We start from the raw sequence: 52,346 nt of genomic DNA, 5'->3' as shown, positions 1-52,346 counted from the left end.
CCCTCACCATTCCCACGGCTCTGGGGCCGGACTACGCCAGCGCCTTGATCGGCAAGTGGCACCTCGGCCATGTCGCCCCCCACTGGCCGCCAATGGTCTACGGGTTCGAGCGCTTTTACGGCCTGCCCTACAGCCACGACATGAAGCCCCTGGCGCTCTACGACAACGCCACCGCGCCGATGACCGAGAGCAAGGCGGACTTCACCAAGCTCACCCAGTGGTTCTTCGAGCAGACCGCCGCCTTCGCCGAGCAGAACCGCGAGCGGCCGTTCTTCGTCCTGCTGGCGTTGACTGCGCCGCACATTCCGCTGAAGCCGAATCCCGACGACCTGACCGGATCGCCCGGCGGCGACTACGGCGAGGTGGTCGAGGAGATCGACCTCAATGTCGGGCGGCTGCTGGAGAAGCTGAAGGCGCTCGGCCTGGACGAGGACACCATGGTCGTCTTCACCTCGGACAACGGGCCCTGGTTCGAGGGCTCGTCCGGCCCGTTCCGCGACCGCAAGGGCGGCTCGGCCTGGGACGGTGGTTTCCGCGTACCGTTCATCGCCCGCCAGCCGGGAACCCTGCCGGCCGGGACGGAAAGCTCGGAACTGGCCAGCAATCTCGACCTGCTGCCGACCCTGCGCGCCATGGCCGGCCTGCCGCCCGTCGAGGACCGCGAGCTGGACGGGCGCGACATCTCAGGCGTGCTGAAGGACGGCGCAGCCTCGCCGCACGAGGAGATCGTGCTGTTCAACAACAACCAGGTCGCGGCGATCCGCACGCGGCGCTGGAAGTACGTCGCGCGGTCCTATTACCGGGTCTACGACATCCCGCTGGACCGCTATCCGTTGCTGTTCGACATGCAGGTGGACCCGGGCGAGAACTACAGCATGGCGCGCAACTTCCCGGGCGACGCGGCGGACATGCGCACGCGCCTGGAGCGGGCCAGGGCCAGGTACGAACCGATGGCGGACGCGTTCCCGCCGCACGTGGCGCCGGCCTCGGCGGCCGACCACCCGGACTAGCGGAAGGGTCCTATTTCCGACGCTGCTTGCGCGCGGCGTAGCGGGCGTCCCGCGCGGCCTTCTGGGCGGCGCGGAGCTCCAGCTCGGCGGTCTCGGCGTTGAACGCTTCGATCTCGCGCCGTACGGCGTCGGCCTCGGCCTGGATGCGGCGGCGTTCAGCCCGTTCGGCTTCACGCTTGGCGCGCAGTTCGGCCAGTTCGGCGGCTTTGATGGCGGCGCGGTCGGGTCCTTCGGGGGCCGTGACGGTGGGCTTCACCTTCATCTTGGCCAGAAGGGCCTTTTTGGCTTCGAGGGACGCGGACGCGCGGTCTTGGAAGGAGTTATGCTTCAAATAGCTCATGCGGGCGTCCCCATGTCCTATCCTGCGGAAAATTGCAATCGGGGGATGCTGCGTTTGTTCGCCGCGCATGATCCGTCGCGGGTGCGCGGCCGTACATCGGGGAGGAGGGAAGCATGCATTCTCTGTCCCGCAGATGCATCCTGGCCGGAGCGGCCGTGCTGCTTCCGGCGCCTGAGGCCTCGGCGCAGGCGCCCGCGGCGCAGAAGCTGACCTTCGAGGTCTACCGAAACGGCGCGAAGATCGGTCGGCACGCCATGACGTTCTCGGGCGCGCCGGGCGAGGAGACCGTGCGTACGGATGTCGAAATGCTGGTGCGGCTGGGGCCGGTCCCCGTCTATCGCTACCGTCATTCCGCCGAGGAGCGCTGGTCCCGGGGCCGCTTCGCCAGTCTCCAGACCACCACGAACGGCAACGGAAGGATCATCAAGGTGATGGCGCGCCGCACGGCGGGCGGCGTCATGATCGACGGTCCGGCGGGCAGGGTCTCCGCGCCGCCCCAGGCGGCGCCTCTGACCCACTGGAACCGGGCCGTCCTGCCGGGACCGCTGTTCAATCCTCAGGAGGGCAAGCTGCTGTCGCTGATTGCACGCCGCGGCGCCGTCGAGGCCGTCGTGTTGGCCGACGGCCGAACGATATCGGCTCAGCGCTGGAGCCTGCGCGGAGAGCATCAGATCGACAACTGGTACGACGAGGGCGGCGCCTGGGCCGCCCTCAAGGGCCGCCTCGAGGACGGCTCCCAGATCGAATATCGGCGGCTCTAGAGCGCGGCCAGCACCGCATCGCCCATCTGGACGGTGGTCAGCGTCCCGCCCAGGTCTCGGGTGCGCGCGCCGTCCTCCAGCGCCTTGATTACGCCGGCGTAGAGCTTGTCGGCCGCTTCCGGCCGTCCGAGCGACCAGCGCAGGGCCATCTCCAGCGACAGGATCGCCGCCAGCGGGTTGGCGAGGTTCTGGCCGGCGATGTCCGGGGCCGAGCCGTGGATCGGTTCGTAGAGCCCGGGCTTGCCCGGCGCGCCCAGGGCCGCGGACGGCAGCATGCCGAGCGAGCCGGTCAGCTGGGCCGCGGCGTCGGAGAGGATGTCGCCGAACAGGTTGTCGGTGACCATCACGTCGAACTGCTTGGGGTTCTTGACGATCTGCATGGCCGCGTTGTCAGCCAGGATATGCTCGAGCTCGACATCGGCGAACTCACGCTTGTGCAGGTCGCTGACGACCTCGCGCCACAGAAGACCAGAGTCCATCACGTTCGACTTCTCGGCCGAATGGACCTTGTTGCGACGGCCGCGGGCCAGCTCGAAGGCGACGCGGGCGACGCGCTCGATCTCGGCGGTCGTATAGACCTGGGTGTCGACGGCGCGCTTGCCGCCTTCCGGCAGGTCCTCGATGAAGCGCGGCGAACCGAAATAGATCCCGCCGGTCAACTCGCGGACGATCATGAAGTCCAGCCCCTGGACCAGCTCGCGCTTGAGGCTGGAGGCGTCGGCCAGGGCGTTGAAGCAGAGGGCCGGGCGCAGGTTGGCGAACACCTCCATGCCGGCGCGCAGGTTCAGCAGACCCGCTTCCGGGCGCTTGTCGCGCGGAGCGTCGACCCACTTCGGGCCGCCGACCGCGCCCATCAGCACCGCCGTGGCGGCCTTGGCGGCGGCCAGGGTCTCGTCGGTCAGCGGCAGGCCGTGGGCGTCGTAGCTCGCGCCGCCGAACAGGCGTTCCTCGATGACCAGATCCGGGGTGAGCGCCTCGGCGACGCGTCGGACCTGCGCCGTCACTTCCGGGCCGATGCCGTCGCCGGGCAGGAGCAGCAGGTCAGTCATGTCGAAACCCCCGTTGAGATCACGCGCCTAGAGTTGGCGTTCGGAGGCGACCTCGTAGGCGAATAGGCGGCGATCGGAAACCCCGAACCGCGGCCAATGGCTGCGCCATGTCGCCATATGTTCGGTTTTGAAATGCGCATCGAGCGCGGCCTGGTCGCGCCAAGCTTCGAACACCCGGATCAGGCCGGCGTCCAGCACGTCCTCGGCATAGGAATATTCCAGGCAGCCATCCTCGGCGCGGCTGGCGTCCAGCATGGCCGCCATGTGCGGACGGAAGGCCGCCAGGTTTTCCGGCGGCACCCGCACCGTCCCGGCGATGATCAGGGTCACGCCCGCTCCAGCCAGGGCTGGCTGATCGCCCGCTTGGCTTCGAAGACGTCGATGGACGGGGCGGCCTGCAGGGTCTCGCCGATGGCGTCCAGGCCCTTGAGCATCTTGTCCTTGCGGGACGGATCGATCTGGAAGGCGAAGGTCTTGCCCGAAGGCGAGACCACGGTCTGGGCTTCGAGGTCGACGGTCACCATGTGGTTGCCGCCCTTGGCCTCGTCCATAAGATCCTGAACTTCCTCGGGTTTCAGAACTACTGGCAGCAAGCCGTTCTGGAAGCAGTTGTTGTAGAAAATGTCCGCGAAGCTCGTGGAGATCACGCAGCTGATGCCAAAGTCCATCAGCGCCCAGGGCGCGTGCTCGCGCGAGGAGCCGCAGCCGAAATTGTCGCCGGCGACCAGCACGCCGGCGCCCTTGTACTCAGGCCGGTTCAGGACGAAATCGTTCTTTTCCTTGCCGTTTTCATCGAAGCGGAAGTCGTAGAACAGGCCGCGGCCCAGGCCCTCGCGCTCCACCGTCTTGAGGAACTGCTTGGGGATGATCTGGTCGGTGTCGATGTTCGCCAGCGGCAGCGGGGCGATCTTGGCGTCGAGGCGGGTAAAGGCTTGCATGCTTGGTCTTTAGCAGAGGATCGGTTCAGGTCGAGGGCCGCTCGCCCTGCGCGATGATGAGGGCCGGGGCGGAGACCACGCCGGCGCGAACGGTGAAGACGCGGGTGCCCGGCTTTCGGCCGGTTTTCACGTCGGAAACGTCGAAACCTGCCGAAGCGATGCGGGCGTGGGCGGCCTCGATGTCGGCCACTTGCCAGGCAAGGCCTCCGAACCGGTCCGGGGCGTCGGAAACCTGCCGATCGAGGCTGGCGCCGAACTCCACGACGCTATCGGCGCAGCGGAAGAAAAGTTGCCGGACCTTCCAATCGGGGTTCGAACGGTCGAGCCGCAGGTCGAGCCCGAGCTTGGCGCCGTAGACGGCGAGCGCGCGGTCGGGGTTCGGTGTGTGGACCACCACATGGTCGAGACGGGTCACCTCGCCGGGGCCCGTCACAGGCGATTGCGGCCAGGCGACGCCGTCGCGCGGCGGCGCGGCGAGCAGCAGATTGAGGCCCCCGGTCGTCGCCGGGTCGAGCGTGGCGCTGGTCCAGTAGCGCTTGCGCCGGTCGTCATGGGTCGAGCGCACGGAGCGCGGCGGGGCGCCGGCGATCCCCCGGCGCGCGAGCAGGGCGTGGGTCGCTTCGATGTCGGCGGCGGTGAAGGACATGGCCCAGATCCCCTCGCCGTGGCCGTCGAGATGGGCGCGGATGGTGTCGCCGAATGCGCCTTCGCCATGAGGAGCGATGATGTCGAGCGCCATGTTGGGCAGCTGGAACCAGGCGTGCCGCGCGCCGCCGTCTCCGCCGACCCAGTTCGGTTCGCGGCCGAGCAGGCGGACATAGGCGTCGACCGCCGCGTCGAGGTCGCGGACCGCCAGGGCGATATGGTCGAGGGCCGTGATCATCGGCCGCGCCAGGCCTCGCCCTCGTCCGCCTCGCCGGCGAACAGCAGGCGCATGGAGGAGCCGGCGAAGGCGAGCGTGTAGAGGACGAGAAGAAGCAGGATCGCCCCGCCGAACATCAGTCGCCAGATGCGCTGGCTGTTCGGATCGACCAGCACCTTGCCGTCGGCCTTCAGTCCCAGCACCTCGCCCTTGAGGATCTGCATTTCGACCCGCGCGCCGGGCTGCAGGCGCAGCAGCGGAGTGGGGCTGCCGCAGTTGCGCCGGATGCGGCACTCCAGGATCAGCGGCTTGCCGGTCCGGTCGAGGTCGATTCCGTAGCTGCGACCGAAGGCGCCGACCTGATCGATGCTGCTGAGCTTGCCGGTGATCGTGCGGCTGGGGCCGAAGTCGGCGAAGAAGCCGGAGGCGGCCACCCAGAGGCCGAGGGCCAGGATCGGCGCGCAGAGGGCGACGATGGCCGCCTCTACCGGCTTGTCGAACCGGTTGCGGTCACCGAGGGCGACCTGATTCTGGCGGATGCGCAGGATGATGGCGAGCAGGCCGACGGCGGCGAAATAGCCCACGGCGAGCATGATCGGGCCGATCTGCCCCGGGCCAGACCCGAAGATCCCGCCCTGGCCCGCGAAGGCGGCGGCGCCGGCCCCGAGTCCGGCGCAAAGGATGGGCAGCCCCCACCAGACGAGAAAGCTGGTGCGGGCGCTCATCATCACATGAAATCCCTGACGTCGGCGATATGCCCGGCTATGGCGGCGGCGGCGGCCATGGCCGGGCTGACCAGATGGGTCCGCCCGCCGCGGCCCTGCCGGCCTTCGAAATTGCGGTTCGAGGTCGAGGCGCAACGCTCGCCGGGGGCCAGGCGGTCCGGGTTCATGCCCAGGCACATCGAGCAGCCAGGCTCGCGCCAGTCGAAGCCGGAAGCCTTGAAGATGGCGTCCAGGCCTTCCTCTTCGGCCTGGGCCTTCACCAGGCCCGAGCCCGGCACGACCATGGCCCGCACGTGCGGCGCGACCAGCTTGCCGTTGACGAAGGCGTGCTGGACGACCTTGGCCGCCTCGCGCAGGTCTTCGATGCGGCTGTTGGTGCACGAGCCGATGAAGACCACGTCGATCTTCGCCTCGGTGATCGGCTGGCCGGCGGCCAGACCCATATAGTCGAGGGCGCGTTCGGCCGAGGCCCGCTTGTCCGGCGTGGAGAAGCTCTCAGGCGCCGGCACCCTGTCGGTGACGGCGATGACGTCCTCAGGCGACGTACCCCAGGTGACCAGGGGGGCGATCTTGGCGGCGTCGAGCACGATCTCGCGGTCGAAGACGGCGTCCTCGTCCGAGTAGAGCGTCGTCCAGTAGTTCTTCGCCATCTCCCAGGCGCCGCCCTTCGGCGCGGCCGGACGGCCGGCCATGTAGTCGTAGGTGGTCTGGTCTGGCGCGACGAGGCCCGCGCGGGCGCCGCCCTCGATGGTCAGGTTGCACAGGGTCATGCGGCCTTCCATCGACAGGCCGCGGATCGCCTCGCCGGCGTATTCGATGACGTATCCGGTGCCGCCGGCGGTCCCGATCTCGCCGATGATGGCCAGCGCGATGTCCTTGGCGCCGACGCCCGGCGCCAGGGTCCCGTCGACGGTGACGCGCATGTTCTTCGCCTTTTTCTGGCGAAGGGTCTGGGTGGCCAGCACGTGTTCGACTTCGGACGTGCCGATGCCGTGGGCCAGGGCCCCGAAGGCGCCGTGGGTCGAGGTATGGCTGTCGCCGCAGACGATGGTCATGCCCGGCTGGGTGCGGCCCTGTTCGGGGCCGACCACGTGGACGATCCCGTTGCGGATGTCGCCCATCGGGAAGAACTCGATGCCGTTGTCCTTGACGTTGCGCTCGAGCGTCTGAAGCTGCAGACGCGCCTCGTCGTCGGCCACCGCGGCCACGCCCTTGGCCTGGCCCTCGGTGGGAATGTTGTGGTCGGCGACCGCAAGCGTGCGGTCGGGCCGGCGCACCGGCCGGTGATTGGCGCGAAGGCCGGCGAAGGCCTGCGGCGTCGTCACCTCGTGGATGAGGTGCAGGTCGATATAGATAATGCTCTCGCCGTCCTGTTCGTCGACGACGTGGGCGTCCCAGATCTTGTCGTAAAGCGTCTTGCCAACCATGGCCGGCATCTAGGTCTTGACGGGGTGCAAAGTCCAGCGCCTGCCCGTAATTGCCGAATTTTGCAGATCAGCTATTCATAGGTGCATGGCGAACGCCGACTGGGATCTGTTCCAAAGCCTGCACGCCGTGCTCCAGGCCGGCAGCCTTTCGGCGGCGGCCAAGTCGCGCGGCCTGACCCAGCCGACCCTGGGGCGCCACATCGAGGCGCTGGAGCAGAAGCTGGGGGCGCCGCTCTTCCTGCGCTCGCCGCGCGGGCTGACCCCCACCGACCTGGCCCGCCAGCTCGAGCCGCACCTGGCCGAGATGTACGCCGCCGCCGCGGCGGCCATGCGCGACGCCTCGGGCGCGGCCGACTCGCTGCAGGGCGCGATCCGCATCACCGCCAGCCAGATCATCGGGACCGAGGTGCTGCCGGCGATCCTGGGCTCCTTCCGCAAGGAGCACCCTGAGATCGACCTGGAGCTGGTGCTGTCGAACAAGGCCGAGGACCTGTCGCGGCGCGACGCCGACATCGCCGTGCGCATGGTGCGCCCGACGCAAGGAGCCCTGGTGGCGCGCAAGGTGGGCGCCATAGGCGTCGGCTTCTATGCGGCGCCGGACTATCTCGACCGCCACGGCGCGCCCGAGAGCCTGGAAGCCCTGACCGATCACTGCGTGGTCGGCTTCGACCGCGAGGCGCCCAGCATCGAGGCCCTGGCCGACCTCAACCTGCCGATCGAGGTGACGCGCGAGCTGTTCGCCTTCCGCTCGGACAACGATCTGGCCCAGATCGCCGCCATTCGCGCCGGGCTCGGGGTCGGCGCCTGCCAGCACCAGATCGCGCGGCGTTACGGCTTGGCGCCGGTCCTGCCCAACGCCTTCGGGTTCGAGCTGGAGGTCTGGATCGCCATGCACGAGAACCTCAAGGGCCACCGGCGCATGCGGCTGATGTTCGACCACCTGGTCGCCGGTTTCCAAGCCTTCATCGCCGAGGGACGGTGGGGGTGATGCGCATCCACGTCGTCGGCGCCTCGTCCTCGGGGACGACCACCCTGGGCGCGGCCCTCGCGCAAAGGCTGGCCGTGCCGCACCTCGATACGGACAGCTTCTTCTGGGAGGCGACCGACCCGCCGTTCACCACCAAGCGGCCGGAGGCGCAGCGCGTGGCGATGATGGAGGCCGCGATGGCCGGCCAGCCGGGCTGGACGCTCTCCGGGTCGATGATGGGCTGGGGCGAGGTGTTCATCCCCCGCCTCGACCTGGCGGTCTTCCTGCATGTGCCGCCGGACGTGCGGCTGGCGCGGCTGCTGGCGCGCGAGCAGGCGCGCTACGGCTCGGCCATCGAGCCGGGCGGAGCGATGCACGCCGCGCACCTGGAGTTCATCGAATGGGCGCGCGGCTACGACACGCCGGGCTTTCCGGGCCGCAGTCTGGAGCGGCACCGCGCCTGGCTCGCCGCCCTCCCCTGCCCGGTGATCGAGATCGCGGGAACGCCGGACGTGGAGGAGAGCCTGGCGCGGGTGATGGCTTTCGAGCAGCGATAGTTCGGTGTCGTCCCGGAAAGCACGCAGCGCTTGTCCGGGCCCTATTCGAGCTTTGGCCGAGGAATGAGGCCCAGCCCCATACTGCTCCATCAGGTGTTCATGGGTCCCGGCCGTCGGCTGCGTCGAAACCGGGACGACACTGTTGGTCACGCCCGCGCCACATGCAGCATGTTCGAGCCGCCGCTGGCCAGCAGGCGGCCGTCGGCGGTCCAGATGCGGGCCTGACCGTGGACGAGGCCGGCGCCGGCGGTGTCGGCGTGGGCGTCGACCAGCAGCCAGTCGGCGCCCGCGCCCGAGCCGTGGAACCACACCGTGACGTCGAGGCTGGGCGCCACATAATTCGGGCGCTCGACCAGGCCGCGGTGGTGGGTCGGCCAGAGCAGGGTGTCGATCAGCAGCAGCGGGCGGCAGGCGTCCAGGAAGGCGTCGCCATCCTCGTAGCCGACGAAGCGGAACCATTCGCGCAACCGCGCGGGGCCGGGCTGACGCGGACCGTCCCACGGAATCCAGACCAGCGGCTTGACGTCGAGGTTGAGCCAGAAGCCGGTGATCTCGCCCGCCTTGGGCCCGAGGTGTTCGGCCACGGTCTTCAGCTCCTCGGGGGGAGCGACCTGCGGCATGGCCGCCTCGGCGGTCGCCGGGCCATCCTGCTTGTTGGTGGTCCAGACCTGAGCCTGAAGGAAGGTCTTGCCGTCCTGGACCAGGGCGACATTGAGCAGCCAGGCGTTGCGGCCGGTCTTCACCGGCGTGACCTGGCACTCGACCGGCGCGAACCTGGCGACAGACAGGTACTGGACCGAGATGGTCGCCGGGCGGTGGCCTTCCGGCGCGACCGCGCCCGCGGCGCGCAGGGCGATGGAGGCGACATAGCCGCCATTGGGCCCCCAGATGTTCCAGGCCGGGTCGAGCAGGGCGGTCAGCCGCTCGCCGTCGCGCGTGATGGCCGTGTCCTGTTGCAGAGCGCCCATGATCCGTCCCCCTTTCCCACGTCGGGCGCGAATTTGGCCGCGTCGCTCGATTTGCGGTAGTGCCTGAAGAGCACATCTCCCGTGCGAACGCGACGCGCGCTATCTCAAGGGCCAGGAGGTGGCCTCATGTGCACCGGTGGATGTCTCTGCGGCGCGGTCCGCTACGAAGCCAAGGGCGATCCGATCAATGTGCGGGTGTGCCATTGCCGGCTCTGCCAGCGGGCCATCGGGGCGGCGTTCAACGCCCGTGCGCTTTACGAGATCGACATGGTGGTGCTGACCGGGCCGGTGGCGAGCGTGAACTCCTCCCCAGGCCTGAAGCGCGGCTTCTGCCCGCAGTGCGGCACGACGATCTTCTCGATGCGCGAGGCGTTGGGGGTGATGGGCCTGACCAGCGGCAGCATGGACGATCCCGAGCGTTTCAAGCCGACCGAGCACATCTGGATCTCCAGCAAGCAGCCTTGGCTGGTGCTGGACGACGGCCTGCCGCAATACCCGGAAGGGCCGACGGAATAGCGTCGCCGGGGCCTAGCTCAGCGCGTTGCGGCAGGCGGCGGCCATCGCCACGGGGCCGAGCGCGACCGCCGCCGCCGCATAGGCCGCCAGCAGGGCGAAACCCGCCCGCCAGGGCAGGCCCGAGCCGAAGGCGTCCAGCGCCCCGCCGCCGAAGATCACCGGCGGCACGAACAGCGGCAGCACGATCACCGCGGTCAGCAGCCCGCCGCGGCGGGCGCCGAGGCTGAGGGCCGCGCCGATCCCCCCCATGAACGAGAACGCCAGCCCGCCCATCAGCGAGCAGGCGAAGACCAGCGGCGCCAGCTGCGGCTTGGCGCCCAGGGCGATGGCCGCCAGCGGCGCGGCGAGCGCCAGGGGCGCGCCGGTCGCCAGCCACTGGCCCAGGCACTTGACCGCGCAGGCGATCTCCAGCGGCAGGGGCGAGAGGGTCAGCAGGTCCAGCGCCCCGTCCTCGAAGTCGCGCTCGAACAGCCGGTCGAGCGAGAGCAGGGCGGCCAGCGCCAGCGCCACCCAGGCCGCGCCCGGCGCGATCGCCGCCAGCCGCGCGGGCTCTGGTCCCGTCGCCAGCGGCAGCAGGGTCGCGACGCCGGCGTAGAAGCCCAGCGAGACCAGCGGGCCGCCGCCCCGGCCCCAGGCCAGGGCCGCCTCGCGCGAGAGAAGAGCGATCACCCGGCTCACGGCGCGATCTCCACCGCTTGGGCGGGGATGGGCAGCGGGTCGTGCACGGCCGCCACGATCAGCCCGCCGCCGGCCATGTGCTCGGCCATGATCGCCCCGAATCGCTCGCGCCAGTCGGCGTCCAGCGGGCTCAGCGGTTCGTCCAGCAGCCACAGGGCGCGCGGCGCGGCCAGCAGCCGCGCCAGCGACAACCGCCGCCGCTGCCCGGCCGACAGCCGCCGCACCTCCAGCTCGAGCAGCCGGGTCAGGTCCAGCCGCTCGGCGGCACGGCGCGCGGCGTCGTAAGAGGCGCCGTTCCAGCGGGCCCAGAAGCTGAGCTCTTCCCAGGCGGTGCGGGCCGGCTTCTGCCCGTCCTGGTGCCCGGCCAGATGGATGTGCTCGGCGCGCGCGTCCTCGGCCGCTAGCGCACCAAAGGTGATCGCCCCGGCCTCCAGGCTCGCCAGGCCCGCAATGGCCCGCAGCAGGCTGGTCTTGCCCGCGCCGTTGCGGCCGATCAGGGCCGCGGCGCTCCCGGCCTCGACGGCGAAGGACAGGCCCTCGAACAGCAGTCGCCCACCCCGGCGCAGGGCCAGGTTTTCGATCCCAAGGCGCCCGATCAAAGGGCCGCTCCTTGCGGGTGATTCTCAAGTGGCCAGGAAATACCGCAGCGCACATGGACGGTTAGGACAGTATGGCCTATGACGCCCGCGGCCGTCGCCACCTTGGGGGGCGTACGCGGCGCTGGGACGAACGCTGTGTGTCCGCCCCGAAAAGCGCGCGATCCCCGATGTGGTCCAAGAGCGGCCGAGAACAGAGGAAGGATCCCTGATATGGCGTCTAACGACAGCCTGAAAACCCGCCGCGAACTCGTCGTCGGCGACAAGACCTACGTCTACTACAGCCTTCGCGCCGCAGAGGAAGCCGGTCTTTCGAACGTCGCCCGCCTGCCGGTCTCGATGAAGGTGCTGCTCGAGAACCTGCTGCGCAACGAAGACGGCTCGACCGTCGGCCCCGACGACCTGAAGGCCCTGGCCGCCTGGCTCGACAACAAGGGCGCGGTCGAACACGAGATCAGCTTCCGCCCGGCCCGCGTGCTGATGCAGGACTTCACCGGCGTCCCGGCCGTGGTCGACCTGGCCGCCATGCGCGACGCCATGACCGCCCTGGGCGCCAACCCGGAAAAGATCAACCCGCTGAACCCGGTCGACCTCGTGATCGACCACTCGGTGATGGTCGACTACTTCGGCACCGCCAAGGCCTTCGGCGAGAACGTGGAGCGCGAGTACGAGCGTAACATCGAGCGCTATCGCTTCCTGCGCTGGGGCTCGTCGGCCTTCAACAACTTCCGCGTGGTGCCGCCCGGCACCGGCATCTGCCACCAGGTGAACCTGGAATACCTGGCCCAGACCGTGTGGCTGAACGAAGAGGGCGGCGAGGCCGTCGCCTATCCCGACACCGTGGTCGGCACCGACAGCCACACCACCATGATCAACGGCCTGGCCGTGCTGGGCTGGGGCGTCGGCGGCATCGAGGCCGAGGCGGCCATGCTGGGCCAGCCGATCCCGATGCTGATCCCGGAAGTCATCGGCTTCAAGCTGACCGGCTCGCTGCCGGACGGCGCGACCGCCACCGACCTGGTGCTGACCGTCACCCAGATGCTCCGCAAGAAGGGCGTGGTCGGCAAGTTCGTCGAGTTCTTCGGCCCGGGCCTCGCCGGCCTGACGCTGGAAGACCAGGCGACCATCGCCAACATGGCCCCGGAATACGGCGCGACCTGCGGCTTCTTCCCGGTCACCAAGGCGACCATCGACTACCTGCGCGCCACCGGCCGTGACGCCGCCCGCGCCGACCTGGTCGAGGCCTACGCCAAGGAACAGGGCATGTGGGTCGAGGCCGGCGATCCGGACCCCGTCTTCACCGACACCCTGGAACTCGACCTCGGCGCCGTCCTGCCGTCGCTGGCCGGCCCGAAGCGCCCGCAGGACCGCGTGCTGCTGTCGGACGCCGCCTCGGAATTCAAGGCCGCCCTGGCCAAGGACTTCGGCAAGACCGGCGAAGAGCCCCGCGTGCCGGTGGCCGGCGAGAAGTTCGACGTCGGCAACGGCGATGTCGTGATCGCCGCCATCACCTCCTGCACCAACACCTCCAACCCCTCGGTGCTGATCGCCGCCGGCCTGGTCGCCAAGAAGGCGGTCGAGAAGGGCCTGAAGGTCAAGCCGTGGGTGAAGACCTCGCTGGCCCCCGGTTCGCAGGTGGTGACCGACTACCTGAAGGCCGCCGGCCTGACCAAGTCGCTCGACGCGCTGGGTTTCAACCTGGTCGGCTACGGCTGCACCACCTGCATCGGCAACTCCGGCCCGCTGCCGGAAGCGATTTCGGAAGCGGTCAACGCCAACGACCTGGTCGCCTGCTCGGTGCTCTCGGGCAACCGTAACTTCGAAGGCCGCGTGAACCAGGACGTCCGCGCCAACTACCTGGCCAGCCCGCCGCTGGTGGTCGCCTACGCCCTGGCCGGCTCGATGAACATCGACCTGGCCACCGAGTCGCTCGGCGAAGGCAAGGATGGAAAGCCGGTGTTCCTGAAGGACATCTGGCCGACCTCGGAAGAGATCGCCACGCTCCAGCGCAAGCACGTCACCCAGAAGATGTTCGCGACCCGCTACGCCGACGTCTTCAAGGGCGACAAGAACTGGCAGGGCATCAAGGTGTCCGGCGGCCAGACCTACGGCTGGGACATGGGTTCGACCTATGTGCAGAACCCGCCGTACTTCCAGGACATGAAGATGGAGCCGGCGCCGGTCACCGACATCGTCGAGGCCCGCATCCTCGGCGTGTTCGGCGACTCGATCACCACCGACCACATCAGCCCGGCCGGCTCGATCAAGGCGACCTCGCCGGCCGGCGTCTACCTGCGTGAGCGTCAGGTGCCCGCCACCGAGTTCAACTCGTACGGCGCGCGTCGCGGCAACCACGAGATCATGATGCGCGGCACCTTCGCCAACATCCGGATCCGCAACAAGATCACGCCGGAAATCGAAGGCGGCGTGACCAAGCACTTCCCGTCGGGCGACGTCATGTCGATCTACGACGCGGCGATGCGCTACCAGGGCGAAGGTCGCCCGGCGGTAGTGTTTGCGGGCAAGGAATACGGCACCGGCTCGTCGCGCGACTGGGCCGCCAAGGGCACCAAGCTGCTGGGCGTCCGCGCGGTCATCGCCGAGAGCTTCGAGCGTATCCATCGCTCGAACCTGGTCGGCATGGGCGTGCTGCCGCTGCAGTTCACCCAGGACGGCTGGCAGAAGCTGAACCTGACGGGCGAGGAGATCGTCACGATCCGTGGCCTCACCGAGCTTGCCCCGCGCAAGCAGCTGACCGTCGAGATGTACCGTCCGTCGGACGGCCGCATCGCCCGCTTCCCGGTCCGCTGCCGCATCGACACGCCGACCGAGCTTGAATACTTCAAGAACGGCGGCGTCCTGAACTACGTGCTGCGCAATCTCGCGCGGGCCTCTTAGACAAAGACGGGCTTGCCTCTCCCTCGCGGAGAGGTAGACCATCGATACGGAGGGGGTCTGCCGCCCGTGCAGGCCCCCTCTTCGATTCCGCGAGCCTCGAAAGCCGGTCACGCCTTGTTGAAATCCAAAGCTCAGGGAAGTCCGCTTAAGTGCGCTGCGATGCGTAAGGCCGCGCTGCTCAGCCTCATTCTCTGCGCGACGCCCGTAGCGGCGTCCGCCAAGCCGCCGGTCGTGGTCGAGCTGTTCACCGCCCAGGGCTGCGCCTCCTGCGGCGAAGCCAACGCCTACCTGGCCAAGCTGGCTCAGCGCGAGGGCGTGCTCGCCCTGACCTTCCCAGTCGACTACTGGGATTATCTGGGCTGGTCGGACACCTTCGCCAAGCCCGAGTTCACCGCCCGCCAGAAGGCTTATGTCGCACGGCTCGAGCTGCGCGAGCCCTATACGCCCCAGGTGGTGGTCGACGGCCACGCCCAGGCCGGCGGCCTGCAGGCCGAGAAGGTCGATCGGCTGATGGCCCAGGCCGCCCGCGCCCCGGCCGATCCGCCGGACATGGCCTTCATCGGCCAGCGCCGCGTCGACGTCGGCTCGGGCAAGGTCCCGCGCGGCGGCGCCGAGGTGTGGATGGTGCGCTACGACCCGCGCGAACAGGACGTGGTGGTCAAGAAGGGCGACAACCGCGGCCAGACGGTCCAGCACCGCAACGTGGTGCGCGAGATCAAGCGCCTAGGCCCCTGGAAGGGCCGCCCCACCGCCTATCGCCTGCCTCAGGCGGGCGAGGAAGATCTGCAGACCGCTGTCATCGTCCAGGGCGCCGACGGCGGCCGGATCATCGCCGCTGCGCTCCGCGACTGATCGGGCGCCTCCTCAGCGCATCGCGCTGATGCCCTTGAAGGTCTGGGCGGCTTCGATCGGGGGCATGGCCAGCATGATGTCGAACATGGCGATGCTGAACTCGCAGAAGGCGGTTTGTTCGAGCGGCGAGGTCGCCTTCTTGGGATCGCCTTCGATTGCGCGGAGCGCGACCCGCAGTTCGTCACTTGGCAGGCGATCATAAGCCTGCATGGCGATGGCCTCGAGCTTCTTCTGCGCCAGCTTCTCGGGCGGCGCCGGCTCCGGATTCAGGGCGGTCTGCTCCAGCAGCTTCACCATCAAGGCCATTTCACGCTTGGTGAGCTCTTCGGGTAAGGCGTTGATCGCGGCCATATCGTGGGCCCGGACGCCCAGCACCGACAGGCAATAGCCAGGGTCGCGGGCCAGGGCCGATTTGGCCTGATCGCGCGTCAGGGAGAGCATTCCCACGGTGTTCTCGACATTCGCCTTCGCGCCCTGCTCGGCCACCAGCGTGGCGACCATTTGATTCGTTTCGGCGACCATCTCGCTGTAGCGGCGGCCGCTGTTGGCGCCCTGGACCAGGCCGTCGACGACCTGCGCGTAGGTGGCCGGATAGTGCTTGGCCAGCACGGGATACAGCGGAACGCTGTTCAGCTGGGCGATCGCCGCTTCGCGGGTGAGGGTCTCGGCGGTCGCCGGGTGCGCCAGGAACAGGCCGGCGGCCAAGGCCGCGGCCATGGGCCAGCGGCCCGCACGACTTCCGATCTTAGACATGGATTGTTCCCCCACCAGGAGCTCGACCATATCGCGGCCCTGGCCGACGGCAAGGCAGGGTTGTGCGCCCGGCCCCGGAGAAAACGAAGCCCGCGTGGCTGGGGGGGACCACGCGGGTTCGCTTTGGGGGGTATTCTATGAAGAAGCGTCGGTTGGCCGAAGGCCGATCCAGGGGGGCTGGGGGGGCTGTTCAGGATCCGGGACCAGCAGTTCCGACCAACCGACAATGTGACTATCGAGGGCGGATCGGGCGCGCTAACGACCGAAATAAGGTCTTTCCATGGCGGCACATTACGGCTGTTTTAGAATTGGCGGAGGTCGTGGCGCCTGCGCAACTCAGCTGCGCCGTGAACAGAATATTTGTCGAGCGCGGCGATTTGGGGCACGCTTACCTTCGATGGCGCTTGATCCGCAACAGCAGCCTGCCCGGACCGTTCAGGTCTTTTTCGAGCGCCGCGAGCTCGACCGTCTTCTTGCTCTCTACGGGCGCATGGTCGCCGCTGGCGAATGGCGCGACTACGGCATCGGCGCCCTGGCCGACGCCTGCGTCTTCTCGGTCTTCCGCCGCGCCTCCGAGGCGCCGCTTTATCGCATTGAGAAGCGCCCGGCCCTGGCCCGTCGGCAGGGCGCCTGGGCCGTTATCGGCCAGGGCGGCATGATCCTGCGCCGCGGCCACGAGCTCGAGCAGGTGCTCCGCTTCTTCGACAAGGGCCGTTTCAAGGTCGTGGAGTAACTCCCCCACTGTGGGGATCTCAAAACAAAAACCCCGGCGGTTTCCCGCCGGGGCTCTGCGAAACTCGGTTCCTCTGGATCCTAGCGGCGATCGCCGAAGATGCTCAGCAGGAATTGGAACAGGTTGATGAAGTTCAGATACAGGTTCAGCGCGCCGTAGTTGGTCGCCACGCCGAGCGCGGTCTGGTCGCCGCCCATCTCATAGTAGCTCATCTTCAGGCGCTGGGTGTCGTAGGCGATCAGGCCCGCGAAGATGAACACGCCCAGCACGCTGATGATGAAGCCCATCATGCCGTTGTGCAGGAACATGTTGACCAGGCTGGCGATGATCAGGCCGAACAGGCCGATGATCAGGAAGCTGCCGAAGCCGGTCAGGTCCTTCTTGGTGGTGTAGCCGAACAGCGACAGGCCGCCGAACGCCGCCGCGGTGATCAGGAAGGTCGAGAAGATCGACGCGCCTGTATAGACGAAGGTCAGCACGCCGAGGCCAGCGCCGATCAGCGCGACGATCGTCCAGTAATAGATGCCGGACGAGCGCGGCGTGACGTTCTTCATCGCGAAGGCGCCGAACAGGATCACGACCAGCGGCGCGAAGGCCACGATCATGCCCAGCAGGGTGTAGCCGACCTTGCCGGTGGGCGAGACGCTGAACATCAGGTCGCGCACGGGCGGGAAGACGCCGGTCAGGAAGGCGAGAGCGGCCGAAAGGACGAGACCAAGCGCTACCTTGTTGTAGACGCCGAGCATGAAGCTACGAAGTCCCGCGTCCACCGACATGTCGGCGCGATCTGCGGGGACCGTGCGCGCGTAGCCGCGGTTGAAGTCGCTCATCAGAGAATGGGCCCTTTGCTGGCGCCCCGAGTGGGCGCAGCCCCAAATATCGTGACGGTTCTGCATCCTTGCAAGGCTTGGGCGATTACGATTGCGTCAGAACCTCAGCACCTTAGGTAGTCTCGCCATGATCCGCTTGTTCGCCGCCATCGCCGTTCCCGAGGAGATCGGAGCCGACCTGCTGCCGCGCCAGGATCGCCTGCCCGGCGCGCGCTGGCGGCCGCAGGAGGCCTTCCACATCACCCTGCGCTTCGTCGGCAACGTGCCCGAGAACCGGGCGGCCGACCTCGACGCCGAATTGACCACCGTTGGTGGCGGGCCGCTGGAGCTGTCCCTGGCCGGGGTCGGGGCTTTCGGCGAGGGCGCCGACATCCATGCCGTCTGGGCCGGGGTCGAGGAGAACGAGCGCCTGCGCCATCTGGCGCGGTCGTGCGAGATCGCCGCCCGTCGCGCCGGGCTGAAGCCGGACACCCGCGCCTACAAGCCCCATGTCACGCTCGCCTATCTGCGCCGGCCCAACCCGGCCGAGGTCGCCGCCTGGATCCAGGAGAACAACCTCCTGCGCACCGAGCCCTTCCGCGTCACCAGCTTCGGCCTCTATTCCAGCTGGCAGTCCGACCAGGGCTCCTGGTACCGGATGGAGCGGGAATATCCGCTGTATTGAGGCCGGAACGACGAACGGCGAATAGCGCCGGCCCGATCGGGATCACGCCTCGACCGCGTAGTCCTTCAGCACCCCCAGCGGCACGATCGCCAGCGTCTCCTCGTGGGTGCTGGCCAGCACCACCTGCGGGGCGGCGCCGGCGTCCAGCGCCTCCTTCCAGCGCGGGGCGCACAGGCACCAGCGGTCGCCCGGCTTCAGGCCGGGAAAGCCGTACTCCGGTACGGGCGTCGACAGGTCGTTGCCGACCATCTTGGAAAAGGCCAGGAACTCGGCGGTCATCACCGCGCAGACGGTGTGCAAGCCCACATCGTGCGGGCCGGTCTCGCAGCAGCCGTTGCGGAAGAATCCGGTGACCGGATCGAGCGAGCAGGGGATCAGCTCGCCCCCCAGCACATTCTTCGCGTCGGCGTCGTAGCGGGTGGTCATGGCGCCATCCTAACCCCTATGAGTGGCGCTTCGCCATCCTGACCGGAGAGCTGGACCGTGATCGCCGACCGGCCGCGCCGCAGCGCCCTCTACATGCCCGCCGCCAACGTCCGCGCCATCGAAAAGGCGCGCGAGCTGCCCTGCGACGTGGTGATCCTCGATCTGGAGGACGCCGTCGCGCCTGAGGCCAAGGCCCTCGCCCGCGACCAGGCCCTCGCCCGCGACCAGGCCGTCGCCGCCGTGCGCCAGGGCGGCTTTGGCCGCCGCGAAGTGGTGATCCGGGTCAACGGCCTCGACACCCCCTGGGGAACCGAGGACCTGGCCGCCGCCATCGACGCCGCGCCGGACGCCATCCTGGTCCCGAAGGTCTCCAGCGGCCACGACGTGCGCGCCTATGGCGCGGTCGAGGCCGGCGGCGTGGCGCTCTGGGCGATGATCGAGACCTGTGCGGCGCTGTTCACCCTCGACGAGATCGCCCGTGCAGGCGCCGGCCTTTCGGCCCTGGTGGTCGGCACCAACGACTTGGCCAAGGAGATGCGCTGCCGCCTGAGCGTCGAGCGCGCGGCCCTTGCCGGTCCGCTGTCGCTGATCGTCGCCGCCGGCCGCGCCCACGGCCTCGTCGTGCTGGACGGGGTCTTCAACGACATCTCCGACGAAGGGGGCCTGGCGCGCCAGTGCGGCCAGGGCCTGGAGTTCGGTTTCGACGGCAAGACCCTGATCCATCCCAGCCAGGTGGGGCCGGCCAACGCCGCCTTCAGTCCGACGCCGGACGAGGTCGCCTGGTCGCGGGCGGTGGTCGCGGCCTTCGATTCGCCGGAAAACACGGTTAAAGGCGTCATTAAAGTCGATGGGCGCATGGTTGAGCGGTTGCATCTGGCGCAGGCTCGGCGGGTTCTCGCCGTCGCCGAGGCCATCGCCGCGGCGTGAGGCGTGATTTGAGGAAGCTGCTGAAGGCATCGATCGGTCTGCTGGCCCTGGCCGCCGCATCCTCGGCGACCGCGCAGGACGTGGTCGATCCGATCGGCTCGCTGCTGGACCAGATCGACGAGGAGACCGCCGAGACCCAAGGAACCGCGCCCGCGGCCCCGCCGCCCGCGACGCCCGGTCCGGCCCCGTCCGCGCCGCCGCCTGCCGCCGCGACGGTTCCGCTGCCTCAGTCGACCTTCCCCTACGCTTCGGTTCCGCCGAGCGCCCCGGTCTATGGGCCGCCTGCCTATTCGCCGCCGCCGTCCTACGCCAGCCGGCGGCCGCAGCTCTCGGCTCCGGTCAATATCGACGACTACGACAAGACGCCCGAGGCGCCGCTGAACTCCGTCGAACAGAACTACGAGAACCGCCTGCGCGCCTCGTTCGCCTCGGCCCAGGGGCTGCAGGGGCCCATGGACGGCGGCTGGACCCTGGCCGGCCGCGACGGGAGAGCGCTCTACGCCCTGCTGCTGGTGGACAAGAACCAGGCCAGCCTCGAGGGCGCCTGGCGCGACACCCGCCGCCCGGGCGTCGCCGACGCGTCGGGCTTCTTTTCGGACATCCAGCGCATCGGCGGCCAGATCAACGCCACCTTCTATCCGCGCCCTGGCGGCGGCGCGGCCGTGCTCAGCCTGACGGCCGCGGCCAACGGCCAATGGAGCGGCGAGCTGGACGAAGGCGGCCGGCGCATCCCCGTCACCTTGAAGCGCGACTAGAGCCCCAGCGCCGCCCGCGCCGAGACCAGGGCCATGGCCAGGACTTCGGCCTCGTAGGGCTGCGCCGGGCTGTGCCCCCAGACCGGGCCGGGCCAGGCCGGGTCGCCGACCCGGCGGCCGACTACGTGCACGTGCAGCTGCGGCGTGACGTTGCCCAGCGCCCCGACGTTCAGCTTGTCGACCTGGGCCCCCAGGGCCCGCACCGCGCGGCCGGCGGCCAGGATCTCGTCGGTCAGCCGCGCCAGGTCCTCGCGCGACAGATCCTCCAGCTCCCGCGCGGCCTCGACCCGCGGGATCAGGACGACCCAGGGATAGCGGACGTCGTCCTGCAGGCGCGCCTGGCAGAGGGCCAGGTCGCCCAGTTCGTGGGAGGTCGCGAGAAAGGCGGGATCGGGCTCGAACATGCCCAATGCGTAGCCGCGAGGGGCGCCCGTGTCACTTGCGCTTGCCGCAAGCCCTTGTCGGGTCTAGACCGCCCGCGAATTTCGCACTGCAACCACGGGACAGTTCCATGACCACGAAGAAGCCGATCCGCGTCGCTGTCACCGGCGCCGCCGGCAATATCGGTTACGCCCTTCTCTTCCGCATCGCCTCGGGCGAGATGCTGGGCAAGGACCAGCCGGTCATCCTGCAACTGCTCGAAATCCCGACCGAAGGCGCGCAGAAGGCGCTGAAGGGCGTGGCCATGGAGCTGGAAGACTGCGCCTTCCCGCTGCTGCAAGACATGGTCCTGACCGACGACGCCAACATCGCCTTCAAGGACGCGAACTGGAACCTGCTGGTCGGCTCCAAGCCGCGCGGCCCGGGCATGGAACGCGCCGACCTGCTGAAGGACAACGGCAAGATCTTCATCGCCCAGGGCAAGGCCATCGACGCCGTGGCCGCTGACGACGCCCGCGTCGCCGTGGTCGGCAACCCCTGCAACACCAACGTGATGATCGCCGCGGCCCAGGCCAAGCGCCTGACCGCCGACCGCTTCACCGCCATGGTGCGTCTGGACGAGAACCGCGGCCGCGCCCAGCTCGCCAAGAAGGCGGGCGTCTCGATCAACGACGTCAGCGAGCTGTTCATCTACGGCAACCACAGCCCGACCATGTTCGCCGACTTCACTCACGCCAAGATCGGCGGCAAGCCGGCCGCCGACGTCATCGGCGACGAAGCCTGGCTGAAGAACGACTACCTGCCGGCCGTCGGCAAGCGTGGCGCGGCCATCATCGAGGCCCGCGGCCTGTCGTCGGCCGCTTCGGCCGCCAACGCCCTGATCGACCACGTCCGCGACCTGACCACCCCGGGCGCGATCCACTCGGTGGCCGTGAACAGCGAGGGCCGCTACGGCTTCGCCGAAGGCGTCTGGGCCGGCATGCCGGTGAAGACCACCGCCACCGGCTACGAGGTCATCACCTCGTACGAGATGGACGACTTCGCCAAGTCGAAGATCGCGATCACCAACGACGAGCTCGTCGGCGAACGCGACACCGTCAAGGACATGCTGGGCTAAGAGCCTGCGCCATCCGCGCAAAGGGCCGGCCCGCACCCGCGGCGCCGGCCTTTTTCGTGCGCGCGCCTCAGCGGCCGTCGGCGATGGCGTTGAGGTCGTCGATGCGCTGGTCGTAGAGCCGCGCCAGGGCCCGCGGCGAGCGCAGGGCCGCGTCCTCGCGCATCGCCATCCAGTCGTTCTGCTCGGCCCGCAATTGGCCGTAGGGCGCGCCGGCGCGAACCGCGCGGCGGAAGGCGCGGACCATCTGGCGGTCGGCCGCGGTCAGGGCGGGGTCGGAACAGGTCATCTCGTCGGCCAGCGAGCGGGTGTCGGCGCAGTCGACGCCGACCACCACGAAGGGCGTCGGCTCGCGCGCCACCGGCGCCGGCGGCGGTTCCGGCGGACGCGGCGCACGGCGCGGCGCCTGCGGCCAGGGCGGCTCGGGGGGCTGCGGGGCCTCAGGCGCTTGCGGAGGCAAGGGCGGTTCGCCGGCCAATGGTTCGGGCGGCGGCGCGGCCTGGGCGGGCGGCAGTTCGGCGCGGGCGACGGTCTCGGGCGACAAGGTCTCCAGCTTCTCGCCGACCGGCGGCAGCTTCGGCTCGGGCGGCCGCTCGCCCATGACGATGTCCATCTTGCGCGCATCGCTTGACGCGGCGCCGGCGCCAAAGAGCTGGCCCCGGGCCATCACCGCCGCGCCGACGCCCAGGGCGACCAGCACCGCGGCGCCGAACAGCAGCGGCCCGCGCCCGCCCGGCCGCTTGCCGGGAGGCGGCGGCGGGGTGCGATAGGGATCCCCCATGGTCAGCGGCGGTTCGGGCTCGAAGCTCATGGCGCGACCCTAGGCCCGACGCCTGAACGGCGGCTGAACTGCGCTTGGCCGACGGCCGCAAAGCAGCCGATAGTCGCCGCCATGAGCATCGGACCGACCCTCGAGACCGCCCGCCTGATCCTGCGCCCCATCAGCGGCGAGGACTTCGAGCCCTGGGCCGCCTTCGCCGCCGACGAGGAGGCCGCCCGGTTCCTCGGCGGCCCTCAGCCGCCCGAGGCCTCGTGGCGGATGATGTGCACCATGGCCGGCGCCTGGATCGTGCGCGGTTACAGCATGTTCTCGGTGATCGAGAAGGAGAGCGGCCGCTGGGTCGGCCGGCTCGGCCCCTGGCGCCCCGAGGGCTGGCCGGGCACGGAGGTCGGCTGGGGGATCGCGCGCGAATTCTGGGGCAAGGGCTATGCGCCCGAGGGCGCGGCCGCGGCGATCGACTGGGCCTTCGACCACCTGGGCTGGACCGAGGTGATCCACTGCATCGACCCCGGCAACGTCAATTCCCAGGGCGTCGCCCGCAAACTCGGCTCGAAAGTCCTTCGCCACGCCCTGCTGCCGCCGCCGATCAGCGAAAGCGTCGACGTCTGGGGCCAGACCCGCGAGCAGTGGAAGGCTCGGCGGCAGGACCATTAGATGCTCCCCTTCTGGGGAGCTGGCGCATATGGCCACGTCGCCTAACTGGGTGTCATCCCGGTTTCGGCTGTAGCCGAAGACCGGGACCCATTGCCGCCTGATCGTGGCGAATGGGACGCGGCTGAGCCGCACTCTGATCCATCCGGTGTTCATAGGTCCCGGTCTTGCTGCGCAAACCGGGATGACACTGTGAGTATGTGCGACGCCCCCCAAGAGGGGAGGATTTAGGAGCCCTCAAATCCACCCCTTCTCCCGCAGCGCCTTCGCATAGGTGCGGCTGACCGGGACCTCGGAGCCGTCCTTCAGGGTCAGGGTGGCGCGGCCGTCGCCGCGCCGGGCGTCCTCGATGGCTCCCCGGGCCACCCACCACGAGCGGTGCACCTGCATGCCCTCGATCCCGTCCAGCTCGGCCACTGCGTCGGCCAGCCGCAGCAGGATCAGGTCCTGGCCCTTCGAGGTGTGCAGGCGCAGGTAATGATCCTCGGACTCCACCGCCCACAGTTCGCCCCCGCGCAGCTTCAGCGGCAACCGCTCCAGGAACCGGGGCGGCGCGGGGCTGGCCGCCGCCGGCGCAGGCGGCTCGGCGCGCAGGCTCATGAACACCGCGAACAGCGTCATGCTCTGGCACATCACGAACGTGACGCCCAGATAGCCGGGCAGTTGCGCCAGGGCCGCCGCACCATGCGGGACGAACTGGGTCGAGCCCCAGACCACCAGCGTCATCGGCGGAGTCATCAGGGCCGCGGCGATGGCGGCCTGGACCAGGCGCCGCCCGCCGCCCCATCCCAGCCGCCCGACGGTGCGGAAGGCGATCATGCCCAGGCCGGCGCCGATCCAGGCGATGGCGACCATGAACAGGGTGCGCGGCAGGAAAGGCATGCCGCCGCTGCCGAAGGCGCCGACGAAGCTCAGGAACACCCCGACCAGGCCCGCGATCAGCAGGGTGCGCCGCGCCGAGGCCCAGGTGAGCTTCGCCGTTGGCGAAGCGCGAACGGCGTCGCCGTCCGTCTGGCGCATTCCCCGCGTCATCTCGCGCATCCGCCTTTGCGCATCGATCCGCCCGTCTCCAGGAACGCCGCCGTCTGTTCCTGCCGGAGATAAAGGATGTCGCCTCAATCGCAAACGGCCGCCCGCACGCGGCTGCGCCTGTTGCTCCCGCTGGCCGCGGTCCCGGCGATCGTCGCGCTCGCCCTGGCGCCGATCGGGCAGGCGGTGCTGCGCGCCGCCGGCCAGGCCCGGCCTCACGCGCCCGACCTGGCGGTGTTCGCGATGCTGAGCCCGGCGATCAAGATCCATCTGCTGGCCGCGCTCGCGGCCCTGGTCCTGGGGGCCGTGCTGATGGCCGCGCGCAAGGGCCGCCGCTTTCACCGGGCGGCAGGCTGGACCTGGGTGGCTCTGGTCGGCGTCACCGCCGGCTCGACGCTCTTCATCGCCTCCCTGAACCACGGCAAGTGGTCGCTGCTGCATCTCTTCACCGGCTGGACGTTGATCGTCCTGCCGCTGGCGGTCCTCGCCGCGAAGCGGGGCGAGATCGTCAGGCATCGGCGCAATATGATGGGCCTGTTCTACGGCGGCTTTGCTGTGAACCTGCTGATCGCCTTCATTCCCGGGCGCGCGCTCTGGCTGATGCTGCTGGGCTGAGCAGGCGCCGCATCTGGAGCCGGCGCCGCGGCGTGAACCAAAATTACAATGTTTTCTTGGCGTGGCGCGGTTGCCACGCCGTGACGCGGCGCCTATAACCCGGCCCGTCCGTCGGACCCGACGGGCTTCCCCATCACGCGTTCCGCGGCCTCATGAACATCCACGAGCATCAAGCCAAGTCCGTCCTCTCCGAGTTCGGCGTGGCGGTCCCGCGCGGCTATGCCGCCTTCTCCGTCGACGAAGCGGTCAAGGCCGCCCAGGACCTCGGTGGTCCGGTCTTCGTCGTGAAGTCCCAGATCCACGCCGGCGGACGCGGCAAGGGCCGCTTCGAGGGGCTCGGCCCCGACGCCAAGGGCGGCGTCCGCGTCGTCAAGTCGGTCGACGAGGTCAAGGCCAACGCCGAGGAGATGCTCGGCCGCGTGCTGGTGACCCACCAGACCGGCCCCAAGGGCAAGCAGGTGAACCGCCTCTACATCGAGGAAGGCGCCGCGATCGCCAAGGAATTCTACCTGTCGCTGCTGGTCGACCGCGAAACGAGCTGGGTCTCGGTCGTGGCCTCCACCGAAGGCGGCATGGACATCGAAGAGGTCGCCCACTCGACCCCGGAGAAGATCGTCACCTTCTCCATCGACCCGGCGACCGGCGTCTTCCCGCACCACGCGCGCAAGCTGGCGGCGGCCCTCGGCCTGACCGGCGGCCTGGCCAAGGAAGCGGCGACCCTGCTCTCGCAGCTCTATACGGCGTTCCTCGCCAAGGACATGAGCATGCTGGAGATCAACCCGCTGATCGTCACCGGCGACGACCACCTTCGCGTCCTGGACGCCAAGGTCAGCTTCGACTCGAACGCCCTTTTCCGTCATCCCGACATCGTCGCCCTGCGCGACGAGAGCGAGGAAGACCCCAAGGAGATCGAGGCCTCGAAGTACGACCTGTCGTACATCGCCCTCGACGGCGAGATCGGCTGCATGGTCAACGGCGCGGGCCTGGCCATGGCGACCATGGACATCATCAAGCTCTACGGCGCCGAACCGGCCAACTTCCTGGACGTCGGCGGCGGCGCCTCGAAGGAGAAGGTCACCGCGGCCTTCAAGATCATCACCGCCGATCCCGCGGTGAAGGGCATCCTGGTCAACATCTTCGGCGGCATCATGCGCTGCGACATCATCGCCGAGGGCGTGGTGGAAGCGGTCAAGGAAGTCGGGCTGAAGGTTCCGCTGGTGGTGCGCCTGGAAGGCACCAACGTCGAGCTCGGCAAGAAGATCATCGCCGAGAGCGGCCTCAACGTGGTTTCCGCCGACGATCTGTCGGACGGCGCCGAAAAGATCGTCAAGGCCGTTCGGGAAGCCGCCTAATGTCCATTCTCATCGGCAAAGAAACCCGCGTCATCTGCCAGGGCATCACCGGCGCCCAGGGCACGTTCCACACCGAGCAGGCCATCGCCTACGGCACCAAGATGGTCGGCGGCGTGACTCCCGGCAAAGGCGGTCAGACCCATATCGGCCTGCCGGTGTTCGACACCGTCCAGGGCGCGGTCAAGGCGACCGGCGCCGACGCCACCGTGATCTACGTCCCGCCGCCCTTCGCGGCCGACTCGATCCTGGAGGCCATCGACGCCGAGATCCCGCTGATCATCTGCATCACCGAGGGCATCCCGGTGGCTGACATGATCAAGGTCAAGCGCGCCCTGTCGGGTTCGAAGTCGCGCCTGATCGGCCCGAACTGCCCCGGCGTCCTGACGCCGGAAGCCTGCAAGATCGGCATCATGCCGGGCAACATCTTCCGCAAGGGTTCGGTGGGCGTGGTCTCGCGCTCGGGCACCCTGACCTACGAGGCGGTGTTCCAGACCTCGCAGGTCGGGCTGGGCCAGACCACCGCGGTCGGCATCGGCGGCGACCCGGTCAAGGGCACCGAGTTCATCGACATCCTCGATATGTTCCTCAAGGATCCCGAGACCGAGTCGATCATCATGATCGGCGAAATCGGCGGTTCGGCCGAGGAAGATGCGGCCGAGTTCATCAAAAATTCGCCGATCAAGAAGCCTATGGTCGGCTTCATCGCGGGCCGTACGGCGCCTCCGGGCCGCCGCATGGGCCATGCGGGCGCCATCATCTCCGGCGGCAAGGGCGGGGCGGAAGACAAGATCGCGGCCATGGAAGCCGCGGGCATCCGCGTCTCTCCCTCGCCGGCGAAGCTGGGCGAAACCCTTGTGCAGGTGCTGAAAGGCGCCTGATCTTTCGGCCGGGCGCTAAAAAGCGTCCGGCGACAACCTAAGTAGTATGGGCGGTCCGCGCTCGGCTCCTTCATTCTGAAGTCCGCGCCCGGACGCGCCGGGAAACGGACCAAATGGCGGACGACGGCAGTCTGATCAACGAGGTGCTCGCGGAGACCTCCTTCCTCTACGGCGGCAACGCCGCGTTCGTGGAGGACCTCTACGCGAAATGGGCGGCGAACCCGGCCTCGGTCGACGCCTCCTGGCAGGCCTTCTTCGGATCGCTGAACGACCGCGCCGAGGAAGTTAAGGCCGCCGCCGGCAAGCGCTCCTGGACCAAGCCGGGCGCGCCCGCCGCCCGTCCCGACTGGCTCTCGGCCATCGACGGCCTCTGGCCGGCGGTCGAGGCGAAGGTCGGCGCCAAGGTCGCCGAACGCGCCGCCCCCGGGGCCAGCGCCGAATCCGTCCGCGCCGCGACCCTCGACTCCCTGCGCGCCATCATGATGATCCGCGCCTACCGGATGCGCGGCCACCTGCGCGCCAACCTCGATCCGCTGGGCGTGGCGGTTCCCGAAGGCGACGCCTCCGAGCTCGATCCGGCCACCTACGGCTTCACCGAGGCCGACTTCGACCGTCCGATCTTCCTCGACTACGTGCTGGGCCTCGAGACCGGCACCATCCGCGAGATCCTGGCGATCCTGAAGCGCACCTACTGCGGCGACATCGGCGTCCAGTACATGCACATCTCCGATCCGGCCCAGAAGGCCTGGCTGCAGGAGCGCATCGAGGGCCGCGACAAGGAGATCCAGTTCACCAAGGAAGGCAAGATCGCCATCCTGAAGAAGCTGATCGAGGCCGAGGGCTTCGAGCGCTTCCTTCACAAGCGCTATCCCGGCACCAAGCGCTTCGGCCTCGACGGCGGCGAAGCCATGGTCCCGGCCATGGAGCAGATCATCAAGCGCGGCGGCGCGCTCGGCGTGCGCGACATCGTCCTGGGCATGCCGCACCGCGGTCGCCTGAACGTCCTGGCCGCGGTGATGGCCAAGCCGTATCATGTGATCTTCCACGAGTTCCAAGGCGGCTCGTCGGTGCCCTCCGACATCGAGGGCTCGGGCGACGTGAAGTATCACATGGGCGCCTCGTCGGACCGCGCGTTCGACGGCAACAGCGTCCACCTGTCGCTGACCGCCAACCCCTCGCACCTCGAGATCGTCAATCCGGTCGTGCTGGGCAAGGCGCGCGCCAAGCAGGCGGGCACGCTGCGCGATGCGCCGGATTCCGGCCGCGGCCATGTCCTGCCGCTGCTGCTGCACGGCGATGCGGCCTTCGCCGGCCAGGGCGTGGTGGCCGAGTGCTTCGCGATCTCCGGCACCAAGGGCTACCGCACCGGCGGGACCATCCACTTCATCGTCAACAACCAGATCGGGTTCACGACGGCGCCGCAATACAGCCGCTCCTCGCCCTATCCGTCGGACGTGGCGCTGATGGTCGAGGCGCCGATCTTCCACGTGAACGGCGACGACCCCGAGGCGGTGACCTACGTCGCTAAGGTGGCCACCGAGTTCCGCCAGCAGTTCGGCAAGGACGTGGTCATCGACATGTTCTGCTACCGGCGATTCGGTCACAACGAGGGCGACGACCCGACGATGACCTCGCCGTTGATGTACGCCAAGATCAAGGACCATCCGTCGACCCGTGAGCTCTATTCCCGCCAGCTGATCGCCGAGGGCGTGGCGACCGAGGGCGACATCGCCGGCTGGGTGAAGGAGTTTGAGGACTTCCTCGACAAGGAGTTCGAGGCCGGCAAGGGCTACAAGGCCAACAAGGCCGATTGGCTGGACGGCGCCTGGGCGGGCCTGGCCCTGCCGGAAGGCGACGACCGTCGCGGCGACACCAGCGTGCCGCTGAGCAAGCTGATCGACCTTGGCCAGAAGATCACCGCCATCCCCGAGCGCCTGGACGTCCACAAGACCGTCCGCCGCGTGATCGAGAACCGCCGCGCGGCCATCGACGCGGGTTCGGGCATCGACTGGGCGACCGGCGAGCACTTGGCCTTCGCCAGCCTGCTCGACGAGGGCTTCCCGGTGCGCCTGTCCGGCCAGGACAGCGTGCGCGGCACCTTCGTCCAGCGTCACTGCGACCTGATCGACCAGACCACCGAGGAGCACTACACCCCGCTGGCGCACCTGCGCCCGGGCCAGGCTCACTTCGAGGTCATCGACTCGGCCCTGTCGGAAGAGGCGGTGCTGGGCTTCGAGTACGGCTTCTCGCTGGCCGACCCCAAGACCCTGACCCTGTGGGAAGCCCAGTTCGGCGACTTCGCCAACGGCGCCCAGGTGGTCGTGGACCAGTTCATCTCGTCGGGCGAGCGCAAGTGGCTGCGGATGAGCGGCCTAGTCATGCTGCTGCCGCACGGCTACGAGGGCCAGGGGCCGGAGCACTCCTCCGCCCGCCTGGAGCGCTACCTCCAGCTCTGCGCCGAAGACAACATGCAGGTGGTCAACTGCTCGACCCCGGCCAACTACTTCCACGTCCTGCGCCGTCAGATGCGCCGCGAGTTCCGCAAGCCGCTGATCGTCATGACGCCGAAGTCGCTGCTGCGTCACAAGAAGGCGACCTCGACCCTGGCCGACCTGGCCGAGGGTTCGTCGTTCCACCGCGTGCTGCACGACGACGCCGAGCGCGGGACCAACAACACGGCGGTCAAGCTGGTCGAGCCGGACAAGATCCGCCGCGTCGTCCTCTGCTCGGGCAAGGTCTATTACGACCTGCTCGACGCGCGTGAGGAAAAGGGCGTGGACGACGTCTATATTATGCGCCTGGAGCAGTTCTATCCGTGGCCGGTGAAGTCGCTGTCGACCGAACTGAGCCGCTTCCCGAACGCCGAACTGGTCTGGTGCCAGGAAGAGCCGAAGAACATGGGCGGCTGGACGTTCGTCGACCCGTGGCTGGAGCTCACCCTGGAGCGGCTGAAGGTGAAGGCCAAGCGCGCCCGCTACGTGGGTCGCCCGGCCTCGGCCTCGACCGCCGCGGGCCTGATGAGCCGGCATATGAAAGAGCTGCAGAACTTCCTCGCGGAAGCCTTCGCTTAGGCGACGCGAAACCGAACTACAAAGAACGAACGAAAAGAACAGAGCGAAGAGAGACAGGTACTTCCTATGGCCGACATCATGACGCCCGCGCTGGGCGAGTCCGTCACCGAAGCGACGGTGGCGCGCTGGACCAAGAAGGCCGGCGAAGCCGTTCGGAAGGACGAGATCCTCGTCGAGCTCGAAACCGACAAGGTGAGCCTGGAAGTCGCCGCCCCGGCCGACGGCGTGCTCGAATACATCGCCGCCGAAGAGGGCACGACGGTCGAGCCCGGCGCGGTGCTGGGCCGCCTGGCCGAAGGCGCCGTGGCCTCGGCCGCGCCCGCCGCCGCTCCGGCCCCCAAGGCCGAGGCCACCAAGCCGGCTCCCGCGCCGGCTCCCGCGCCGGCTCCGGCGCCTGCGCCCGCCGCTGCGGCTCCGGCCGCCGCCGCGCCGCTGGCCCCCTCGGCCCAGCGCATCGTCGCCGAGAACAACCTCGACGCCGGTGCGATCGCCGGTTCCGGCAAGGGCGGCCGCGTGACCAAGGGCGACGCCCTGGCCGCGCTGGAAGCCCGCGCCGCCGCGCCGGCCGCCGCCCCGGCCGCGCCCGCCGCCCCGCGTGAGATCCACGAGCGCGAGGAGCGGGTCCGCATGACCCGCCTGCGCCAGACCATCGCGCGCCGCCTGAAGGAAGCCCAGAACGCCGCGGCCATGCTCACGACCTTCAACGAGGTCGACATGAGCGCGGTCATGGCCCTGCGCAACCAGTACAAGGACGGGTTCGAGAAGAGCCATGGCGTGAAGCTCGGCTTCATGAGCTTCTTCGTGAAGGCGGTGATCCACGGCCTGAAGCACGTGCCCGACGTCAACGCCGAGATCGACGGCACGGACATCATCTACAAGAACCACTACGACATCGGCGTCGCCGTCGGCACCGACAAGGGCCTTGTGGTTCCGGTGCTGCGCGACGCCGACGAGCTGTCGCTGGCCGGCATCGAAAAGGGCATCGGCGCCCTCGGCAAGAAGGCGCGCGACGGGGCCCTGGCCCTGGAAGACCTGCAGGGCGGCACCTTCACCATCTCGAACGGCGGGGTCTACGGCTCGCTGATGTCGACGCCGATCCTCAACGCGCCGCAGTCGGGCATCCTCGGCATGCACAAGATCCAGGAACGCCCGATGGCCGTGAACGGCCAGGTGGTGATCCGCCCGATGATGTACCTGGCGCTCAGCTACGATCACCGCATCGTCGACGGCCAGGGCGCGGTGACCTTCCTGGTGAAGGTCAAGGAAGCCATCGAGGACCCGCAGCGCCTGCTGCTGGACGTCTAAGCTCCGCCCCACCCGGCGAACGTGTTTCATGACGGCGGGGCTTTGCGCCTCGCCGTTTTGCTAAGGACTGGAAGAGCAATGGCTCAATACGACGTCATCATCATCGGCGGCGGCCCCGGCGGCTACAACGCCGGCATCCGCGCGGGCCAGCTGGGCCTGAAGGCGGCGGTGGTCGAAAAGCGCGGAACCCTGGGCGGCACCTGCCTGAACGTCGGCTGCATGCCGTCCAAGGCGCTGCTGCACGCCTCGGAGCTGTACGAAGCGGCCGGCGGCGAATTCGCCACCCTCGGCATCGAGGTGAAGCCCAAGCTGAACCTCGTGCAGATGATGAAGCAGAAGGCCGAGTCGGTGAGCGCCCTTACCAAGGGCATCGAGTTCCTGTTCAAGAAGAACAAGGTGGATTGGGTCAAAGGGGCGGGTCGGATCGCGGGCCCCGGCAAGGTGGAAGTGACCGCCGAGGACGGCTCGGTCACCACGCTCGAGGCCAAGGACATCGTCATCGCCACCGGCTCGGAGCCGACCCCCCTGCCGGGCGTCACGATCGACCAGGGGCGCATCGTCGACTCCACCGGCGCCCTGTCGCTGCCGGAAGTGCCGAAGAGTCTGATCGTCATCGGCGCCGGCATTATCGGCCTGGAGCTGGGCTCGGTGTGGCGCCGCCTGGGCGCCAAGGTGACGGTGGTCGAGTTCCTCGACCGCATCACCCCCGGCATGGACGCCGAGACCGCCAAGACCTTCCAGCGCTCGCTGACCAAGCAGGGCGTGGAGTTCAAGCTGGGCGCCAAGGTCACCGGCGCGACCGCCTCGAAGACGGGCGTCTCGCTGACCGTCGAGCCGGTCGCCGGCGGCGCGGCCGAGACCCTGGAAGCCGACTACGTCCTGGTCGCCATCGGCCGCCGTCCCTACACCGAGGGCCTGGGCCTGGAGAGCGTCGGGATCGTTCCTGACAAGCGCGGCTTCATCGAAACCGACCACTTCAAGACCTCGGCCCCGGGCGTCTGGGCCATCGGCGACGCCATCCATGGCCCGATGCTGGCCCACAAGGCCGAGGAGGACTCGGTCGCCTGCATCGAGACCATCGCCGGCAAGTACGGTCACGTGGACTACAACCTGGTCCCCAGCGTGGTCTACACGTACCCCGAAGTGGCCTGGGTCGGTCAGACCGAGGAGCAGCTGAAGGAGAAGGGCGTCGCCTACAAGGTCGGCAAGTTCCCCTTCACCGCCAACAGCCGCGCCAAGATCAACCACGAGACCGAAGGCTTCGCCAAGGTGCTCGCCGACGCCAAGACCGACGAGATCCTGGGCGTCCACATCGTCGGCCCGCAGGCCGGCGAGATGATCGGCGAATACTGCGTGGCCATGGCCTTCAAGGCGGCCAGCGAGGACATCGCCCGCGTCTGCCATCCCCACCCGACCCGCTCGGAAGCTGGCCGCCAGGCCGCCATGGGCGTCGAAGGATGGACCATGCAGGCCTGACGATGGTCGAGGTGAGGCGCGCGCGGGCTGACGAGATCGCGGCCTGCGCGGCGCTTTACGAGCGCGTCCTGCGCGAGACCTTCACCTGGGACCCGCCCGGGCGGCACAGCGCCGCCGACTTCCTCGCCCACGCGCTGGACGAAGAGGTCTATCTGGCCAGGAACGGCGATCGCCTGCTGGGGATCGCCGGTTTCCACCGGCCCAGCGCCTTTCTGCATTCCCTCTATGTCGAGACGCGGGGCGCCGGCGTCGGCAAGGCGCTGCTCGATCATGTCGCCTCGGTCGCGGGCGCCCCGCTGTCGCTGAAATGCCTGTCGCCGAACCTGCGGGCCCAGGACTTCTACCTGCGCGAAGGCTTCCGCATCGTCGATGTCGGCCGCGACCCCGGCGCCGCCCATACCTGGCTGCGTATGAGCCGCTGAGGGGTTCCACCTGTCATCGACCGGGCCTAGGGTTTGGCCGACAGGAGGATCGCCATGATTGCTTCCGCCCTTTTGCTGTCCGCCATGCTGGCCGCGCACCCGCCGGTGAAGGCCTGCCCGCCGGAAGGTGTGCTGGAGGTCTCCAGCCCCAGCCCCGCCCTGCTGCTGAGGCCCCAGGACCGGCGCGGAGATTCCGGCGCCCAGACCCTGGGCAGCCTGCCCAGGGCCGATCTCCAGCTCACCGTCCTGCGCTCGGTCGCGGGCTGCGCCCTGCCGACCGTCGTCCGCGAAAAGGTCGAGGGCGACGGCCGGTTCACGCGGCCGCGGTGAGTTTTCTCTCCTCCCCTGCGAAGCGGGGGAGGAGAAATCAGGCGCCTACGCCAACGCCGCCGCCAGCGTCTCCCGGAACGGCGTGGTCGGCCGCCCGATCAAGGCGCTCAGCGCCCGGCTGTCGTCGAACAGCGCCCCGCCCGCGGCCTTGGCGTCACTCTCGGCCAAGAGGTCGGCGAAGCCAGCCGGCAACCCGGCCGCCTCCAGCGCCGCACGGTACTCGTCCTGCGGCAGGTCGCGATAGACGACCGGTTTGCCGGCGATCTGCGACAGCGCGTCGGCGAACTGCGCCAGGGTGAAGGCCTCGTCGCCGGCCAGTTCGTAGGTCTTCGTCTCGGGAGCCTGCGCCGTCAGCACCGCCACCGCGGCCGCGGCGTAATCCTCGCGGCTCGCGCCCGAAATCGCCCCGTCCCTGGCGCTGCCCAGCAAGGCGCCGTGGGCCAGGGCGGCGGGCGCGGACTGGACATAGTTCTCGGTGTACCAGCCGTTGCGCAGCACCGCGTGGGCGAGCCCGCTGGCCGCCAGGTCCGCCTCGGTGACGCGATGCTCGGCGGTCAGGTTCAGCGGGCTGACATCGGCCCGCAGCAGGCTCGTATAGGCGATGAAGCCGACGCCGGCGGCCTTGGCGGCCTCGATCACCGCCCGGTGCTGCGGCGCGCGCCTGCCGACCTCGTTGGCCGAGATCAGCAGCAGCCGGTCCACGCCCTCAAGCGCGGGCGCCAGGGTCTGCGGCGCGTCGTAGTCGAAGGGGCGGACCGCCACCCCACGCGCGGCGTACTCGGACAGCCTGGCCGGATCCCGCGCCAGTGCGACGACCTGCCCAGGCGGGATGGATTGCAGCAGGATATCCAGGACGTGGCGGCCCAGTTGGCCGGTGGCTCCAGTGACGGCGTACATCGCGATCCTCTCAGTTTGCGGGTTGCGATGGGCCATCTAGGCGCCTAACTTCCTTTTCGGAAGTACGCACATTTGGGTAAGTATGAAGATGGACGCCGACGCTCCCCTTCGCCTGGCCGACCGCATGGACCGCGGCGACGTGTTCGCGCCGCGCTGTCCGTCGCGCGAGGTGCTCAAGCACGTGACCAGCACCTGGGGCGTGCTGGTGCTGATCGCCCTGGGCTCGGGCACGCTGCGGTTCAGCGAACTGCGGCGGAAGGCGGCCGGGGTCAGCGAGCGCATGCTGGCCCAGACCCTGCAGCAGCTCGAGGGCGACGGCCTCATCCTGCGCCGCAGCTATCCGGTCGTGCCTCCGCACGTCGAATACAGCCTCACCCCCTTCGGCGAGGAAGCCGCGCGCCTGGTCGAATCCCTCACCGACTGGATCGAGACACGCCTGCCGGACCTGCGGCAGGCCGGCTGACGTCACGCGTGCGGATGGGCCTTGGCGTAGGCGCTAAGCAGCGAGGCGGCGTCGACGTCGGTATAGCGCTGGGTGGTCGACAGCGAGGCGTGGCCCAGCAGTTCCTGGATCGAGCGGAGGTCCGCGCCCGCGCCCAGCAGATGGGTGGCGAATGAGTGGCGCAGGGCGTGGGGCGTGGCGCTGTCGGGCAGGCCGAGCCGGCTGCGCAAGGCTTGCACCGTCGCCTGCACATGACGCGGGCTCAGGGGGCCGCCCCGCTTGGCGCGGAACAGCGCCTCGCCTGCATCGAGCACGAACGGCAGGTCGGCCACATAGGCGTCGACCGCCGCACGCACGGCCGGAAGCACGGGGACCAGCCGCGTCTTGCCGCCCTTGCCCAGGATGCGCAGGGTGTCGGCCAGCGGCGCATCCGACCGCTTCAACGACAGCGCCTCAGAGATCCGCAAGCCGCAGCCGTAGAGCAGGGTCAGCACAGCCTGGTCGCGGCTGACCTCCCACTCGTCGCGGGCGGGATCGAAGGCGGGCTCGGCGATCAGGCCGCGGGCCTGGTCCTCGCTGACCGGGCGCGGCGCGGTCGGAACCACCCGCGGCCCGCGCACCAGGGCGATGGCGGCGTTGGGGGTGTCCAGCCGCCGATCCAGGAACTTGTGGAAGGTGCGGATCGCCGATAGCGCCTGCGACATCGAGCGTGGCGACAGCGGCGGCTCGCCCTGGCGAAGCTGAGCCAGCCAGGCGCGGATCTCGGCCGGGGCCAGCGACCCCATGTCGGCCAGGCTCAGGGCCCCGCCGCGATGCTGTTCCAGAAAGGTCAGATAGCGGCCGCCCGCGAAGGCGTAGGCCTCGACCGTGCGCGGCGAGGCGCGCCGCTCCTTGGCCAGGTGCTCCAGCCATTGGGCTAGAGCCGCCCGGGCGTTGGTCACAGGACCGGCCATCGCTCCGCCGTTCGCTCGACCACCCGGGCCAGGAAGGCCACCAGTTCGACCCCCATGTCCTCGGTGAAGCCGTTCTCGTCGGCCGAGCCGAAGGCCAGCAGGCCTTCGCGCGAGGGCTCCCAGATCGCCATGCGGACCATAGCCGTGGAACGCACCTGCGGCGCACGCTCGCCGAACAGGCCCAGCGCCACCGGCTCGAAGCCCATCAAGGCGACGCGGTCGTGGCCGATGATCATGTCGATCTGGCCCTCGACCAGGGCGCGCCAGCCGGCGGGGGTGCGTTCGGGGCCTTCCAGCGCAACGACGCCGCCCACCAGGCCGAAGCGCAGCTGGGCCAGCTCGTCCACCCGTCGCGCCAGGTCGGCATGATTGCGGGAATCGAGCATGTCGACGACCGCGCCGTGGGTCTGGGCCTGGGCCGCGAAATTGGCGCGGGCGGTGGCTTCAAGGTGTTTGCGCGCGGCGTTCTCTCGCTTGTGCGCCTCGTGCACGCGCGCCAGGGCCGCCGGGCCGAAGTCGATGACGTTGGCCGCGTCCGGGCGCAGGCCCAGCTCGGCCAGCAGCAGCGGGTCGGCGCGCAGAAAGTCGGGATTGTCGGACAGGAACCGGCGGACCGCGTGCGGGTCGAGAGAACTGTCCTTCGTCTTCGCCCCGCCTTCCATGGTCCGCCCCCTGAGCTTCTTACAGGATCGACTGGCCCGTCTTGGCCCAGTCGCTCATGAACTGTTCAAGACCCTTTTCGGTTAACGGGTGCTTGAAGAGGTCGGCGAAGACGGTGGGCGGAATGGTGGCGCAGTCGGCGCCGGCCAGGGCCGCCGCGGTGACGTGCGCCGGGGTGCGGATCGAGGCCGCCAGGATCTCGGTGTCGAAGCCGTAGTTGTCGTAGATGGCGCGGATTTCCTGGATCAGGCCCATGCCCTCGGCGCCGTAGTCGTCCAGGCGCCCGATGAAGGGCGAGATATAGGTCGCGCCGGCCTTGGCGGCGAGCAGCGCCTGGGCGGCCGAGAAGCACAGGGTGACGTTGGTGGCGATGCCCTGCACCGCGAACTCCGCCGTCGCGATCAGGCCCGCGCGGGTCAGCGGCAGCTTGACCACCACGTTCTGGGCGATGGCGGCCAGCTTGGCGCCCTCGGCCAGCATGCCCTCGACTTCGGTGGCGGCCACCTCGGCGCTGACCGGGCCTTCGACCAGATCGCAGATCTCGGCGATGACCTCCAGCATGGGCCGGCCGGACTTGGCGATCAGGGTCGGGTTGGTGGTCACCCCGTCCACCAGGCCTGTGGCGGTGAGCTCCTTGAGCAGGCCGATGTCGGTGGTGTCGAGGAAGAGCTGCATGGGTGACCTTCTGGCGCGGGGAATTCGGGGCTGTTTAGCGTTTGCGCCGCCCCGCGACCAGCCTATGTGGGGAGGGCCATGAGCCGCATCGCCTCCGTCCTCCTGCCCATGCCGCTGCCCGAGGCGTTCGACTACGCCGAGCCGGAGGGCATGGACCTGCAGGTCGGCGACCAGGTCGCCGCCCCGCTGGGGCCGCGGCTGCTGCGCGGCGTGGTGGTGGCCCTGCGCGAGGGGGCCGGCGGCAACCGGCCGCTGAAGCCCCTCGACAGCAAGCTCGACTCCCCGCCGCTGCCGCCGAGCGCCATCGAGTTCGTCCAGTGGGCTGCGCGCTATTCGGTCGATGCGCCGGGCCAGCCGCTGGCCATCGCCATCCGCGGCGCCCGCGCCCCCAAGGCCAAGCCGCAGAAGCTGCTGGAGGCGACCGGCGCCCTGCCGGGCCGCTCGACGCCCGCCCGCGTCAAGGTGCTGGAGGCCGCGGCCGCCGGCCCGATGGCGCCGGCCGACCTCGCCCGCGCCGCCGGGGTCTCGGCCGGCGTGGTCAAGGGTCTGGTCGACGAAGGCGCGCTCGCCCTGCGCCTGGTCGAGGATAAGGCGGCTTTCCCAGAGCCCGACCTTTCCCGCTCGGGCGCCCCGCTGAACCCGAGCCAGGCCGCCGCCGCCCAGGCGCTCGGCGCCATGGTCGGCGAGGGCGGCTTCAACGTCGCCCTGCTCGACGGCGTCACCGGCTCGGGCAAGACCGAGGTCTATCTCGAGGCCGTGGCCGCGGCCCTGGCCCGCGATCCTGAGGCCCAGGTGCTGGTCATGCTGCCCGAGATCGCCCTGACCCAGGCGGTGATCGCCAGGTTCGTGGAGCGCTTCGGGGTCAAACCTGCCGAATGGCACTCCGACATCGCCCCGCCGGTGCGGCGCAAGACCTGGGACGCGGTCGCCGCCGGCCGCGCGCGCATCGTGGTCGGCGCCCGCTCCTCGCTGTTCCTGCCGTTCCGCCGGCTGTCGCTGATCGTCGTGGATGAGGAGCACGACGGCTCCTACAAGCAGGACGAGGGCTTCATCTACCAGGCCCGCGACCTCTCGGTGATGCGCGGCAAGATCGAGGGCGCGGCGGTGATCCTGGCTTCGGCCACCCCGTCGCTGGAGACCCTGCGCAACGCCGAGACGGGCCGCTATCGTTGGCTGCGCCTGACCGCGCGCCACGGCGGGGCGGTGCTGCCGGACATCACCCTGATCGACCTGAAGGCCACGCCCCCGGAGCCGGGCCGCTGGCTCTCGCCGCCGCTGGTCGCGGCCATGGGCCAGACCCTGGCGGCGGGCGAGCAGACCCTCCTGTTCCTCAACCGCCGCGGCTACGCCCCGCTGGTGCTTTGCAAGGCCTGCGGCGAGAAGCTGACCTCGCCCGACACCGACAGCTGGCTGGTCGAGCACCGCTACACCGGACGCCTGGTCTGCCACCTGACCGGCTTTTCGATGATGAAGCCCGACAAGTGTCCGCACTGCGGCGCCAAGGACAGCCTGACCTCGATCGGCCCGGGCGTCGAGCGGGTGGAGGAGGAGGCGAGAGCGCTGTTCCCCGATGCCCGCATCGCCGTCTTTTCGTCCGACACGGTCTGGGACGCCGGTCAGGCCCGCGCCCTGGTCGAGGCGATGGCGGAGGGCGAGATCGACATCCTGGTCGCGACCCAGGCGGCGGCCAAGGGCCACAACTTCCCCAAGCTGACCCTGGTGGGCGTGGTCGACGCCGACCTCGGCCTGCGCGGCGGCGACCTGCGCGCGGCGGAACGGACCTACCAGCTCCTGGCCCAGGCCACGGGCCGCGCCGGCCGGCGCGAACGTCCCGGCCGCGCCCTATTGCAGACCTACGCGCCCGAGCATGCGGTCATGCAGGCGCTGAAGGCCCAGGACCGCGACGCCTTCGTCGAGGCCGAGATGGCCGAGCGCGAGATCATGAAGCTGCCGCCGTTCGGCCGGCTGGGGGCGATCGTCCTCTCCGGCCCCGACTCCGCGGCGCTGGAGGCCTTCGCCCAGGAGATGGCGCGCGTGGCGCCGAACGCCGAGGGGGTCGAGGTCTACGGCCCGGCCGACGCGCCGCTCGCCCTGGTCCGCGGCCGGCGGCGCAAGCGCTTCCTGGTGCGCGCCGACCGCAATGTCGACCTCTCGGCCTTCCTCGCCGCCTGGCGCGCCCGCGTGCGCCCGCCCGGCGCGATCCGGGTGGCCATCGACGTCGACCCGTACAGTTTCCTGTAGCCGCGAGACGGCGCGCGAGCGCCGCCGCTGCGTGTCGTCCCTAGTGCTTGGTCGGCCCGCCGCCGCCGTCGCGCTTCTTCGCCGCGCTGCGGCTCCACATGTTCAGACCCTCGACCAGGGCCGAGAACGCCATGGCCGCATAGATGTAGCCCTTGGGCACGTGCACCCCGAAGCCGTCGGCGATCAGCACGGCGCCGATCATCAGCAGGAAGCCGAGCGCCAGCATCACGACGGTCGGGTTGTTGTTGATGAAGTTGGCCAGCGGGTCGGCCGCGACCAGCATGATCGCCACGGTGATCAGCACCGCCAGCACCATCACCGGCAGGTGGTCGGTCATGCCCACGGCGGTCAGGATCGAGTCGATCGAGAACACCAGGTCCAGCATGATGATCTGGATGATCGCCGCGCCGAAGTTCTTGGCTGCGGCGGTCTTGGTGTCGAACACGTCGTCATTGGGCGCCGGGTCGACGCTGTGGTGGATCTCGGTCGTCGCCTTCCAGACCAGGAACAGGCCGCCGGCGATCAGGATCAGGTCGCGCCAGGAGAACGACAGCTCCCAGGCGGGCACGCCGTGGCTGTCCAACGGTCCCTTCCAGGGCAGCTCGAACACCGGCGCGGTCAGGCCGACGATGAAGGCGAGGGTGGAGAGCAGGGCCAGGCGCATCACCAGCGCCAGCCCGATGCCGATGCGCCGCGCCTTGGTGCGCTGCTCGGCGGGCAGTTTGTTCGAGAGGATCGAGATGAAGACCAGGTTGTCGATGCCTAGGACCACCTCCATGACGATCAGGGTGATCAGTGCGGCCCAGACGGCAGGATCGCTCGCCAGGGTCAAAAGGCCTTCCATCGGGATCCCCCTATAGGTGTCGCTAAAGCGGCTTAACGGGAGGAGATAGGGTGGCGGTTCACATGCGCAAGCGGTCCATCATATTGATAAAGCCGGTCTTCAGCCTCGCCAGCCCCTCGCCGTCGCCGTCCTGGGCCGCCCAGACCACCCCGTAGTTCAGCGCGCCGTTGATCATCACCGCCAGGGTTTCGGGCTCCCCGGCCAGGCTTCCCTCGGCGACCGCCTCGCTCACGCCCTGCACCAGCAGGCCGAAGCCGTGGCGGCGGTCCATCTCGTTCCAGGCCTCCCAGCCCAGCACGCTGGGCGCGTCCAGAATCAGGATGCGGCGCGCCTCCGGCCGCGACAGGAAGTCGAGGAAGGCCAGGCACCCGGCCACCACCCCGTCGAAGGCGCTGGCATGTGCGTCGGCGTCCGCTTCGATCACCCCTTCCATTTCGCCGTGCAGGTCCTCGCACACGGCGGCGAACAGCGCCTGCTTGTCGGCGAAGTGGTGGTAGAGCGCCCCGCGCGTGACGCCGGCCACCGCCAGGATCGCCTCGGTCCCGGTGGCGCCATAGCCGTCGCGTGCGAACAGCTCGCGCGCCGCGGCGACCAGCCGGGCCCGCGTCGCCAGCGCCCTGTCGGCCTTCACGCCCATGGTCGATTCCCGTTTGACATACAGACTGTCTGTATCTTACGACTTGCGACCCTGGGATCAAGGAGAAACGCGATGAAGTTCGTCGACCGCTATCCGATCGTCGTCACGCCCAAGCTGGCCGACTGCCGCGACTTCTGGACCGCGCGCCTGGGGTTCGAGGTGGCGTTCGAGGCCGACTGGTTCGTGCTGCTGGCCGCCGACGGCGCGACCCTGGCCTTCATGCACCCCGACCACCCCTCCAGCCCGCCGGGGCCGGAGACGTTCTCGGGCAAGGGCATGTGCTTCGAGCTGCAGGTCGAGGATGCGAACGAGGCCTACGAGACCTGCCGCGCCCGCGGGCTGAAGGCCGACTACGACCTGGCCCACGAGCCGTTCGGCCAGCTCCGCTTCGGCTTCTTCGATCCCTCCGGCCTCTGGGTCGACGTGGTCGAGCAGGTAGAGCCGGCCGCCGGCTTCTGGGACCGCTACATGACGACCGCGTCCTGAGGCGGGGCGATCACCGCCTGCTGCGCGGCGCCGCGGGCGATCAGCGCCCCGTCGGGTCGGCGGAAGTCGACTTCCACGCTGATCAGCCGCCGGGTCTGAGCCGCCACCCGGCCTTCGAGGTCCAGGGGCTGGGCCGCGCCGATGCGGAAGAACTGCATCTGCAGGTTCGTGGTCCGGAAGGTTGAACGATCCGGCAGCACGCTCATCGCTGCAAAAGCCGCCATCTGGTCAGCCAGGGCGGCCAGATAGCCGCCGAACAGGCTGCCGTCCCCGTTCAGCAGGTCGGGCGCAGGCTCCCAGCGTTTCCTCGCCCAGCCTTCGCCCCACGCGTCGACCAGGCCGAGCTTCAGGGTCTCCACCACCGGCGGCGGCTCCACCTGGCGCGCCACCAGTCCGTCCAGCCGTTCCTTCGCCCAGGTCATCGCAACGTCCCTCCGAGATTGACGCGGCGACTTTCCCGAGCATTGCTCGGGTTTTGAACTCGCATCGCGGAGCATGGGCGTGACGGAGGCGGCGGGCCCCTACCGCAAACCGAAACAGGCGCGGGCCCAGGCCACCTGGAGCGCGATCCTCCAGGCCGCAACTCGCATAATCGAGACCGAGGGGGAGGAGGCCTTCACCACCAACCACGTGGCCGAGACGGCGGGGGTCAGCATCGGCACCCTCTACCAGTACTTCCCGAACAAGGCCGCAATCCTGGTGGCGATGATGCACGAGGAGCGGGACCTCGACAGTCGCAAGGCCCGGGGCTGGATCGAGGAGGGCCTCGACCCCGACCGGGCCCTGATCCGCGCCCAGATCCAGGGCTTCTCGGGCCGGCCGCTCACGCGCCGGGTGGCCTTGCGCGCCTTGCTGGCCCAGGAGCCGAGCCCCGGCGAGGCCGCCCAGGCTCCGGCCCGTCGCGGCGGCCGCGGCGAGATCGACGCCTTCGTCGTCACCCGCGCGGTGGTCGGCGTGGTGCGCGCCGCGGTCCTGGAGGACTCGCCCCTGCTGGCCGCTCCCGAGTTCGAAGACGCCCTCGTCCGCTTGGCCCGGGCGCTGGCGACCTCCCCGCCGTAACCCAATCGTCAGCCTTTGCCGTCATGGTCTGCGCCGAGCCGACTTCCCGCGGCGCGGGAGTTGCACTCGCCTAAGGCGGGCGCCGAGAACGGCGCCGGAACGGGACGAAGACGCCATGAACGACGCCTCGAACATCCGCCAACTCACCTCGCTGCGCTTCTTCGCGGCCTTCTGGGTGGTGCTGTTCCATTACTGGCCGAAGCTGGACTTCGACGGCGCGATCCCGCTGTTCGTCCAGAAGGGCTATCTGGGGGTGGAGCTGTTCTTCGTCCTCTCGGGCTTCATCCTCTGCCACGTCTACCGGACCAGCCTGGAGGAGGGGCGCTTCCGCTACGGATCGTTCCTCTGGAACCGCCTGGCGCGCGTCTATCCGCTGCACCTGGCCACCCTGGTCGGCATGATCGTCCTGGCGCTGGCCGCCACCGCCGCCGGCTTCGGCATCGACCCGAACATCCTCAACTGGGAATCGCTGCCGGCGAACCTGCTCTTGATGCAGGCCTGGGGCCTGGCCCCGCAGGCGGCCTTCAACCATCCGTCCTGGTCGATCTCGGCCGAGTGGTTCGCCTATCTGACCTTTCCGCTGTTCGCCTGGGGCGCCCTGGCGCTGAAGAACCGGCCGCTGATCGCGGTCGGCCTGGCGGTCGGCTTCCTGGCCGGGCTCTATGCGCTGTTCCAGGCGCTCGCCGGCTTCCCCCTGACCCAGGCGACCATCCAGTGGGGCGCCCTGCGCATCGTTCCCTGCTTCGCCTATGGCTGCGCCCTGCATGCGCTGTGGCGTGCGCGGCCGTCCCAGAATCGCGGCCTGGCCCTGGCCGGCGCGGCGATCAGCGCCCTGGCGGCGATTGGTTTTGCGGCGATCGCCGCTCCTGATGCCGTAATTGTGACCACGCTCGGCGCGCTGATCTTCTTTTTGGCTCGTATGGCTCAAACCGGAACTGAAACATTCGGTAACAAGCCGCTCGTTTATCTCGGCGAGATCAGCTACTCGGTCTACATGGTCTGCGTGCCATGGAAGATAGTCTTCGTGAACGGCGCTACGAAGGTTTTCCAGCTTAGCGACGAGCGGCTGCCGCTGGGTCTGTGGTTAGTTTTCCTCGTCGGAGTCGTTCCACTGGCCGCTGCGTCATATCACCTCATCGAAAAACCCGCCCGTACTCGGATGAAGCTGTGGGCAGACTCGTGGGAGGCGCGCCGACCTTCGGCCGCCGGCGCGTAAAGACTCTTTTCATTCAGACGAAGGATGGTTACCCCTTAGCGCGTTCGCGTGGGGGAGTACCCGTAACATGCTTAAACGACCGAGAGCCGTAATTGGCTCCCTGGCCGCCGCGGCGGTTATGCTCTTTGCTCCGGTTTCGAGCGCCTGGGCAGACACCTATTGGCAGTGCGTGCCCTTCGCGCGCCTGATCTCCGGCGTCCAGATCTATGGCGACGCCTATACCTGGTGGCGCCAGGCGGCCGGAAAGTACGAGACCGGCTTCACGCCCAAGGCCGGCGCCGTCCTCTGTTTCAAGCCTGTCGGCAAGATGCGCCTCGGCCACGTGGCCGTGGTCAGCCAGGTGCTGACCGACCGCGTCATCCAGATCACCCACGCCAACTGGTCGCGCATCGGCGGGACCCGCGGCCAGATCGAGAAGGACGTCACCGTCATCGACGTCTCGCCGTCGGGCGACTGGAGCCAGGTCAAGGTCTGGTACGATCCGGTGCGCGATCTCGGCTCGTCGACCTATCCGACCCACGGTTTCATTTATCAGGACGCCACGGCGATCAAGATCGCAAATTCGCGCCTGAACTCGGCCCAGAACGCCGCCATCGCCGTCGCCCAGGGCGCGGCCGGCCAGGTCGCCTCGGTCATCCGTCCCGGCGCCGGCCCGCTGCAGATCCTCAGCCAGGCCGCCGACTCCACCGATCGCATCGCCGCCCTCATCCAGGCCGCGACCCAGATGCAGCCCCCGGCCGAGTCGAACTGACGGCCGCCGGCCGCTCAAGGAAATAGGTGTCGAGGGCCGCGCCAGTCGCGGCCCTCTTCGTATGCGTCGTCGGGGCGCCGGCGCCTCGGGCTCGCGATGCTGCTCAGGCGACCTACTTCTGCGCGACGACCCAGGCCGCCAGCGCCACGAACAGCAGAAGGGCGAGGATGCGGGCGATCCAGGGCGCCGTGACGTAGAGGCCAAGCACCGTGAAGCCGGACCTGACCGACTCTGGCCGGGTCAAGGCCTCCTTGATGGTCGCCGGCGCCGGCGCAGCGATGGGGTGGCCGCAGCCGGGGCAGGTCGGAGCCGCGTCCGACACCTGGCGCGCGCAGGCGGGGCAGGGGATCAGGGCCATGCTTGGGGTCCTTATGCGGGGGGCGGCGTAATGCGGATTTCGACCCGGCGGTTCCTCTGCCGGCCCTCCGGGTCGTCCGTACCGTCGGGGTGGGCGTTGGGCGCCACGGGGCGTCTCTCTCCGAAGCCCTCGGCCTCGAGCGGGTGACCGGCAGGCGCGCTCAGGCGGTCCGCCACCGCCTTCGCCCGGCGCAGCGACAGGGCGTCATTATAGGCGTCCTCGCCCTTGGCGTCGGTATGGCCGCCAATGCTGACCTTGGCGGTCGGATAGCTTTTCAGCACCTCCGCCGCCTTGGCCAGGGCCGGGGCGGCGTCGGCCCGGATCACCGCCTTGTCGAAATCGAACAGGACGTCGGTCGGCAGGTCGAGAACGATCGTGCCTTCGGTGCGGCGAGCCTTGAGCTCGGTGAGCAGGGCGCGGGTCGTCTCGATACGGGCCGGTTCCACCTCGGAAGGCACGAAGACGCTGGTCAGCGTGCTGTCGGGGCCGGCCTTCTCGAACGTCGAGCGCGGCGCGCTTCCGCTGCGCTCGAAGGTCGAGGGCATGCCGATGGCGCTGCCCTTCATCAGGCGCACCCGCAGTTCGGCGCTGGCCGGGCCGGACGCCGCCGCCAGTACGGCTGCGGCGAGGATCAGGGATTTCACTTGCCGGCCCCGCCCTGCTGCGCCGCCTCCGCCGTCAGCGGGATGTCCAGGCGCAGGAACGGCCCGATGATGCTGTCGGAACTCGAGCCCTCGTTGAACACCACGGCGATACGCTGGGCGTCGCGCGGAACGGCGCCCATGAACACCAGACGGCCGTTCATGGTGTCGCCATTGACGATGTTCATGTCCGGATTGCCCTCCGGCGCCTTCAGCATCAGCTTCTGGCCGCTGGGAAGCTCGATATAGGTCGGGTTGGTGGCCATCTCGACGTTGTTGGTCATCTTGCTGGCGAACGAGATGCTGACGTCCAGAACGGTGGCGTCCTGCGCCAGGTCGACCTGCTTGACCCGCACGGTGGCGCCGACCTCGGTCACCCCCTGCACATCGACTGGGACCGAACGGGTCTGACGGGGCTGTGCGGTCACCGGCGCGTTGGCGGCTTCCGCGGCGGCTGCGGGAGGAGCGGTCGTGTCCGCCGTCTTCTCCTGGCGGGAGCAGGCTGCCAGGGCGAGGGCGGAGGCCCCCGCGACGACGAAGATGCGAGCAACCGTCATTAAAGACTCCGTGGTGGTGAACATGAGAGCCGCCCGCCGAAAGCTTGGCCGCCGTAGCCTCAATTCGCTAACCGGCGAAAGGCTCCATACGGATGCGGCGGTCGGCTTTTGCGCGGTCCCCTAAGGGGATCCTCCGACGTCCACTTCGGCCCGATCCGCCCCGAGCCTCTCCGGATTCCACGGCCGTCAAGGTTGCTCTGAACCTGAGGCGCTCGGCCGGCGGCAGAGGTTCCGAGCATCCGGATGTGTCGCTACTGCGGGAAAGCGATGTCGCGCTCAGGCCGCAGGCGCCTCATGCCGCATCGCCTCGGCGGCCAGCGCCACGTGCTCGGGGATGCGGCCGTCGGCCTTCCGCTCGCTGTAGCGATCGACCAGATAGTCGGCGCGGCCGCGGGTCAGCAGGGTGAACTTCACCAGCTCCTCCATGACGTCGACCACCCGGTCGTAATAGCTGGACGGCTTCATCCGGTCGTCGTCGCCGAACTCGCGATAGGCCATGGCCACCGAGGACTGGTTCGGAATGGTGATCATCCGCATCCAGCGGCCCAGCAGGCGCAGGGTGTTCACCGCATTGAACGACTGCGACCCGCCGCTGACCTGCATGACCGCCAGGGTCTTGCCCTGGGTTGGACGCACGCTGCCGATCTCCAGCGGGATCCAGTCGATCTGGGCCTTCATGATCCCGGTGATCGCCCCGTGGCGCTCCGGGCTGCACCACACCTGGCCCTCGGACCACTGCGACAGCGCCCGCAACTCCTGCACCTTCGGATGATCCGGGCCGGTGGCGTCGGGCAGCGGCAGGTCGCGGGGGTCGAAGATCCTCGTCTCGCACCCCAGGGCCTGCAGGATGCGGGCGGCCTCTTCGATCACCAGGCGGCTGAACGAGCGCTGCCGCAACGAGCCGTAGAGCAGCAGGATTCGCGGCGGGTGCGTCAGGGCCCCGCTTTGCTCCAGCCGTTCCCGGTCTGCCTGGGCGAGGAACCTGGCGTCCAGGGCGGGGAACTCGGTCACGGCGGTCTCCAAGGCGGTCATTGAACTGTCTTATATTTCGAGTATTCTAGAAATATGGAATCGAAAGCCGCTGTCAACATGCTGTCCGCCCTTGGGCACGAGGGGCGCCTGTCGATCTTCCGTCTGCTGGTGACGGCCGGGCCGGGCGGGATCGCGGCGGGCGAGATCGCCCGTGTTCTGGACGTGCCGCCCAGCAGCCTCTCGGCCAATCTCAATGTTCTGTCCCACGCGGGTCTGGTCGGTTCGCGAAGGGAGGGGCGCTCGATCATCTACTACGCCGACTATGGCGCGATGAGCGGCCTGCTGGGCTTCCTGATGGAGGACTGCTGCAACGGCGCGCCGCAGATCTGCGCGCCGCTCGGCGCGGTTCTCGCCCGCGGCGAGAGCTGCGGGCCGGCCTGCTGACCATGGACACGTCCAGCCCGTCCCGAAGGCTTGTCGCCGAGACCCTGGGAACGGGCCTGCTGCTCGCGGTCGTCGTGGGCTCCGGGATCATGGGCGAGCGCCTCTCCGGTGGAAACGCCGCCTTGGCTCTGCTCGCCAACGCCCTGGCGACCGGAGCCGCTCTCGTCGTGCTGATCTGGGTCTTCGGTCCGATTTCCGGCGCGCACTTCAATCCCGCGGTGACCCTGGTGGCGGCGCTGCGGCGGGACCTGTCCTGGCGATGGGCCCTGGCCTATGGCCTTGTCCAGGTCGCCGGCGCCGTACTGGGCGTCTGGGTCGCGCACGCCATGTTCGGCGAGCCGATCCTGCAGATCTCGACAACGCTGCGCAGCGGCGGCGCGCAGGCGGTCTCCGAGGTCGTCGCGACCTTCGGCCTCGTCGCCGCCATCCTCGCCACGACGCGGCTGCGGCCTGACAGCACGGCGCCGGCCGTCGGGCTCTACATCACCGCCGCCTACTGGTTCACAGCCTCGACGTCCTTCGCCAATCCCGCGGTGACCCTGGCTCGCAGCCTGTCGGACACCTTCGCCGGCGTCGCTCCCGCCAGCGTACCTGCGTTCCTCCTGGCCCAGCTCGTCGGCGCGCTGCTCGCAGCGGGCCTGTTCGGATGGCTGCTCAAGACCGAGACCCGCGCATGACCGACTTCCCCGTCACCATCTTCCACAACCCCGCCTGCGGCACCTCCCGCAACACCCTCGCCATGATCCGGGCCGCCGGCTACGCGCCCGCCGTGGTCGAGTATCTGCAGGTCGGCTGGACGCGCGATCAGCTGAGCGATCTGGCCGCCGCTGCGGGCATGACCCTGCGCCAGCTCCTGCGCGAAAAAGCTACGCCCGCCGACGAGCTCGGTCTGCTAGCCGACGATGTCGACGACGATCGCCTGCTCGACGCGATGCTCGCGCATCCGATCCTGGTGAACCGGCCCATCGTCGCGACTCCCAGGGGCGTGAAGCTCTGTCGCCCCTCGGAAGCGGTCTTCGACCTGCTGGAGCGCAAGCCCCGGACGTTCACCAAGGAGGACGGCGAGGTGGTGCGGCCCTAGCGCGCCGCACCGCTGCGGCGGCTTCCCGGAGCTGTCTATATACTATAGGGGGGTATACTATGGGACATCTGAAGTCGGACCCCGAACTGACCGCCCGCGTCCGCCGGATCGCCGGCCAGCTGGCGGCTGTCGAGCGCGCGCTGGAGGTTGAGGCCGATTGCGCCGCCGTCCTCCAGCAGATCGCCGCCGTCAAAGGCGCCGTGAGCGGCCTGATGGACGAGGTGCTCGAGGCGCACCTTCAGCAGCACGTGGCTGCGCCGGGGCTGACGGACGCCGCCCGCGCCCAGGGCGCCCAGGAGGTGCTCGCCGCCATCCGCCGGTATGGAAAATAGATCATGAGCTTCGACGACGAGCTGGCCGACCTGACCCACGAGCACGTGTTCCTGGGCGATCGGCACGACGACAATGCGCGGCGTACTCTCTGGGTGGTGCTGCTGACCGCCGCGATGATGGTCGGCGAGATCGTCGCCGGCACGGTCTTCCATTCGATGGCCGTTCTGGCCGACGGCTTCCACATGGCGACCCACGCCGGGGCGCTCGGCGTCGCGGCCCTGGCCTATCGCTTCGCCCGCAAGCACGCCCGTAGCGGTCGCTACACCTTCGGCGCCGGAAAGGTCGGCGACTTGGCCGGCTTTGCCTCGGCCCTGGTGCTGGGGGTGGTGGCCCTGGGCATCGCCTGGGAGTCGGTGACCCGCCTGTTCCAGCCGCAGGCCATCGCCTTCGGCCAGGCGACCGTGGTCGCGGTGATCGGACTGGTGGTGAACCTGCTGAGCGTGCTGCTGCTGGGCGGCGGCCATCATCATGGCCGCCAGGGTCACGGCCACGACCATCACGGCCACGACCATCACGGCCACGACCATCACGACCATCACCATGATCATGGCCACCGCCGCCATCACGGCCGCCTCGGCCACCAGGACAACAACATGCGCGCGGCCCTGGCTCATGTGCTGGCCGACGCCCTGACCTCGGTTCTGGCCATCGCCGCCCTGTTGGCCGGCCGGTTCCTTGGCTGGAGCTGGCTCGATCCGGTGATGGGCGTGGTCGGCGCCATGGTCATCGCCAGCTGGTCCTGGAGCCTGCTGCGCGACACCTCGCGCGTACTGCTCGACGCCTCCGACAAGCATCTTGAGCATGAGGTCCGCGAGGAGGTCGAAGGCCCCGGCGATGCGCGTATCACCGACCTGCACGTCTGGCGGCTCGGCCCTTCGGCGCATGGCGCGATTGTCAGCTATGTCGGCGCCGCCGGTTCGGAGGAGGTGCGGGCCCGCCTGCAGCGCGTCCATGAGCTGGCGCACGTGACGGTCGAGGCGCGGCCGCTTAACCTCGATCCGGCGTAGGCCTTGCGCGGTGACGAAGGATCGCAGCTTCGGATCGGGTCCACGTCTCGTCGCGACGTGACCTCGCCCGGCGTGCGATCAGCATCGCTTGGAACAGTATCCTTAAGTTTCGCGCCGGCTTTGCAGTTGTCCCGCCGCGCGGCGCGCCAATATCCCGTATGAACTGGCTTTATCTCGAATGGCCTGCGCCATTTCGCGGTAAGCTTGGCTATAAAGCGAATTCTGTGCTTGTAATTGTATGCGTGAAATCGAGAATTATTCGACGAATATGGGAATGATGGTTGTTGGTGCGCTTACCATAACCTTCAAATAGCCTGGATTGCGACACAATTACGCAACCGTTCCTTAAGTGCGAACGGTCAGTCTGCCGGCCTCCCCACCCGCCCGGTCAGGTATGTCTGCAGTCGCTAAACTCTTCCGGTCCCTCGAGCCGCAGGCCCTGCGGCGGGCGCTGGAGGAACATCGCCGCTATCTGACCCATCGCACCGGCGGGCGCCGTGCGAGCCTGGCCTATGCCGACCTGTCGGGATACCGGCTGGAGGGCGTCGACCTGCGGGACGCGGACCTGTCCGGGGCGCGGCTTTCGGGCGCCATGCTGGCGGGCGCCAATTTCGACAATGCGATCCTGTTCGGGGCTGATCTGCGCGACTGCGACCTGCGCCACGCCAGTCTCGCCAAGGCGGACCTGCGCGGCGCGTCGTTGCGCGGGGCCAACCTGGTCGGCGCGAACTTGGCCGGCTGCGACCTGCGCGAGGGGCGCATCGCCCTGCAGGACCGCAATGAGGGCTTCCGTTATCTCGACCACGCCGGGGGGCCGGGCGAGCTGAACTTCGCGGTGCTGACCGGCGCGGACCTCTCCGGCGCGCAGATGACCGGCGCCTCGGCGCTCGCCACCGATTTCACCGACGCCAACCTTTCCGACGCCCAGCTCGGCGGCGCACGCCTCATCAAGGCCAAGCTGGACGGCGCCGACCTGACCGGCGCCCAGATCGCCGGGGCCGACCTCTCGGGCGCCTCGCTGAAACGGGCGATCCTGATCAGCGTCGATTTCAGCTTCGCGACCGTCGAGGGGGCTGACATGTCGGACGTCCTGCGCGCCCCGCCGTCGGTGGTCTATGTCGACGACCAGCCGCTGGACCAGGTGCTCGCCGCGCACGAGGCGTTCTGCGACAGCCATGGCCGCCGCGGCGCGGCCGCCCGTATCTCGGCGGTCGATTTCCGTCCGATCGGCTCGCTCAAGCGCCGCCGGCTCAGCGGCCTGATCGCGCCGGGCTCCGTGTTCTTCGGACTCAACATGGAGGGGGTGGAGCTGCAGGGCGCGGATCTGTCGCGCTGCGACCTGCGGGGGGCCAACCTGCGGCTGGCCGACCTGCGCGGCGCGCGGCTGGTCGACGCTCAGCTCACCCGCGCCGACCTGCGCGGGGCGCTGCTCGGGCCCCTGGAGATCGGCAAGGGCCGGTTCCTCTGCGCCGACCTCTCGCGCGCCAATTTGCGCCGAACGGACCTGCGCAAGGCCTACGCCGTGCGCGCCCGGTTCCTTGAGGCCGACCTGTCGGACGCCCGGCTCGAGGCCTGCGTCCTCACCGACGCCGAGTTCGAACCTCAGCCGTAGCGCATCCGTCCCAGGGCCGCGGCCACGTCGGCCAGCAGCTGCGACGGCTTCAGTCCTGCCTTCCACTTCTCGAAGGCCATCACGTTCTCGATGCGGGCGTCGACGAACGCGGCCGCGGCGTCGCGGCCGGAGGACAGCCGGATCGCCAGCGCGCTGGCGAGGATCCCCGAGAGGATCGCGCGCTTGGAATAATGGTTCTCGTCGGTGGCGGTGTCGCCGGCCCAGCGCCACAGCTGGTCGGCGCTGTCCCACAACAGCCGCAGCGCCAGCGGCAGCCTTATCGGCAACGCCAGGAAACCTGCCCATCGCCGTACGGCGGCCTCGTCCTGGGCCGCGACGTCGATCCGGGTCAGCACCGCCAGCCGGATGCGCTCGCGGATCTTCAGTCCCGCCGGATCGGGCAGGGCGGCCAGCGTCAGGGCGTCGTGTCGCTTGGCCAGCAAGGCGGCGAGGTCGGCCGGGCCGTGCGGCAGCAGCAGTTCGACGTCGGCTTCCGACAGTCCCGCGGCCGCGCCGGCCGCCTTGACCGTCGGCCAGGTCCAGCCGCGATCGGCGGCAATGTGGAGGGCCGCGTCCAAAACCTGCCGTTCGGCGTCCTGCGCCCAATCGTCTGCATTCGACATGGGTCGCATCTTAGCGGGCGTTTTTCCGCCTGTCCGCCGTGGACATCCTCGCCCTCATCTGCTAATCCGCCGCGCTCAAACCCGAAGGCTTCACGCCAGCGGGTGCAAGGCTTTTGTCCGTTCGCCGCCGCCTGATGTCAGGAGGGCCGAGCGGGAACGGGTGATAGGAGAGAGACCTCTGGTTCAGATTTTCGTCCGCGACAACAACGTCGATCAGGCC

At 69.2% G+C, this 52,346-nt stretch carries 61 protein-coding genes (1 of these 61 running past the window's edge); 33 read left to right on the top strand and 28 right to left on the bottom strand.

The genetic code is table 11. The features are described from left to right. Positions 1-1,010, top strand: the 3' portion of a protein-coding gene (locus ACE3T2_RS16200; RefSeq protein WP_374659183.1) for a sulfatase. Its footprint begins 259 nt before the window's first position; the window shows 1,010 of its 1,269 coding nt (coding positions 260-1,269); the start codon falls outside the window, past its left edge; its stop codon occupies positions 1,008-1,010. A 10-nt stretch (positions 1,011-1,020) separates the two neighbouring features. Here ACE3T2_RS16200 and ACE3T2_RS16195 read toward each other — a convergent pair whose 3' ends face one another. Beyond that, entirely contained in the window at positions 1,021-1,350 is a 330-nt protein-coding gene (locus ACE3T2_RS16195) for a DUF6481 family protein (RefSeq protein ID WP_374659181.1), read from the bottom strand. 113 nt (positions 1,351-1,463) lie between these two features. Between ACE3T2_RS16195 and ACE3T2_RS16190 the strand changes: the two genes are divergently transcribed. Further along, on the top strand, positions 1,464-2,111 hold the full coding sequence (locus ACE3T2_RS16190) for a DUF6134 family protein (RefSeq protein ID WP_374659179.1): 648 nt from the start codon (positions 1,464-1,466) through the stop codon (positions 2,109-2,111). Here the strand turns inward: ACE3T2_RS16190 and leuB are convergent. From leuB to leuC, 6 genes are read right to left on the bottom strand one after another with little or no spacing between them, the layout of a single operon-like run. Continuing rightward, a complete protein-coding gene (gene leuB / locus ACE3T2_RS16185; RefSeq protein ID WP_374659177.1) occupies positions 2,108-3,160 on the bottom strand; it encodes a 3-isopropylmalate dehydrogenase in 1,053 nt (350 codons plus the stop codon). The genes ACE3T2_RS16190 and leuB overlap by 4 nt on opposite strands. Before the next feature lie 27 nt (positions 3,161-3,187). Then, positions 3,188-3,490 (bottom strand): putative quinol monooxygenase, encoded by a 303-nt coding sequence (locus tag ACE3T2_RS16180; protein WP_374659175.1) that lies wholly within the window; start codon positions 3,488-3,490, stop codon positions 3,188-3,190. Further along, on the bottom strand, positions 3,487-4,098 hold the full coding sequence (gene leuD / locus ACE3T2_RS16175; protein WP_374659173.1) for a 3-isopropylmalate dehydratase small subunit: 612 nt from the start codon (positions 4,096-4,098) through the stop codon (positions 3,487-3,489). Before leuD ends, ACE3T2_RS16180 begins: the two co-directional genes overlap by 4 nt. A 25-nt stretch (positions 4,099-4,123) precedes the next feature. Further along, complete coding sequence (locus ACE3T2_RS16170; RefSeq protein WP_374659171.1) at positions 4,124-4,981, bottom strand: VOC family protein; 858 nt, start codon at positions 4,979-4,981, stop codon at positions 4,124-4,126. Further along, positions 4,978-5,688, bottom strand: a complete 711-nt coding sequence (locus ACE3T2_RS16165) for a hypothetical protein (RefSeq protein WP_374659169.1) — start codon at positions 5,686-5,688, stop codon at positions 4,978-4,980. Before ACE3T2_RS16165 ends, ACE3T2_RS16170 begins: the two co-directional genes overlap by 4 nt. Then, positions 5,688-7,112, bottom strand: coding sequence for a 3-isopropylmalate dehydratase large subunit (gene leuC / locus ACE3T2_RS16160; protein WP_374659167.1), 1,425 nt, complete (start codon positions 7,110-7,112; stop codon positions 5,688-5,690). Before leuC ends, ACE3T2_RS16165 begins: the two co-directional genes overlap by 1 nt. Positions 7,113-7,197: 85 nt before the next feature. Between leuC and ACE3T2_RS16155 the strand changes: the two genes are divergently transcribed. Both ACE3T2_RS16155 and ACE3T2_RS16150 read left to right on the top strand, forming a co-directional pair. Then, positions 7,198-8,100, top strand: a complete 903-nt coding sequence (locus tag ACE3T2_RS16155; RefSeq protein ID WP_374659165.1) for a LysR family transcriptional regulator — start codon at positions 7,198-7,200, stop codon at positions 8,098-8,100. Then, complete coding sequence (locus ACE3T2_RS16150) at positions 8,100-8,636, top strand: hypothetical protein (protein WP_374659163.1); 537 nt, start codon at positions 8,100-8,102, stop codon at positions 8,634-8,636. Before ACE3T2_RS16155 ends, ACE3T2_RS16150 begins: the two co-directional genes overlap by 1 nt. 146 nt (positions 8,637-8,782) lie before the next feature. Here ACE3T2_RS16150 and ACE3T2_RS16145 read toward each other — a convergent pair whose 3' ends face one another. Continuing rightward, the gene (locus ACE3T2_RS16145; RefSeq protein WP_374659161.1) at positions 8,783-9,604 is read right to left on the bottom strand and encodes an acyl-CoA thioesterase; all 822 of its coding nucleotides are present in this window, start codon (positions 9,602-9,604) and stop codon (positions 8,783-8,785) included. A 126-nt stretch (positions 9,605-9,730) separates the two neighbouring features. On the opposite strand from ACE3T2_RS16145, the gene ACE3T2_RS16140 reads away from it, so the two are divergent. Continuing rightward, a complete protein-coding gene (locus ACE3T2_RS16140; RefSeq protein ID WP_374659159.1) occupies positions 9,731-10,120 on the top strand; it encodes a GFA family protein in 390 nt (129 codons plus the stop codon). 12 nt (positions 10,121-10,132) lie between these two features. Here the strand turns inward: ACE3T2_RS16140 and ccmB are convergent, their stop codons facing one another. Further along, positions 10,133-10,798 carry a heme exporter protein CcmB gene (gene ccmB, locus ACE3T2_RS16135; protein WP_374659157.1) on the bottom strand — a complete coding sequence of 222 codons (666 nt, stop codon included), beginning with the start codon at positions 10,796-10,798 and terminating at the stop codon, positions 10,133-10,135. Next, complete coding sequence (gene ccmA, locus ACE3T2_RS16130) at positions 10,795-11,397, bottom strand: heme ABC exporter ATP-binding protein CcmA (RefSeq protein WP_374659155.1); 603 nt, start codon at positions 11,395-11,397, stop codon at positions 10,795-10,797. Before ccmA ends, ccmB begins: the two co-directional genes overlap by 4 nt. 210 nt (positions 11,398-11,607) lie before the next feature. Between ccmA and acnA the strand changes: the two genes are divergently transcribed. Then, complete coding sequence (gene acnA / locus ACE3T2_RS16125) at positions 11,608-14,292, top strand: aconitate hydratase AcnA (protein ID WP_374659153.1); 2,685 nt, start codon at positions 11,608-11,610, stop codon at positions 14,290-14,292. 159 nt (positions 14,293-14,451) lie between these two features. Then, positions 14,452-15,144 (top strand): DUF1223 domain-containing protein, encoded by a 693-nt coding sequence (locus ACE3T2_RS16120; protein ID WP_374659151.1) that lies wholly within the window; start codon positions 14,452-14,454, stop codon positions 15,142-15,144. Between the two features lie 12 nt (positions 15,145-15,156). Here the strand turns inward: ACE3T2_RS16120 and ACE3T2_RS16115 are convergent, their stop codons facing one another. Then, the gene (locus ACE3T2_RS16115) at positions 15,157-15,897 is read right to left on the bottom strand and encodes a hypothetical protein (RefSeq protein ID WP_374659149.1); all 741 of its coding nucleotides are present in this window, start codon (positions 15,895-15,897) and stop codon (positions 15,157-15,159) included. 397 nt (positions 15,898-16,294) lie between these two features. Between ACE3T2_RS16115 and ACE3T2_RS16110 the strand changes: the two genes are divergently transcribed. Continuing rightward, positions 16,295-16,630, top strand: coding sequence for a DUF2794 domain-containing protein (locus ACE3T2_RS16110; RefSeq protein ID WP_374659147.1), 336 nt, complete (start codon positions 16,295-16,297; stop codon positions 16,628-16,630). 80 nt (positions 16,631-16,710) lie between these two features. On the opposite strand, the gene ACE3T2_RS16105 is transcribed toward ACE3T2_RS16110, so the two are convergent. Next, on the bottom strand, positions 16,711-17,460 hold the full coding sequence (locus tag ACE3T2_RS16105; protein WP_374659145.1) for a Bax inhibitor-1/YccA family protein: 750 nt from the start codon (positions 17,458-17,460) through the stop codon (positions 16,711-16,713). A gap of 127 nt (positions 17,461-17,587) precedes the next feature. Between ACE3T2_RS16105 and thpR the strand changes: the two genes are divergently transcribed. Continuing rightward, complete coding sequence (gene thpR / locus ACE3T2_RS16100; protein WP_374659143.1) at positions 17,588-18,124, top strand: RNA 2',3'-cyclic phosphodiesterase; 537 nt, start codon at positions 17,588-17,590, stop codon at positions 18,122-18,124. A 42-nt stretch (positions 18,125-18,166) separates the two neighbouring features. On the opposite strand, the gene ACE3T2_RS16095 is transcribed toward thpR, so the two are convergent. Beyond that, positions 18,167-18,550, bottom strand: a complete 384-nt coding sequence (locus ACE3T2_RS16095) for a DUF2237 family protein (RefSeq protein ID WP_374659141.1) — start codon at positions 18,548-18,550, stop codon at positions 18,167-18,169. Between the two features lie 57 nt (positions 18,551-18,607). On the opposite strand from ACE3T2_RS16095, the gene ACE3T2_RS16090 reads away from it, so the two are divergent. After that, complete coding sequence (locus tag ACE3T2_RS16090; protein WP_374659139.1) at positions 18,608-19,477, top strand: CoA ester lyase; 870 nt, start codon at positions 18,608-18,610, stop codon at positions 19,475-19,477. 8 nt (positions 19,478-19,485) lie between these two features. Further along, on the top strand, positions 19,486-20,232 hold the full coding sequence (locus ACE3T2_RS16085; RefSeq protein WP_374659137.1) for a hypothetical protein: 747 nt from the start codon (positions 19,486-19,488) through the stop codon (positions 20,230-20,232). On the opposite strand, the gene ACE3T2_RS16080 is transcribed toward ACE3T2_RS16085, so the two are convergent. Beyond that, the gene (locus ACE3T2_RS16080; RefSeq protein ID WP_374659135.1) at positions 20,229-20,642 is read right to left on the bottom strand and encodes an HIT domain-containing protein; all 414 of its coding nucleotides are present in this window, start codon (positions 20,640-20,642) and stop codon (positions 20,229-20,231) included. The two genes, ACE3T2_RS16085 and ACE3T2_RS16080, sit on opposite strands and share 4 nt — an antisense overlap. 101 nt (positions 20,643-20,743) lie before the next feature. Here ACE3T2_RS16080 and ACE3T2_RS16075 point away from each other — a divergent pair, with 101 nt between their 5' ends. Further along, positions 20,744-21,730, top strand: a complete 987-nt coding sequence (locus ACE3T2_RS16075; protein WP_374659133.1) for a malate dehydrogenase — start codon at positions 20,744-20,746, stop codon at positions 21,728-21,730. Between the two features lie 67 nt (positions 21,731-21,797). On the opposite strand, the gene ACE3T2_RS16070 is transcribed toward ACE3T2_RS16075, so the two are convergent. Beyond that, positions 21,798-22,538, bottom strand: a complete 741-nt coding sequence (locus ACE3T2_RS16070; RefSeq protein ID WP_374659131.1) for a lysozyme inhibitor LprI family protein — start codon at positions 22,536-22,538, stop codon at positions 21,798-21,800. An 81-nt stretch (positions 22,539-22,619) separates the two neighbouring features. Here ACE3T2_RS16070 and ACE3T2_RS16065 point away from each other — a divergent pair, with 81 nt between their 5' ends. Continuing rightward, positions 22,620-23,162 (top strand): GNAT family N-acetyltransferase, encoded by a 543-nt coding sequence (locus ACE3T2_RS16065; protein WP_374659129.1) that lies wholly within the window; start codon positions 22,620-22,622, stop codon positions 23,160-23,162. A 234-nt stretch (positions 23,163-23,396) separates the two neighbouring features. On the opposite strand, the gene ACE3T2_RS16060 is transcribed toward ACE3T2_RS16065, so the two are convergent. After that, positions 23,397-24,179, bottom strand: coding sequence for a LytTR family DNA-binding domain-containing protein (locus ACE3T2_RS16060; RefSeq protein ID WP_374659127.1), 783 nt, complete (start codon positions 24,177-24,179; stop codon positions 23,397-23,399). 87 nt (positions 24,180-24,266) lie between these two features. Between ACE3T2_RS16060 and ACE3T2_RS16055 the strand changes: the two genes are divergently transcribed. From ACE3T2_RS16055 to ACE3T2_RS16020, 8 genes are all read left to right on the top strand, one after another. Continuing rightward, positions 24,267-24,803, top strand: a complete 537-nt coding sequence (locus ACE3T2_RS16055) for a DUF2306 domain-containing protein (RefSeq protein WP_374659125.1) — start codon at positions 24,267-24,269, stop codon at positions 24,801-24,803. Between the two features lie 152 nt (positions 24,804-24,955). Continuing rightward, positions 24,956-26,155, top strand: a complete 1,200-nt coding sequence (sucC, locus tag ACE3T2_RS16050) for an ADP-forming succinate--CoA ligase subunit beta (RefSeq protein WP_374659123.1) — start codon at positions 24,956-24,958, stop codon at positions 26,153-26,155. Continuing rightward, positions 26,155-27,033, top strand: a complete 879-nt coding sequence (gene sucD / locus ACE3T2_RS16045) for a succinate--CoA ligase subunit alpha (RefSeq protein ID WP_374659121.1) — start codon at positions 26,155-26,157, stop codon at positions 27,031-27,033. The genes sucC and sucD overlap by 1 nt, the downstream gene beginning before the upstream one ends. 113 nt (positions 27,034-27,146) lie before the next feature. After that, positions 27,147-30,104: a 2-oxoglutarate dehydrogenase E1 component gene (locus tag ACE3T2_RS16040; RefSeq protein WP_374659119.1), complete on the top strand. Its 2,958-nt coding sequence runs from the start codon at positions 27,147-27,149 to the stop codon at positions 30,102-30,104. Positions 30,105-30,170: 66 nt separating this feature from the next. Next, the gene (gene odhB, locus ACE3T2_RS16035; RefSeq protein ID WP_374659117.1) at positions 30,171-31,409 is read left to right on the top strand and encodes a 2-oxoglutarate dehydrogenase complex dihydrolipoyllysine-residue succinyltransferase; all 1,239 of its coding nucleotides are present in this window, start codon (positions 30,171-30,173) and stop codon (positions 31,407-31,409) included. Between the two features lie 78 nt (positions 31,410-31,487). Next, a complete protein-coding gene (gene lpdA / locus ACE3T2_RS16030; protein ID WP_374659115.1) occupies positions 31,488-32,885 on the top strand; it encodes a dihydrolipoyl dehydrogenase in 1,398 nt (465 codons plus the stop codon). Then, positions 32,867-33,307 (top strand): N-acetyltransferase family protein, encoded by a 441-nt coding sequence (locus ACE3T2_RS16025; RefSeq protein ID WP_374659113.1) that lies wholly within the window; start codon positions 32,867-32,869, stop codon positions 33,305-33,307. The genes lpdA and ACE3T2_RS16025 overlap by 19 nt, the downstream gene beginning before the upstream one ends. Before the next feature lie 54 nt (positions 33,308-33,361). Beyond that, a complete protein-coding gene (locus ACE3T2_RS16020) occupies positions 33,362-33,637 on the top strand; it encodes a hypothetical protein (RefSeq protein WP_374659111.1) in 276 nt (91 codons plus the stop codon). A 45-nt stretch (positions 33,638-33,682) separates the two neighbouring features. Here ACE3T2_RS16020 and ACE3T2_RS16015 read toward each other — a convergent pair whose 3' ends face one another. Beyond that, positions 33,683-34,534, bottom strand: coding sequence for an SDR family oxidoreductase (locus ACE3T2_RS16015; protein ID WP_374659109.1), 852 nt, complete (start codon positions 34,532-34,534; stop codon positions 33,683-33,685). 82 nt (positions 34,535-34,616) lie between these two features. On the opposite strand from ACE3T2_RS16015, the gene ACE3T2_RS16010 reads away from it, so the two are divergent. Then, on the top strand, positions 34,617-34,997 hold the full coding sequence (locus ACE3T2_RS16010) for a winged helix-turn-helix transcriptional regulator (RefSeq protein WP_374659107.1): 381 nt from the start codon (positions 34,617-34,619) through the stop codon (positions 34,995-34,997). A gap of 2 nt (positions 34,998-34,999) precedes the next feature. Here the strand turns inward: ACE3T2_RS16010 and ACE3T2_RS16005 are convergent, their stop codons facing one another. Genes ACE3T2_RS16005 through fsa form a run of 3 tightly spaced genes read right to left on the bottom strand, consistent with a single transcriptional unit; the run spans position 35,000 to position 37,264 of the window. After that, complete coding sequence (locus tag ACE3T2_RS16005; protein WP_374659105.1) at positions 35,000-35,929, bottom strand: tyrosine recombinase XerC; 930 nt, start codon at positions 35,927-35,929, stop codon at positions 35,000-35,002. Further along, positions 35,914-36,591, bottom strand: coding sequence for a DUF484 family protein (locus ACE3T2_RS16000; RefSeq protein WP_374659103.1), 678 nt, complete (start codon positions 36,589-36,591; stop codon positions 35,914-35,916). The genes ACE3T2_RS16005 and ACE3T2_RS16000 overlap by 16 nt, the downstream gene beginning before the upstream one ends. A gap of 19 nt (positions 36,592-36,610) precedes the next feature. Further along, positions 36,611-37,264 (bottom strand): fructose-6-phosphate aldolase, encoded by a 654-nt coding sequence (gene fsa, locus ACE3T2_RS15995; protein ID WP_374659101.1) that lies wholly within the window; start codon positions 37,262-37,264, stop codon positions 36,611-36,613. A 78-nt stretch (positions 37,265-37,342) separates the two neighbouring features. Here fsa and ACE3T2_RS15990 point away from each other — a divergent pair, with 78 nt between their 5' ends. Beyond that, complete coding sequence (locus ACE3T2_RS15990; protein ID WP_374659099.1) at positions 37,343-39,505, top strand: primosomal protein N'; 2,163 nt, start codon at positions 37,343-37,345, stop codon at positions 39,503-39,505. A gap of 40 nt (positions 39,506-39,545) precedes the next feature. Here the strand turns inward: ACE3T2_RS15990 and ACE3T2_RS15985 are convergent, their stop codons facing one another. Together ACE3T2_RS15985 and ACE3T2_RS15980 are read right to left on the bottom strand one after the other, a co-directional pair. Continuing rightward, the gene (locus ACE3T2_RS15985; RefSeq protein WP_374659097.1) at positions 39,546-40,349 is read right to left on the bottom strand and encodes a TerC family protein; all 804 of its coding nucleotides are present in this window, start codon (positions 40,347-40,349) and stop codon (positions 39,546-39,548) included. Between the two features lie 58 nt (positions 40,350-40,407). Further along, a complete protein-coding gene (locus ACE3T2_RS15980) occupies positions 40,408-40,986 on the bottom strand; it encodes a TetR/AcrR family transcriptional regulator (protein ID WP_374659095.1) in 579 nt (192 codons plus the stop codon). Between the two features lie 72 nt (positions 40,987-41,058). Between ACE3T2_RS15980 and ACE3T2_RS15975 the strand changes: the two genes are divergently transcribed. After that, on the top strand, positions 41,059-41,472 hold the full coding sequence (locus ACE3T2_RS15975; RefSeq protein WP_374659093.1) for a VOC family protein: 414 nt from the start codon (positions 41,059-41,061) through the stop codon (positions 41,470-41,472). Here ACE3T2_RS15975 and ACE3T2_RS15970 read toward each other — a convergent pair. Next, positions 41,451-41,894 (bottom strand): PaaI family thioesterase, encoded by a 444-nt coding sequence (locus ACE3T2_RS15970; RefSeq protein ID WP_374659091.1) that lies wholly within the window; start codon positions 41,892-41,894, stop codon positions 41,451-41,453. The two genes, ACE3T2_RS15975 and ACE3T2_RS15970, sit on opposite strands and share 22 nt — an antisense overlap. A 79-nt stretch (positions 41,895-41,973) precedes the next feature. Here ACE3T2_RS15970 and ACE3T2_RS15965 point away from each other — a divergent pair, with 79 nt between their 5' ends. The 3 genes from ACE3T2_RS15965 (at position 41,974) to ACE3T2_RS15955 (ending at position 44,498) form a co-directional block, all read left to right on the top strand. Beyond that, positions 41,974-42,531: a TetR/AcrR family transcriptional regulator gene (locus tag ACE3T2_RS15965; RefSeq protein ID WP_374659089.1), complete on the top strand. Its 558-nt coding sequence runs from the start codon at positions 41,974-41,976 to the stop codon at positions 42,529-42,531. A 115-nt stretch (positions 42,532-42,646) separates the two neighbouring features. Beyond that, a complete protein-coding gene (locus tag ACE3T2_RS15960) occupies positions 42,647-43,747 on the top strand; it encodes an acyltransferase family protein (protein WP_374659087.1) in 1,101 nt (366 codons plus the stop codon). Positions 43,748-43,814: 67 nt separating this feature from the next. Next, positions 43,815-44,498, top strand: a complete 684-nt coding sequence (locus ACE3T2_RS15955) for a CHAP domain-containing protein (protein WP_374659085.1) — start codon at positions 43,815-43,817, stop codon at positions 44,496-44,498. A gap of 112 nt (positions 44,499-44,610) precedes the next feature. Here the strand turns inward: ACE3T2_RS15955 and ACE3T2_RS15950 are convergent, their stop codons facing one another. The 4 genes from ACE3T2_RS15950 to arsH form a co-directional block, all read right to left on the bottom strand. Beyond that, complete coding sequence (locus ACE3T2_RS15950) at positions 44,611-44,856, bottom strand: hypothetical protein (protein ID WP_374659083.1); 246 nt, start codon at positions 44,854-44,856, stop codon at positions 44,611-44,613. Positions 44,857-44,867: 11 nt separating this feature from the next. Next, a complete protein-coding gene (locus ACE3T2_RS15945; RefSeq protein WP_374659081.1) occupies positions 44,868-45,500 on the bottom strand; it encodes an OmpA family protein in 633 nt (210 codons plus the stop codon). Next, on the bottom strand, positions 45,497-46,054 hold the full coding sequence (locus ACE3T2_RS15940) for a hypothetical protein (protein ID WP_374659079.1): 558 nt from the start codon (positions 46,052-46,054) through the stop codon (positions 45,497-45,499). Before ACE3T2_RS15940 ends, ACE3T2_RS15945 begins: the two co-directional genes overlap by 4 nt. 276 nt (positions 46,055-46,330) lie before the next feature. Next, positions 46,331-47,065, bottom strand: a complete 735-nt coding sequence (gene arsH / locus ACE3T2_RS15935) for an arsenical resistance protein ArsH (protein WP_374659077.1) — start codon at positions 47,063-47,065, stop codon at positions 46,331-46,333. Positions 47,066-47,119: 54 nt separating this feature from the next. Between arsH and ACE3T2_RS15930 the strand changes: the two genes are divergently transcribed. From ACE3T2_RS15930 to ACE3T2_RS15905, 6 genes are all read left to right on the top strand, one after another. Further along, positions 47,120-47,470 (top strand): ArsR/SmtB family transcription factor, encoded by a 351-nt coding sequence (locus tag ACE3T2_RS15930; RefSeq protein WP_374659075.1) that lies wholly within the window; start codon positions 47,120-47,122, stop codon positions 47,468-47,470. A gap of 2 nt (positions 47,471-47,472) precedes the next feature. Beyond that, positions 47,473-48,147 carry an aquaporin gene (locus ACE3T2_RS15925; protein WP_374659073.1) on the top strand — a complete coding sequence of 225 codons (675 nt, stop codon included), beginning with the start codon at positions 47,473-47,475 and terminating at the stop codon, positions 48,145-48,147. Further along, complete coding sequence (gene arsC, locus ACE3T2_RS15920) at positions 48,144-48,551, top strand: arsenate reductase (glutaredoxin) (protein ID WP_374659071.1); 408 nt, start codon at positions 48,144-48,146, stop codon at positions 48,549-48,551. Before ACE3T2_RS15925 ends, arsC begins: the two co-directional genes overlap by 4 nt. A 59-nt stretch (positions 48,552-48,610) precedes the next feature. Continuing rightward, positions 48,611-48,883: a metal/formaldehyde-sensitive transcriptional repressor gene (locus ACE3T2_RS15915; protein ID WP_374659069.1), complete on the top strand. Its 273-nt coding sequence runs from the start codon at positions 48,611-48,613 to the stop codon at positions 48,881-48,883. Between the two features lie 3 nt (positions 48,884-48,886). Next, positions 48,887-49,891 carry a CDF family Co(II)/Ni(II) efflux transporter DmeF gene (gene dmeF, locus ACE3T2_RS15910; RefSeq protein ID WP_374659067.1) on the top strand — a complete coding sequence of 335 codons (1,005 nt, stop codon included), beginning with the start codon at positions 48,887-48,889 and terminating at the stop codon, positions 49,889-49,891. Between the two features lie 394 nt (positions 49,892-50,285). Beyond that, a complete protein-coding gene (locus ACE3T2_RS15905; RefSeq protein ID WP_374659065.1) occupies positions 50,286-51,503 on the top strand; it encodes a pentapeptide repeat-containing protein in 1,218 nt (405 codons plus the stop codon). Here ACE3T2_RS15905 and ACE3T2_RS15900 read toward each other — a convergent pair. Then, entirely contained in the window at positions 51,494-52,126 is a 633-nt protein-coding gene (locus tag ACE3T2_RS15900; RefSeq protein ID WP_374659063.1) for a COQ9 family protein, read from the bottom strand. The genes ACE3T2_RS15905 and ACE3T2_RS15900 overlap by 10 nt on opposite strands. Between the last annotated feature and the right edge of the window lie 220 nt (positions 52,127-52,346).

Source organism: Phenylobacterium sp. (assembly GCF_041919955.1).
GTDB lineage: Bacteria > Pseudomonadota > Alphaproteobacteria > Caulobacterales > Caulobacteraceae > Phenylobacterium.
Note: the sequence above shows the minus strand (reverse complement) of the source record. Positions and strands in the feature narration are given on the sequence as shown.

Bases quoted from the DNA above. Each gene is read 5' to 3' on its own strand.
- ACE3T2_RS16195 (WP_374659181.1), bottom strand. From the start codon at position 1,350: ATGAGCTATTTGAAGCATAACTCCTTCCAAGACCGCGCGTCCGCGTCC.
- ACE3T2_RS16190 (WP_374659179.1), top strand. From the start codon at position 1,464: ATGCATTCTCTGTCCCGCAGATGCATCCTGGCCGGAGCGGCCGTGCTG.
- leuB (WP_374659177.1), bottom strand. From the start codon at position 3,160: ATGACTGACCTGCTGCTCCTGCCCGGCGACGGCATCGGCCCGGAAGTG.
- leuD (WP_374659173.1), bottom strand. From the start codon at position 4,098: ATGCAAGCCTTTACCCGCCTCGACGCCAAGATCGCCCCGCTGCCGCTG.
- ACE3T2_RS16170 (WP_374659171.1), bottom strand. From the start codon at position 4,981: ATGATCACGGCCCTCGACCATATCGCCCTGGCGGTCCGCGACCTCGAC.
- ACE3T2_RS16165 (WP_374659169.1), bottom strand. From the start codon at position 5,688: ATGATGAGCGCCCGCACCAGCTTTCTCGTCTGGTGGGGGCTGCCCATC.
- leuC (WP_374659167.1), bottom strand. From the start codon at position 7,112: ATGGTTGGCAAGACGCTTTACGACAAGATCTGGGACGCCCACGTCGTC.
- ACE3T2_RS16155 (WP_374659165.1), top strand. From the start codon at position 7,198: ATGGCGAACGCCGACTGGGATCTGTTCCAAAGCCTGCACGCCGTGCTC.
- ACE3T2_RS16150 (WP_374659163.1), top strand. From the start codon at position 8,100: ATGCGCATCCACGTCGTCGGCGCCTCGTCCTCGGGGACGACCACCCTG.
- ACE3T2_RS16145 (WP_374659161.1), bottom strand. From the start codon at position 9,604: ATGGGCGCTCTGCAACAGGACACGGCCATCACGCGCGACGGCGAGCGG.
- ACE3T2_RS16140 (WP_374659159.1), top strand. From the start codon at position 9,731: ATGTGCACCGGTGGATGTCTCTGCGGCGCGGTCCGCTACGAAGCCAAG.
- acnA (WP_374659153.1), top strand. From the start codon at position 11,608: ATGGCGTCTAACGACAGCCTGAAAACCCGCCGCGAACTCGTCGTCGGC.
- ACE3T2_RS16120 (WP_374659151.1), top strand. From the start codon at position 14,452: ATGCGTAAGGCCGCGCTGCTCAGCCTCATTCTCTGCGCGACGCCCGTA.
- ACE3T2_RS16115 (WP_374659149.1), bottom strand. From the start codon at position 15,897: ATGTCTAAGATCGGAAGTCGTGCGGGCCGCTGGCCCATGGCCGCGGCC.
- ACE3T2_RS16110 (WP_374659147.1), top strand. From the start codon at position 16,295: ATGGCGCTTGATCCGCAACAGCAGCCTGCCCGGACCGTTCAGGTCTTT.
- ACE3T2_RS16105 (WP_374659145.1), bottom strand. From the start codon at position 17,460: ATGAGCGACTTCAACCGCGGCTACGCGCGCACGGTCCCCGCAGATCGC.
- thpR (WP_374659143.1), top strand. From the start codon at position 17,588: ATGATCCGCTTGTTCGCCGCCATCGCCGTTCCCGAGGAGATCGGAGCC.
- ACE3T2_RS16095 (WP_374659141.1), bottom strand. From the start codon at position 18,550: ATGACCACCCGCTACGACGCCGACGCGAAGAATGTGCTGGGGGGCGAG.
- ACE3T2_RS16075 (WP_374659133.1), top strand. From the start codon at position 20,744: ATGACCACGAAGAAGCCGATCCGCGTCGCTGTCACCGGCGCCGCCGGC.
- ACE3T2_RS16070 (WP_374659131.1), bottom strand. From the start codon at position 22,538: ATGAGCTTCGAGCCCGAACCGCCGCTGACCATGGGGGATCCCTATCGC.
- ACE3T2_RS16065 (WP_374659129.1), top strand. From the start codon at position 22,620: ATGAGCATCGGACCGACCCTCGAGACCGCCCGCCTGATCCTGCGCCCC.
- ACE3T2_RS16060 (WP_374659127.1), bottom strand. From the start codon at position 24,179: ATGCGCCAGACGGACGGCGACGCCGTTCGCGCTTCGCCAACGGCGAAG.
- ACE3T2_RS16055 (WP_374659125.1), top strand. From the start codon at position 24,267: ATGTCGCCTCAATCGCAAACGGCCGCCCGCACGCGGCTGCGCCTGTTG.
- sucC (WP_374659123.1), top strand. From the start codon at position 24,956: ATGAACATCCACGAGCATCAAGCCAAGTCCGTCCTCTCCGAGTTCGGC.
- sucD (WP_374659121.1), top strand. From the start codon at position 26,155: ATGTCCATTCTCATCGGCAAAGAAACCCGCGTCATCTGCCAGGGCATC.
- ACE3T2_RS16040 (WP_374659119.1), top strand. From the start codon at position 27,147: ATGGCGGACGACGGCAGTCTGATCAACGAGGTGCTCGCGGAGACCTCC.
- odhB (WP_374659117.1), top strand. From the start codon at position 30,171: ATGGCCGACATCATGACGCCCGCGCTGGGCGAGTCCGTCACCGAAGCG.
- lpdA (WP_374659115.1), top strand. From the start codon at position 31,488: ATGGCTCAATACGACGTCATCATCATCGGCGGCGGCCCCGGCGGCTAC.
- ACE3T2_RS16025 (WP_374659113.1), top strand. From the start codon at position 32,867: ATGGACCATGCAGGCCTGACGATGGTCGAGGTGAGGCGCGCGCGGGCT.
- ACE3T2_RS16020 (WP_374659111.1), top strand. From the start codon at position 33,362: ATGATTGCTTCCGCCCTTTTGCTGTCCGCCATGCTGGCCGCGCACCCG.
- ACE3T2_RS16015 (WP_374659109.1), bottom strand. From the start codon at position 34,534: ATGTACGCCGTCACTGGAGCCACCGGCCAACTGGGCCGCCACGTCCTG.
- ACE3T2_RS16010 (WP_374659107.1), top strand. From the start codon at position 34,617: ATGAAGATGGACGCCGACGCTCCCCTTCGCCTGGCCGACCGCATGGAC.
- ACE3T2_RS16005 (WP_374659105.1), bottom strand. From the start codon at position 35,929: ATGGCCGGTCCTGTGACCAACGCCCGGGCGGCTCTAGCCCAATGGCTG.
- ACE3T2_RS16000 (WP_374659103.1), bottom strand. From the start codon at position 36,591: ATGGAAGGCGGGGCGAAGACGAAGGACAGTTCTCTCGACCCGCACGCG.
- fsa (WP_374659101.1), bottom strand. From the start codon at position 37,264: ATGCAGCTCTTCCTCGACACCACCGACATCGGCCTGCTCAAGGAGCTC.
- ACE3T2_RS15990 (WP_374659099.1), top strand. From the start codon at position 37,343: ATGAGCCGCATCGCCTCCGTCCTCCTGCCCATGCCGCTGCCCGAGGCG.
- ACE3T2_RS15985 (WP_374659097.1), bottom strand. From the start codon at position 40,349: ATGGAAGGCCTTTTGACCCTGGCGAGCGATCCTGCCGTCTGGGCCGCA.
- ACE3T2_RS15980 (WP_374659095.1), bottom strand. From the start codon at position 40,986: ATGGGCGTGAAGGCCGACAGGGCGCTGGCGACGCGGGCCCGGCTGGTC.
- ACE3T2_RS15975 (WP_374659093.1), top strand. From the start codon at position 41,059: ATGAAGTTCGTCGACCGCTATCCGATCGTCGTCACGCCCAAGCTGGCC.
- ACE3T2_RS15970 (WP_374659091.1), bottom strand. From the start codon at position 41,894: ATGACCTGGGCGAAGGAACGGCTGGACGGACTGGTGGCGCGCCAGGTG.
- ACE3T2_RS15960 (WP_374659087.1), top strand. From the start codon at position 42,647: ATGAACGACGCCTCGAACATCCGCCAACTCACCTCGCTGCGCTTCTTC.
- ACE3T2_RS15955 (WP_374659085.1), top strand. From the start codon at position 43,815: ATGCTTAAACGACCGAGAGCCGTAATTGGCTCCCTGGCCGCCGCGGCG.
- ACE3T2_RS15950 (WP_374659083.1), bottom strand. From the start codon at position 44,856: ATGGCCCTGATCCCCTGCCCCGCCTGCGCGCGCCAGGTGTCGGACGCG.
- ACE3T2_RS15940 (WP_374659079.1), bottom strand. From the start codon at position 46,054: ATGACGGTTGCTCGCATCTTCGTCGTCGCGGGGGCCTCCGCCCTCGCC.
- ACE3T2_RS15930 (WP_374659075.1), top strand. From the start codon at position 47,120: ATGGAATCGAAAGCCGCTGTCAACATGCTGTCCGCCCTTGGGCACGAG.
- ACE3T2_RS15925 (WP_374659073.1), top strand. From the start codon at position 47,473: ATGGACACGTCCAGCCCGTCCCGAAGGCTTGTCGCCGAGACCCTGGGA.
- arsC (WP_374659071.1), top strand. From the start codon at position 48,144: ATGACCGACTTCCCCGTCACCATCTTCCACAACCCCGCCTGCGGCACC.
- ACE3T2_RS15915 (WP_374659069.1), top strand. From the start codon at position 48,611: ATGGGACATCTGAAGTCGGACCCCGAACTGACCGCCCGCGTCCGCCGG.
- dmeF (WP_374659067.1), top strand. From the start codon at position 48,887: ATGAGCTTCGACGACGAGCTGGCCGACCTGACCCACGAGCACGTGTTC.
- ACE3T2_RS15905 (WP_374659065.1), top strand. From the start codon at position 50,286: ATGTCTGCAGTCGCTAAACTCTTCCGGTCCCTCGAGCCGCAGGCCCTG.
- ACE3T2_RS15900 (WP_374659063.1), bottom strand. From the start codon at position 52,126: ATGTCGAATGCAGACGATTGGGCGCAGGACGCCGAACGGCAGGTTTTG.